Raw genomic sequence first — 55613 nt, 5'->3', positions numbered from 1 at the left:
GCGCCGCCTGCAGACCGGGAATGACGAGCGAAAACGCGCTGGCCGCCAGCATGACGCCGGCACCGAAACCGAACAGGCTGTCCTGCACACGTTCGGACAGGCGTTGCGAGAACAGCACCGGCAGCGTACCGAGCGCGGTCGCCAGCGCCGCCACCGAGCCGCCGATCAGCGCGTTCAGCACCATCTGATTGCCCTGGACGAAGCGCCAGCTCTGCACGAGCAGGACGAGCGCGCCCGCCAGGCAAATGACCAGGCCGAGCCATTGCCTCGGCCGCCGGCCGCGCCACCAGGGCGGTGGTGAATCCAGTGTCGGCGTCTCGTCCATGTGATGATCGTCCCGCTTATCCCCGCGCCACGGCATGGCGACGGGCGACCTCGGCCCAATCGATGACCTCGTAGAACGCGGCGATGTATTCGGGGCGCCGGTTCTGGTACTTAAGATAGTAGGCGTGCTCCCAGACATCCAGCCCGAGGATCGCGGTGTTGCCCGAGCCGATCCCCTTCATCGCCGGATTGTCCTGATTGGCGCTGCTCTCGACGGCCAGCCTGCCGGACTTGTCCACCGTCAGCCAGGCCCAACCGCTGCCGAAGCGGCTCACCGCAGCTTTCGTGAAAGCCTCCTTGAAGGCATCGAAGCCGCCGAGATCGGCATCGATGGCACGCGCCAGATCGCCGTCCGGCTTGCCGCCGCCGGTGGGCGACATGATCGTCCAGAACAGGCTGTGGTTCGCATGCCCGCCGCCGTTGTTGCGCACCGGCGCACGCAGGGCTTCAGGCAGCGACTCGAGCTGCGCGATCAGTTCGTCGACCGGAAGTCCGGCATGTTCGGTGCCCTCCAGTGCCGCGTTGAGGTTGTTCACATAGGTCTGATGATGCCTGGTGTGATGGATCTCCATCGTCTGCGCGTCGATGTGCGGCTCCAGGGCGTCGTAGGCGTAGGGCAATGCAGGCAAGGTATGGGGCATGTCGATCTACCGGAAGAATTGGGGAAACTGAAGAGAAACGGCTACAGGACTGGGGACGACAGGATCGGCCGCTCATGTCCGCCTGCCCGGTACGTCGCCCGCCAGACTCAGCACGCGCAACTCCCCGGCACCGATCTTCTGCGCACCAGCGCTGTCCGGCACGCCGGCCTGCTCGACGAACACGCAGGTCTTGTTGGTCCGCTTGCAGTAGTCCTGCACCCGCCAGTAATCGCCGTGGCTCAGGCAGCCGGTCTGGCAGATCACCAGGTCGGCAGCACGCAGGCTCGCTTCCAGCGCCTCGGGATCGGCGGCTTGCAGCACCGCACCGGACGCAGGCGACTCCCCGACGACTGCGACGGTCGGCGCGCCGTCACCTTCTCCGCCACCCCACTGGCCAGGCACTCTGCCCCGCGGCCTTTCCCGCTGCAGGCGCTCGCGCATCAGCATCTGGATGCGCGCGACCAGCGTCTCCACATGGCGCGCCAGCGTGACGCGCTTGGACAGGCCGGGAATCGCTGCCTCCAGCGTGGCACGATCTTCCCGCTCCCAGGCCAGCGCGGTTTCCCGCATGATGACTTCGGCCTGCAGATGCATCACCTTCATCCGCAGGCGCTCCAGCTCGCGCGCCTGCGCGTGCAGCTGTTCGGTGCAGCGCCGTTGCGCACGGCCATAGTCGTGTATCAGCGCACGATGTTCCTGGGCGAGTTGATCGAAGTCATGGCTGGCGTATTCCACGGTCGGCCTCACAAGTCTTGCGCACACGGGGAGTGCGATGATCGGGACGCTTCGTCATGGCGAGTGACAAAGAAGATAAGCCGATACTATAAATGAGAATGATTTTTGTTCAAGTGGCAAACGGTAAAGACTCTTTCCAGCCATCGCCTCATCGCCCGCGGCGCCGCATCTGCCGTGCGGGTTGTGTTATGCGGCAAGTCGTGGCTGAATGGTCCGCTGCCGCAAGGCTGCCGGACTGCTCTCCGCAACTTGCGGCCATACCGTCACGCTGGCACGGAGCCGCCAGCGGACTCCTATAGAAACGAAATCCCGATCAGATGAAAATTGCCACCTGGAACGTCAACTCCCTCAAGGTCCGCCTGCCGCAGGTCCTCGACTGGCTGGCCGCCAACACGCCCGACGCGCTGTGCCTGCAGGAACTGAAACTCGAAGACAAGGCTTTCCCTGTCGCCGAACTCGAGGCCGCCGGCTACCACGCCGTGTTCATCGGCCAGAAGACCTACAACGGCGTCGCCATCCTCAGCCCGCGGCCGATCGACGAAGCAACGGTGGTACGCAACATCCCCGGCTTCGAGGACGAGCAGAAACGCATCATCGCCGCCACCATCGACGGCGTGCGGGTGGTGTGCGGCTATTTCCCCAACGGCCAGGCGGTGGGCTCGGACAAGTTCGAATACAAACTGAAATGGCTCGCTGCGCTGACCGATTGGCTGCGCGAGGAACTGAAGACGCACGAACGCCTGCTGCTGGCGGGCGACTTCAACATCGCCCCCGAGGACCGCGACGCCCACCCGGACTGGAAGGACGAGATCCACGTTTCCGTGCCGGAACGCGAGGCCTTCCGCGCCCTGCTCGACCTGGGGCTGATCGACGCCTTCCGCCTGTTCGAGCAGCCCGAACGTGCTTTCTCGTGGTGGGACTACCGCATGATGGCTTTCCGGCGCAATTTCGGCCTGCGCATCGACCACCTGCTGGTTTCACCCGCGCTGCGCGAAGCCTGCCGCAGCTGCACGGTGGACAAGGCACCCCGCCGCCTCGAACGGCCTTCCGACCACGCCCCGGTCGTGCTCGAACTTGCTTGAGACCATGGACGCCACCGAAACCGATCGCCTCTCGGCCTGCTATCCCATCCTGGACAAGCTGTCCGCGGATGCGCGCCTGCGCGTCCTGCGGAGCGCCCGCTGGATGCGCGTTCCAGCCGGCGCCATGCTGTTCGACGACCGCCAGGCCTGCGAAGGCTTTCCCTTCATCGTCGAAGGCTCGGTGCGCGTCAGCAAGTGCGCGCCGAACGGGCGCGAACTGCCGCTGTACCGCGTCGCACCGGGCGAAACCTGCATCATTTCCTCGTCCTGCCTGCTCGGCCACGAGGACTACAACGCCCGCGGCGTCACCGAAACCGACACCCTGCTGATGCTGCTGCCGAAGACGGTGTTCGACGACATGATGAACGAGCGCCCGTTCCGCGACTTCATCTTCCATCTTTTTGCCGAACGCATCGCCGACCTGATGCAGCTGATCGAGGAAGTGGCTTTCCGCAAGCTCGACCAGCGCCTGGCTGCCTTGCTGCTGGGCAAGGGCCGCACGCTGCACGTCACCCATCAGCAACTGGCCGACGAACTCGGCAGCGTACGCGAGATCGTCAGCCGCCTGCTGAAGAGTTTCGCCGACCAGGGCCTGGTGCGCCTGTCTCGCGAACAGGTGGAAATCCTCGATCCGGCAGGCCTGCGCAAACTGGCGGCAGAAGGTTCGACCAAGGCCTGAGGCAGCCGAGGCCCCGACGGGCTCTTTCTCCTTGACCAGCCCGCTCTGTAACCGTGGTTACAGACCGCGAATGGAATGGCATGCTCCAATCGAAGCACTATCCCATCCTTGCAAGGAGAACATCATGAAGAAGAACGTAGGCGGTATCGACAGGATCCTGCGTATCGTGGCCGGCATCGCGCTGATCGCCTGGGCCCTGATGGGCGGACCGGTCTGGGCCTGGATCGGCATCGTGCCGCTGGCCACCGGTGCCATGGGCTGGTGCCCGCTCTATCCGCTGCTCGGCTTCAGTACCTGCCCGCTGAGCAAGAAGTGAGCTGAGGCAGCGCGGCTTGGCGACCCGGAAACCTCCGGTCGCCGCAGCAAGGAAAAACGGCGGGACTTCACCATTGGAATCCTGCCGTTTGCTTTTTGCCGGGATCGACTGGCTCCACCTGCGAGACCACCTGTCCTGAAAAAACAGGACAAGCCTTCCCTCACCCTCGCGCGCTGCAATGATTGGCGATCGCGACGAACTGCGCGACCGACAGCTTCTCGCCGCGCAGACCGGCATCGATGCCCAGCGCGTCGAAATCGGCATCGTTCATGAACTCGCGCAGCGTGTTCTTCAGCGTCTTGCGGCGCTGGCCGAAGGCGGCGGTGACGATCTGCCCGAGCAGTGCCTCGTCCTGCGCGCCGAGCTGTTCCCTGGGCAGGGGCGCCATGCGCACGATGCTGGACATGACCTTGGGCGCCGGGCGGAAGGCGCCGGGCGGCACGTCGAACATTCTGCCCATGCGGAAACGGTACTGCAGCATCACCGACAGGCGGCCGTATTCCTCGGTGCCCGGCTCGGCGACCATGCGCATCACCACTTCCTTCTGCAGCATGAAAGTCATGTCCTTGACCTGGTCGGCGAAGCCGGCGAGGTGGAACAGGATCGGCGTGGAAATGTTGTAGGGCAGGTTGCCGACGACGCGCAGCGGCTGGCCGCCATCGGCGCACAGGCTGCTGAAATCGAACTTCAGCGCGTCGCCTTCATGCACCGTGAGCTGGGCAGGCGTGTAGCGCTCGTGCAGGCGCGCGATCAGGTCGCGGTCGATCTCGACCACGTGCAGGTGGCCGAGACGCTCGATCAGCGGCGCGGTCATCGCCCCCAGGCCGGGACCGATCTCGACCATCGCCTCGCCCGCCTGGGGACGGATGGCGTCGATGATGCGGCGGATGATGTTGGGGTCGGACAGGAAGTTCTGGCCGAAGCGCTTGCGTGCGCGGTGGCCGTCGGTTTCGCGGTCTTGCATCGGGGTCCTCGTCGTGCGCCGGCGGTGCTCAGGCTGCAGCATGGGCTGCGCGGGCCGCGACCATCGTCGCCGCCAGCTCCAGCGCGGCGAACAGGCTGCCGGGGTCGGCCCGGCCGCTGCCGGCAAGGTCGAGCGCGGTGCCGTGGTCGACCGAGGTGCGGATGATCGGCAGGCCGAGCGTGACATTGACGCCGCCGCCGAAGCTCGCATGCTTGAGCACCGGCAGCCCCTGGTCGTGGTACATCGCCAGCACCGCGTCGCCCTGCGCCAGCGTGTGCGGCACGAACAGCGTATCCGCCGGCAACGGGCCGACGAGTTGCATGCCTTCGGCGCGCAGCCGCGCCAGCACCGGCTCGATGACGTCGATTTCCTCGCGTCCCATGTGCCCGCCCTCGCCTGCATGCGGGTTGAGGCCGGCGACGAGGATGCGCGGCGCGGCAAGGCCGAAGTGGCGCACCAGGTCGGCGTGCAGGATGCGCAGCGTTTCCTCCAGCGCCTGTGGGGTGATCGCCGCCGGCACCCGGGCCAGCGGCAGATGGGTGGTGACGAGCGCGACGCGCAGACCGCCGCCGACCAGCATCATCACCACCCGCGGCGTCTTGGTGTGCTCGGCCAGGTATTCGGTATGGCCGCTGAAAGGCAGCGCGTCGGCCGCACCCAGGCTCTCGCAGATGACGCCCTTATGCACCGGCGCGGTGACCATCGCGGCGAACTCGCCGCTGACGCAGCCAGCGATCGCGCGGTCGAGCAGGCCGAGCACGTAGGCGCCATTGGCCGCATCGAGCACACCGGGAACGGCCGTCCGGGCGAGCGGCACATGCAGCACGTCGATGGTCCCTTCCGGCACATCCGACTGCATGCCGGGCTGCCAGGGCCGGAACGCAGCCGCACTGCCGAAGGCGCCCGCACGCTCGCGCAGCAGGTCGAGGTCGCCGAGCACGACCGGCCGGAGCGGCCATTGGCGCTCGGCCAGGCGGGCACACAGTTCCGGTCCGATGCCGGCCGGCTCGCCGCTGGTGATGGCGACGAACGGCCTGGAAGCCCCGGCAGCGCTCACTCGCGGTCCAGGCGCAGATCGACGTAGGTGCTGTCGCGCAACTGGCGCAGCCAGTCCTCGTAGGCCTCGTCGGCCTTGCGTTCGCGCAGCGCGGCGCGGGCGGCATTGCGCTTGCGTTCGTCGGTGACGTCCTGCACGCGGCGCTCGACGACCTGGATCAGATGCCAGCCGAACGGCGACTCCACCGGCATGCTGACTTCGCCCGGCTGCAGCGCGTCCATCGCGCGTTCGAATTCGGGCACGGTGTCGCCCGGGTTGAGCCAGCCGAGATCGCCGCCCTTGGCCGCGGACAGGTCCGCCGAGTTGGCCCTGGCCAGCTCGGCGAAATCGGCGCCATTGACGACGCGTTCGCGGATGCCCATCAGGCGCGCCTCGGCATCGGCGTCGGACAGCACTTCCGAAGTCTTGATCAGGATGTGGCGGGCGCGTGTCTGTTCCATCTGGGCCACGGCGGTGTCGCCGCCGCCGCGGCGATCGACCAGGCGCACGATGTGCAGGCCCGAGGCGCTGCGCAGGATGGGCGAGGTCTCGCCAGGGCGCATATCACGCACCACGTCGGCGAACAGCGCCGGCAGGCGGTCGAGCGGACGCCAGCCCAGGCTGCCGCCCGACAGGCCATCGGGGGCGTCCGACACTTCGGCCGCGACGCGGGCGAAATCCTCGCCCGAGCGCAGACGGGCCATCACGCTTTCGGCACGCCCGCGCAGCGCCTCGATCTGCTCCGGCGAAGCCTGTTCGGGCGCCCGCAGCAGGATGTGCGCGACCTCGAACTCCTCGCCCGAAAAAGCATCCGGATTGCTGGCGAGGAAGTTGTCGATTTCGGCGTCGGTGACGACGACCCTGCTTTCCACTTCACGCTCGCGCAGCCGGGTCAGCAGAATCTCGGTGCGGATCTCGTCGCGGAAACGCGACCACGACACGCCGTCCTGCTCCAGCGTCTCGCGCAGCTGGTCGATGCTCAGCTGGTTGTTCGCGGCGATGCGCTCGATCGCGCGCTCCAGCATGGCGTCATCCACCCGCAGCGAAGTCTCGCGCGCCAGCTGCAGCTGCGCGCGCTCGATGATCAGGCGCTCCAGCAGCTGCTGCTCCAGCACCTCCCGGGGCGGCAGTTCGACGCCCTGGCGCTGGAGCTGGCGCACGACCTGATCGACGCGCGCGCGCAGCTGCAGCGCCGTGATCACTTCGTCATTGACGACGGCGACGATGCGATCGACCGCCACCGCCTGCGGCGCGGCGTGCAGCGGAAAACTCAGGACCAGGCTGGCGATGCCGACGGCGAGCAGCGAACGGGAACGGGACAGGGGACGATTCATGATCATTATCTGATGGGTTGCTCGCGGGGTTTCAATCCATGCCGAACACGCGGTCGGCCGAAGAATCGTTGATCTTGCCATAGCCGGGCACGCTGCGCGTCAGCAGGTTGAGCGGATTGGAGCCGATGCCGGCCAGGTCGTTCAGTTCGAGCTGCACGTAGATGGCTTTCGAAACGTCGTCGCGCTCGAGCGCGAAGCGGTGCACCGCGACGCGCAACACCCAGCAGCCGCCGTTGTATTCGAGGCCGCCGATCGCTTCGGTGATGCGGTTGTCGAGCAGCGAATGGGTGACGCGGCCGACGCCGTACCAGCCGCCGCCCAGCGGCCACTGGCCCGACACGTCGATGTCCTCGAGGCCGACCAGGTTTTCGGCGATGCGCAGTTCGGGCGCGTAGCGATAGCTGAAGTTCAGCACCTTGGCGTAGTCGGGCTGGTAGCGCAGGTTGAAGTTCGCCCGTTCGGTGCGGCTGGTCTCGGTGTTGTACTGCAGGTAGGAGTTCAGCGAGAACTCGCGGGACAGGCGCCCCCCCAGGCCGAGCAGGATTTCGGTGCCGCGGCCGGCGTCGCGCAATTCGTCCCGATTGAACAGGTAGACGTCCTGGTCGGAGAAGTAATAGCGCTGGCCGACCATCGCGCGCAGGCGCTCGACGCCGGTCTCGGCATCGATGAAGCGCGTCGTCAGCGCGGCGGTGAGGTCGTTGGCGTCGCCGATCCGGTCGCTGCCCGAGTAGCGGTTCTCGGAGAACATCTGCGCGAAGCCGACGTCGAAACGGCTGCTGTCGAAATTCGGGATGTCCTGCTGGTCCCGCGACGGCACCCTCAGGTAGTACAGGCGCGGCTCCAGCGTCTGCAGATAGCTGCCGCCGAAGATCGTCGTCTCGCGTTCGAAGAACAGCCCGGAGTCCACCGAGAAGATCGGCACCGAACGCGTGATCGAATTCGGCTTGGTGGCGTTCTGCGGCAGCGGCGAACGGTCGAGGTCGTAGCTGGTGTAGTGCAGGCCCGCCTTCGGCGTCACGAACCATGCCGCGCCGGCCAGGGGCAGCGAAAGCTGCGGATAGGCGACGAAACGCGTGCCTTCGTCCTTGTTCTTGTCGGCATCGGGGTGCTCGAACCTGACGAATTCGGTGGTGAGGGCCCCGGTCAGCCCGCCCGGCAGATCGGGACGCCGGCCCTCCACCAGGACCTGCGGCAGACGGCGATAGGGCGAGACGTTCCTCGATTCCTCGTCCGGGTTCAGGGTCTGGTAGCTCTGCGCGCGAACGAACGCGCTCCACCAGTTCGAGCCCCGGTAGGTGAGTTGCCCCTGCCGCAGCAGGTTGATCCGCGAGGCGACGCCGATACGGGACGACAGATCCTCGAAGTAGCGATCGTCCGACACCGAGTTGAAATCGAGCGAGCCGTACAGGCTCGACGTGATCCGCTGCTGGTGCTGGATGGACGCCAGGGTGCGATCCTCGCCCGTCAGCCGGTCCTTCGGCATCCATTCGACGCGCGACTCGCCCCGGTAGCTTTCGCCCAGATAGCGGAGTTCGCCGCCGAACTGGACGCCGCGCCGGCTCATGAAGCGCGGCGTGATCGTGGCATCGTAGTTGGGCGCGATGTTCCAGTAATACGGCAGCGCGAGATCCACGCCGGTCTTGTTCGACGAACCGAACGTCGGCGGCAGCAGGCCGGACTGGCGGCGGGCGGTGAGCGGAAACTCCGCCCACGGCATCCAGAAGATGGGCACGTCCTTGAACACGATCGACGCGTCGCGCGCGGTGCCGACCTCGCGGTCGTAGTCCAGGTCGAGCTCGCGCGCACGGATGAACCAGTCGGGATCTCGGGCCTCGCAGGTCGACCAGGTCGCGTTCTGCAGGTGGTACTGGTTCTCGCCTTCGAGCCGCAGCAGGTCGGCCTCGCCGCTGCCCGACACGGTGCGCGGCGCCTCGCCGGTGAAGCTGGGCTGGCGCTGGCGCGAAATCCGGTAGACCGGCGACTCGAAGCTGCCGGTGCTGTCGCCGATCACCATCGTCGCCTTCGGGCCGGCGATGGTGTCATCGCCCTGGCGCAACTCGACGTTGCCTTCGGCCACGGCCTCGTCGATCGGCTCGCGATAGGTGACGCGGTCGGCGGTCAGGATCATGTCGTCGCGCTGCAGCTCGGCATCGCCATCGGCGACCAGCTCGATGCTGCGCGCACCGAGAATCCTCAGCGCCTTCACCGAAGTGCTGCCCGCCGGCAGCGCCGCGGCCCCTTCGCTTGCCTCTTCGGCCGCGGCCCGGCGCTGCGCCGCCGGTGAGGGCTCTGCGGTGCCGGCAGGGGCCGGCTGCAGCGTGGAGGAAACACGCCCTCCGCCCGCCTGTGCGGCGGAACCAGGCTGGACGGCCGGCGGCGCAACGGGCCGGGAAGCTGCGGCAGCAGGGGCATCGACCGGCTTCTTCGGCGCCGCACCGGTGGCGGCACCGGCAGCGGGTTCCGGGGTTCGCACCAGGTCGGGCGACACCACCAGCGGCGGCAGGCCGGCCGCGAGCGCCGTGCCGGACAGCCAGCACAGCAGGAAGGGGATCAGACGCATGCGCGTATTCAGGGGCATGAAGGCAAACGCTTTCCATCGTTCGCAGGGCGATCCCCTGTCGCACGACCGTGTTGATAAACTTGCGAATTGTACACGAACACCCGTGGAGAACTTCCTCTTGCAACGCCTCGAACAACTGCGCGCCTGGCTCGCCGCCACCCTGCCCGGCCGGTCCTTCGATCTCGCACCGGCCTCGGCCGACGCCAGCTTCCGCCGCTACTTCCGCGCCACCTTCGCCGACGGCAGCCCTTCCCGCATCGTCATGGACGCCCCGCCCGGCAAGGAGGACATCCGCCCCTGGCTGCAGGTGGCCGAACTGTTCCGCGCCGCAGGTGCGCACGTGCCCGAGGTGCTGGCGCAGGATCTCGAGCACGGCTTCCTGCTGTTGTCCGACCTCGGCTCGACGACTTACCTGGCTGCGCTGAAGGCAGGCAGCGGCGCCGACCCGCATCGCGCCGCCCATCTGTACGCCGACGCGCTCGGCTCGCTCGCCGCCATCCAGCACGCCAGCCGCCCCGGTGTGCTGCCGGAGTACGACCGCGCCCTGTTGCTGCGCGAGATGATGCTGTTTCCCGAGTGGTACGTCACCCGCCACAAGGGCGTCGCGCTGAGCGAGGCCGAAACGGCGCTGCTGAACACCGCCTTCGAGCGCATCCTGGCGGTCAACCTGGCCGAGCCCAAGGTCTTCGTGCACCGCGACTACCACTCGCGCAACCTGATGCTGCTCGAAGCCGGCGACGGCCTCGGCGCCAACCCCGGCATCATCGATTTCCAGGACGCGGTCTACGGCCCGATCAGCTACGATCTCGTCTCGCTGTTCAAGGACGCCTACATCCGCTGGGACGAGGAATTCGTCCTCGACCTGCTGATCCGCTACTGGGAAGCAGCGAGAAAAATCGGCCTGCCGGTGCGTGAGGAATTCGCCGATTTCCACCGCGACTTCGAATGGATGGGCGTGCAGCGCCACCTGAAGGTGCTGGGCATCTTCGCCCGCCTCTGCCACCGCGACGGCAAGGACGGCTACCTGGCCGACATGCCGCTGGTGATGGACTACCTGCGCCGCGCCTGCAAGCGCTGGCGCGACCTCGGCCCGCTGCTGAAGCTGCTCGACCGCCTCGAGCCCGAGGAAACGCAGGTCGGCTACACCTTCTGAAATGAAAGCGATGATCTTCGCCGCCGGCCGCGGCGAACGCATGCGGCCGCTGACCGACCACTGCCCGAAACCCTTGCTCGAAGCCGGCGGCAAGTCGCTGGTCGTGTGGCAGATCGAAGCACTCGCGCGCGCCGGCATCGGCGACATCGTCATCAACCATGCCTGGCTCGGCGACCGGATCGAGGCGGCATTGGGCGACGGCAGCCGCTACGGCGTGCGCCTGCGCTACTCGGCGGAAACGACCGCGCTGGAAACCGCCGGCGGCATCGCCCAGGCCCTGCCGCTGCTCGTCGCCGACCCTGCAAACGAAGCCGGCGACATCTTCCTCGCCGTCTCCGGCGACATCCACACCGACTACGACTACCGCCGCCTGCTGCCGCGCGCCGCCGCGATGGCTGGCAGCGCCGAGCCGCGCATGCACCTCGTCATGGTGCCCAACCCGCCCTTTCACCCGTCCGGCGACTTCGCCCTCGACGACGACGGCCGGCTGTTGCTGGACGGCGGCGAACGCCTCACCTTCGGCAACATCGGCCTCTACGACACCCGCCTGTTCAGCGCCATCGCCCGCGGCGAAAAAGTGGCGATGACCCCCTACTACCGCGGCGCCATCACCGCCGGCCACGCCACCGGCGAACGCCACGACGGCCACTGGGAAAACGTCGGCACCCCCGCCCAGCTCGCGGCGCTCGATCGCAGCCTGCGGGCCAGGCCAGCCTGAATAAAGCATGGCCAGCCCACAGCATCAGCATCTGCGTTTCTGCCGTCGCTGCTACGACCATCTGGCCGGACAGGTCGGCGTGGAGGTGACACGCGCCTTGCAGGATCGCGACTACATCCGGCCATCGGACGACAAGCAGTTCGTCGTGACCGCTGCCGGAACCGAATGGTTCGACAGCATCGGCATGGATGTCCGCTCCATCAAGCCAACCCGGCGCGGTCTCGCGCGGCAATGCCTCGACTGGACGGAGCGCGTCCCCCATCTCGCCGGGCCGCCGTGCTCCGAAGATCAGTGCCAGGAAATCATTTTCCGATGTGATGGACGACCTCAACTTCGGAGGGTTCATCAATGTCTGGGGGCGTCATGGCCGCTTCGTCTTCTCGGGCGACATCATGTATGTCAACACGACGGACGGCCATGGCAACGGTCCGCTACCGGCGTTGCAGATACCGGGCTTCGGCACCACGATACCGCCAGGCGCGAGCGTCGGCGCGAAGGTCGACACGAAACAGTTCACGGCGACCCTGCAGGGCGGCTACCGCGTGCTCGACACACCGCAGTTCACGCTCGACGCCCTGGCGGGCATGCGCTTCTGGCATATCTCGAACGATGTGACGGTCACGGCGAACCACCCCGCTATCGGAACCCGGACAGCCAGCCATGGCGAAGACTTTGGCTGGGTGGACCCCGTGGTCGGCATGCGCACATTCCTTCCCGTCACCGACAGGCTGTCGGTGCAGGCGCAAGCCGACATTGGCGGCTTCGGCGCAGGTTCCGATCTCACATGGTCGGCGCTGGCGACGGTCAATTACGTCCTCGGCGATCGCCTTTCCGCCTCCGTGGGCTACAAGGTGCTCGACGTCGATTACGATCACAAGGGTCACATCTATGACACACGCCTCAGCGGCCCGGTTTTCGGCATGACCTATCGGTTCTGACCGACGAAGGTTTCGTAGTCTTCTTATGGATGATGTTCGATATGTCCCGCTTCACACGCATACTCGCCGCGTTGACCGCTGTTGCAGCGCTGCTCGCAGCCGAGGCCCAGGCCTGCACGCGGATCGTCTATCACGGGCCTGCCGGGCGGACTCTCACAGGCCGCAACATGGATTTCAAGGACCCGATGGTCAGCAATTTCTGGGTCTTTCCCCGCGGCGTGAAGCGCAACGGGGCCGCCGGTCCGCGCTCGCTGGAATGGACGTCGAAGTATGGCAGCCTGGCCGTCTCCGACTATGACATCTCGACGGTCGACGGCCTGAACGAAGCCGGCCTCAACGCCAGCCTGCTATGGCTCAACGCCACAGGCTTCCCCGAAGACGACAAGACCACGCCTCGCATGTCGCTGGCAATCTGGGCGCAGTTCTATCTCGACCAGTTTGCAACGGTCTCGGAAGCGGTCGAATACACGCGCAACCACCCCGTACAGGTCGTGAGCGGCGAAGTGCCCGGCCGCCCCGGCAGCCTCGCGCCGCTGCACCTGACCCTATCCGATGCGACCGGCGACAGCGCCGTTCTCGAGTGGATCGATGGCAAGCTCAACATCCATCATGACCGCTCGTATCAGGTGGTGACGAACGACCCACCCTATGACATCCAGCTTTCCAACCAGAGATACTGGAGCGCGGTCGACGCCCTCAACTTCCTTCCTGGCAGCGGCCGCTCCGAGGATCGCTTCGTGCGCGCCGGCTTCTACGTCAACGCGGTGACCCAGAGCGACGACCCCCGCATTGCCGCCGCTGCGGTATTCAGCGTGATCCGCAACGCTTCGGCCCCCTATGGCGTGAGCCTTCCCGATGCGCCGAACCTGTCCACAACCCGCTGGCGCGTGGTGGCGGATCAGAAGGCCATGCTTTTCTATGGGGAGTCGGCGACATCGCCCAATATTTTCTGGGTGGATATGAAAAAGCTCGACTTCTCCGAAAGCGCGCAGATCCGCAAACTGGATCTCGGGGTGGACATGAGCCGCGTGCTTGTCGGGGAAGCGTCGGACCAGTTCGTCCCTGCGGAACCATTCGATTTCATGGTCGCCGAGTGAATCGCCATTTCAGCATGAACGGGTATCTGGAGCATCGCTCCAATCCCTACCCATTTTGGTCGTCATATTCGCTTGCATCCCGTTGTAAGCAGTTGGCCGGTCGGGAATCGAGACGGACTGACAGCCCCTCGGCGTCAGGTCAGAATGAGCGGGTGCCAGCCTGGAGCGTTCGAGGCGCCTGAAATCATCCATGCTCGCCTTGAACGCGAGCGTGGCCAGTGCCCCTTACACCTGAGATCGTGTGGAAGAGCCTGCAGACCGGATCGGCGCGTGATGCGCATTCCAGCGCATCATCCGACTTGCGCGCTTGGACGCGCATCTCGCCCCGCGCCGCGAGCAGTGGTTCGACGACCGGAAGCATCATCGACTCTCGTTCGCAAAGCTCCCGGACTCGCTCGCCGGACTTGCGACAGTGCGATAATCACACAATGAACGCACCGACCTCACCCGCCTCGCCCCGTCCCGATTTCGCCCAGGTGCCCGACCTCGCGCCCTTCCGCGCGCGCCGCGAACGCCTGCTCGCGCGCATGCAGGCGGCGGGCGGCGGCGTCGCTGTCCTGCCGACCGCGCCCGAGCGCATCCGCAACCGCGACGCCCACTACCTCTACCGCCACGACAGCTATTTCTACTACCTCACCGCCTTCCGCGAGCCCGAGGCCGTCGTCGTGCTGGTGGCGGGGGAGCAGCCGCAGCAGATACTCTTCTGCCGCGAGAAGAATGAGGAGCGCGAGATCTGGGACGGCTACCGCTACGGCCCGGACGCAGCATGCGAAGTCTTCGGTTTCGACGAAGCCTGGACCATCGGCGACCTGGAAAAGCGCCTGCCCGACTACCTGGCCGACCAGCCCCTGGTCTGGGCCAGCCTGGGCTACGACAGCGCCTGGGACGCCACCGTGCTGGACGCGCTGAACAGCGTGCGCGGCAAGGCGCGCAGCGGCATCGTGCCGCCGCATTCGATCCGCGACCTGCGCGCCGAGCTCGACGAGATGCGCCTGGTCAAGGACGCCGCCGAACTCGCCACCATGCGCCACGCCGCGCAGATTTCCGCCGCCGCCCACTGCCGCGCGATGCGCGCCACCCGCCCGGGCCGCTTCGAATACGAGATCGAGGCCGAACTGCTGCACGCCTTCCGCAGCGCGGGCAGCCAGGCGCCCGCCTACACGTCGATCGTCGCCGGCGGCGCCAATGCCTGCGTACTGCACTACATCGACAACGACCACCTGCTGCGCGACGGCGATCTGCTGCTGATCGACGCCGGCTGCGAGCTCGACGGCTACGCTTCGGACATCACCCGCACTTTCCCGGTCAACGGCCGCTTCAGCACCGCACAGCGCGAGGTGTACGAAACCGTGCTGGCCGCGCAGCATGCCGCGCGCGAGGCGACCCGCCCCGGCGCGCACTGGAACGCGCCGCACGAAGCCGCGGTGAAAGTGCTCGCCCAGGGCATGATCGACCTCGGCCTGCTCCAGGGCAGCCTCGACGGCGTGATCGAAAGCAATGCCTACAGCCGCTTCTACATGCACCGCACCGGCCACTGGCTGGGCATGGACGTGCATGACGCGGGCGAATACAAGCTCGGCGGCGAATGGCGCCCGCTGGCCGAAGGCATGGTGCTGACGATCGAGCCGGGCTGCTACATCCGCCCGGCGGACGACGTGCCCGAGCATTTGTGGAACATCGGCATCCGCATCGAGGACGACGCGGTAGTGACTGCCGACGGCTGCGAACTGATCACCGCAGACGCCCCCAAGACCGTCGCCGACATCGAAGCCCTGATGCGGGAGGCCCGCGATGGCTGACGTCGCCGCCCAGCACACCCACGACCTGCTGATCGTCGGCGCCGGCCCCGTCGGCCTGGCGCTCGCGCTGGCGCTGAAGGATGCCGGCCTCGACATCGTGCTGGCCGACGCCCGGCCGCGCGCAGCGGTCTGCGACGACCCGCGCGACCTCGCGCTGGCGCATGGCAGCCGCCTGACGCTGCAGACCCTGGGCGTGTGGGATGCGCTGTCGGCCACGCCGATCGAGCACATCCACATCTCGCAGCAAGGCGGGCTCGGCCGCACGCTGATCGATGCAGCGGAACATGATCTGCCCGCGCTGGGCTACGTGGCATCGGCGGGCGCGCTGGCCGCCGCGCTGCGCGCCGCCGTCGACGCCGCCGGCATTCCGGTGCTGGACGAAACCGAAGTCGCCAATCTGGCCCCCGGCAGCGACGACGTGATCGCCAGTCTGGCCGCGCCCGGCCGGCCGCCGGCCACCTTGCGCGCCCGCCTGGCCGCCTGCGCCGAAGGCGGGCTGCGCGCCGGCGACCCGAACGTGGTCGAGCACGACTACCGCCAGCATGCGCTGATCGCCCAGGTCGCCGTCGCCGGCGGCCATCGCGGCACGGCCTTCGAGCGCTTCACCCGCGAAGGCCCGCTGGCGCTGCTGCCCAAGGGCGAGGGCTACGCGCTCGTCCACGTCGTCCGCCCCGACAGCGCCGATGCCCTGCTGGCGCTGGACGACGAGGCCTATCTCGCCCACCTGCAGGCCCATGTCGGCAGCCGCATGCAGTTGAGCGGCGTCGGCAGGCGCCTGCGCTATCCGCTGCTGCTGCGCTACCGCGAATCGGCGGTCGGCACGCGCACGGTGTGGCTGGGCAATGCCGCCCAGACCCTGCATCCGGTCGCAGGACAGGGTTTCAACCTCGCACTGCGCGACGTCTGGGCGCTGGCCGACACGCTGCTGCGCCACTGCGACGAAAGCGCGCGTGCCGCTTCAACGGCTTCGTCCACCTCGCCCTCTGCGTCCACCTCGCCGTGCGACCTCGGCGCCCCCGCGGTGCTGGCCGCCTATGCGCGCAGCCGCGGACCCGACCGCCTCGGTACGATCCGCTTCACCGACACCCTGGTGCGCGTGTTCAGCAACGACTTCGCCCCGCTGCGCCATGCGCGCGGCGCGGCACTGCTGGCGCTCGACGTGTTCCCGCCGCTGCGCAACTTCGTCGCCCGCCGCATGATGTTCGGCGCCCGCGCCTGGCCCTGATCCGGCCCCGGATCAGCCCCGAACCCGGGCCGGCACGACCGCCGCGCGCGCCATCAGGCCGATAGCGCGCGCAGGTCCGCGAGCAGCGCGTCGACGCTGTCCGGCAGCGTGTCCCAGCCGCACATGAAGCGCGCACCGCCGGCGCCGATGAAGGTATAGAAGCGCCAGCCGCGTTCGCGCAGGCCGGCGAGCACGTGTTCCGGCAGTTCGCAGAACACGCCGTTGGCCTCGACCGGGAACAGCAGCTTCGCCCCCGGCACCTGCTGCACGCCGGCGGCCAGGCGCTGTGCCATCGCATTGGCGTGGCGGGCATGCTTCAGCCAGACCTCGCCTTCCAGGATGCCGAGCCAGGGCGCGGACAGGAAGCGCATCTTCGACGCGAGCTGGCCGGCCTGCTTGCAGCGGTAGGCGAAATCCTCGGACAGGGTGCGGTCGAAGAACACCACCGCCTCGCCCACCGGCAGGCCCATCTTGGTGCCCCCGAAGCACAGCACGTCCACGCCGGCACGCCAGGTGATGTCCGCTGGCGCCACGCCGAGCGCGGCCACTGCGTTGGCGAAGCGCGCGCCGTCCATGTGCACCCGCAAGCCATGTTCGCGCGCGCAGGCGGAAATCGCCGCCACCTCGTGCGGCTGGTATACGGTGCCGACCTCGGTGCTCTGCGTCAGCGTCACCACGCGCGGCTTCGGATAATGGACGTCGCTGCGGCGCGAGATCAATTCCAGCACCGCGGCGGGCGTCAGCTTGCCGTTGCCGCCGCGTGCCGGCAGCAGCTTGGAGCCGTTGGAGAAGAACTCCGGCCCGCCGCATTCGTCGGTCTCGACGTGGGCCAGTTCGTGGCACACCACGCTGTGGTAGCTCTGGCACAGCGCGGCGAGCGCGAGCGAGTTGGCCGCAGTGCCGTTGAAGACGAAATAGACGTCGCAGTCGGTGTCGAACAGCGCACGCAGGCGATCCGACACCCTGCGCGTCCAGTCGTCCTCGCCGTAGGCGGGGGCATGGCCGGCGTTGGCCGCCGCGAAGGCCGCTGCGGCCTCCGGGCAGATGCCGGCGTAGTTGTCGCTGGCGAAATGCTGCATGGCCTGCATGGGTCAGGCGCGTTCCAGGTTGAGCGGTTCGCCGCTTGCGGCTGCGCAGCCGGCAGCGGTGAGCAACACGTCGGTGGAGGAATTCAGGGCGGTTTCGGCCGAATCCTGCACCACGCTGATGACGAAACCGATCGCCACCACCTGCATCGCCACGTCGGTCGAGATACCGAACAGCGCCGTTGCCATCGGAATCAGCAGCAGCGAGCCGCCGGCCACTCCCGACACGCCGGCCGCGGCGAACGAAGACACGATGCACAGCAGCAGCGCGGTCGGCATGTCCACCGGAATGCCCAGCGTGTGCGTGGCGGCGAGCGTCATCACCGAGATCGTGATCGCCGCGCCGGCCATGTTGATCGTGGCGCCGAGCGGGATGGCGATGGAATAGGTGTCTTCGTGCAGGCCGAGGCGCTTGCACAGTTCCATGTTGATCGGGATGTTGGCCGCCGAGCTGCGGGTGAAGAAGGCCGTCACCGCGCTTTCGCGCAGGCAGGTAAATACCAGCGGATAGGGGTTGCGGCGGAGCTTCCAGAACACGATCAGCGGATTCACGACCAGTGCGACGAACAGCATGCAGCCGACGATGACCATCAGCAGACGGCCGTAGCCGAGCAGCGCATCGAGGCCGGAATCGCCCAGCGTGGCCGCCACCAGGCCGAAGATGCCGAGCGGCGCAAAGCGGATGACGACGTGCACGATGCTGGAGACGGCGTCGGACAGATCGTTCAGCATCGTTCGTGTGGCCGGGCTGGCATGGCGCAGCACCACACCGAGCGCGATCGCCCACGCCAGGATGCCGATGAAGTTGGCCTCCATCAGCGCCTTGACCGGGTTGGTGATGGCGCTCAGCAGCAGGTTCTTGATCACGGCGATGATGCCGCCCGGCGGGGCACCGGTGACCGGAGGCGCATTGAGCACCAGGGTGGTGGGAAAGGCGAAGCTGGCGATCACGGCCACCAGCGCCGCGGCCAGCGTGCCGATCAGATAAAGCACCAGGATGGGGCGGATATGCGTGGGCTGGCCATGTTCATGGCTGGCGATGGCGGCCATCACCAGTACGAAAACCAGCACCGGCGCAACGGACTTGAGGCCGGCGATGAACAGGTCGCCCAGCAATGCGACCGCTTTGGTCGCCTCGGGCGCGACCAGGGCCAGGACGATGCCCAGCACCAGGCCGATCGCGATCTGGGAAATCAGGCTCAGGCGCCTCAGGCGCTGGAACAGGGTGAGTTCTGCAGTAGTCATCGGATGTCTCCTCGTTGATGACGGATGGGGTCGGAGGGTGCCCGGGTAGGCATGGGAAATCGTCGCAGCAGGAACGCGCTGCGCGCAGGGGGAGGCGGTTCGTTGCGCATTCCAGCCAGCATCAGCACTCGGGGAAGCTGACGGCAAGCCCCCCGCGCGAGGTTTCCTTGTACTTGTCCAGCATGTCGCGACCGGTATCCCGCATCGTGCGGATCGCCTGATCGAGCGAGATCGTATGCGCACCGTCGCCACGCAAGGCGAGCTGGGCGGCGTTGATCGCCTTGATCGAGGCCATTGCGTTGCGCTCGATGCAGGGCACCTGCACGAGGCCGCCGACCGGATCGCAGGTCAGGCCGAGGTTGTGCTCCAGGCCGATCTCCGCTGCATTCTCGACCTGCTCCGGCGTGCCGCCGAGCACTTCGGTCAAGCCCGCCGCCGCCATCGCACAGGCCGAGCCGACTTCGCCCTGACAGCCGACTTCGGCACCGGAGATGGAGGCATTCTTCTTGCACAGCACGCCGACCGCGGCGGCCGCAAGCAGGAAACGATCGACGTCCCGGTCGCTGCTGCCGGGCATGAATTCCATGTAGTAGTGCAGCACGGCCGGAATGATGCCGGCGGCGCCGTTGGTCGGCGCGGTGACGACACGCCCGCCGCCGGCGTTCTCCTCATTGACCGCCAGCGCATACAGGTTCACCCAGTCGAGTGCCACCATGGTATCGCTGATCAGGTTGCGGCCAGCAGCACGCTCGCTGAGCTTGCGGTGCAGGGCCGGCGCGCGGCGACGCACGTTCAGGCCGCCCGGCAGCACGCCTTCCTGGATGATGCCGCGCGCGACGCAGCCGCGCATCACTGCCCAGATACGCTGCAGCGCGGCACGCGTCCCCGCCTCGCTGCGCCACGCAGTCTCGTTGGCGAGCATCAGTTCGCTGATGCTCAGGCCGTGCCGGCGGCACTGTGCCAGCAGCGCCGCCCCGGAGTCGAAAGGATGGGGCAGCGCGAGTTCGGCCTCGGCCGACAGTCCGGATTGCACCTGCGCCTCATCGACGACGAAGCCGCCGCCGATCGAATAATAGGTGTTCTCGTACACCACGCCCGCCTCGCCATGGGCGATGAGGCGCATCGCATTCGGATGGTAGGGCAGGCTGACCGGCAGCAGGCGCATGTCGCGATTCCACACGAACGGTACGCTGTGCGTACCGGCGAGCGGGAGCGCCTCATCGAGGCGAACGAGATCGACCGCCTCGATGACGAAATCGGGATCGACCTCGTCCGGCCGGGCGCCCATCAGCCCGGCGATGGCCGCGCGGTCGGTGCCATGGCCGATGCCGGTCGCCGACAAGGAACCGTAGAGCTTCACTTCGATGCGCCGCACGCTGCCGAGCAGCCCTTGCCCTGCCAGCGCAGCGGCGAAATCATGGGCGGCGCGCATCGGCCCGACGGTGTGCGAGCTGGACGGCCCGATGCCGATCTTGAACAAATCGAGGACGCTGATGGACATGGATGGCTCCGGGTTGGGGGTGGGTTTGCCAGGGCTTGGTTTTGGATAGCGCTTTAACCAATCTAAGCAATAAAATACTTATCTCTACATGAGTGCATTTTCTATGCCCTGAACAAACGATTCAATCGATTGTTTTTGATTCAAAATTTAGAAAATCTAAACCATGACACCCGCCGCCCCCGCCCAACTCCACACCCGGCTGCGGGTGTTCCTCGCCACCGCACGCCACCTTTCCTTCACCCGCGCGGGTGAAGAACTGCACATCACGACTGGCGCCGTCAGCCAGCAGATCAAGCTGCTGGAGGACTGGCTGGGGCAGCGGCTGTTCCGCCGCCTGCCCCGCCGCATCGAGCTGACCGACGCCGGCAACCGCCTGCTTGCCGCCGTCGCCCCGGCCTATTCAGCGGTGGATCTCGCCATCGGCCGTCTGCGCAGCGGCGCCTTGAGCGGCGTGGTCCGCCTGCGCGCGCTGCCGTCCTTCCTCACCACCTGGCTGGTGCCCCGCCTGCCCGGGCTGCTGCAGCGCTTTCCACAGATCGAGCTGCAGGCCGAGGCCGAGGACAGCACGCATTCGCTTCGCGACGGCGACTTCGATCTCGCCATCGACCTCAACGACGGCACCTACCCCGGCTTCCAGAGCACGGTGTTGCTGGAGGAGGAAATCTTTCCGGTGTGTTCGCCGCTGCTGCTGCAGGGCCGCCCGCCACTCGCCTCGCCCGAGGATCTGCGCCACTACCCGCTGCTGCACGACATGACGGCCTGGCGCGGCAGCTCGCCCTATGCGGAATGGGAACATTACCTGAAGGCGACCGGCGCGCCGCAGGTCGAGGTGCGCCGCGGCTACATGTTCAACCGCAACCACATCACCCTGCAGTGCGCGATTGCCGGCATGGGCGTGGCGATCGCGCGGCGCACGCTGATCACCGACGAACTCGACAGCGGCCGCCTGGTGGCGCCCTTCCACCAATCCGTGCCCACCGGCAAGCGCTACTGCCTGGTCTACTCGAGCGGCGCGCTGGCCGATCCGCGCATCGCCACCGTGCACAACTGGGTCGTGCACGAAGCACGCGGATCGGCCGACCCCCTTCCGTGCAGCACCTGACGCCCCCTCCCTCTGCCAGACCTCGCGCCCATGCGCGCATATTACGAACGACACCAACGCGCCAGAGCCTTGAGCGATAGGGTAAAATGCACCGTTTTCCCCCGCTCGACCCCAGCATGCAGTTCGCCGGCTTCACTCTGCGTAACAATCTTTTCGTCGCTCCGATGGCCGGAGTGACGGATCGCCCTTTCCGCCAGTTGTGCAAGAAGCTCGGCGCAGGCGTCGCCGTGTCCGAGATGGTCACCTCCAACTCCCTGCTCTATGGCAGCGAGAAGACCCAGCGCCGCGCCAACCACGACGGCGAAGTCGATCCGATCTCGGTGCAGATCGCCGGCGCCGACCCGGCGATGATGGCAGAAGCCGCACGCCACAACGCCGACCGCGGCGCGCAGATCATCGACATCAACATGGGCTGCCCGGCCAAGAAGGTGTGCAACGTGATGGCAGGCTCGGCGCTGATGCAGGACGAGCCGCTGGTCGCACGCATCCTCGAAGCCGTGGTCGCGGCCGTGCCGCACACACCGGTGACGCTGAAGTTCCGCACCGGCTGGAACCGGCAGAACAAGAATGCGCCGGTCATCGCCCGCATCGCCGAGGAGTCCGGCATCCGCGCCATCGCCATCCACGGCCGCACGCGCGCCGACCAGTACATGGGCGAAGCCGAATACGACACCATCGCCCAGGTCAAGACATTGGTGAAGATTCCGGTGATCGCCAACGGCGACATCACCACACCCGAGAAGGCGAAGTTCGTGCTCGACTACACCGGCGCCGACGGTGTCATGATCGGCCGCGCCGCGCAAGGCCGGCCGTGGATCTTCCGCGAGATCGAGCACTATCTGAACACCGGCGAACTGTTGCCGCCGCCGCTCGTCAGCGAAATCCACCGCGTTTGCCGCGAACACCTGGCCGACCTGTACGGTTTCTACGGCGAGGACCGCGGCGTCAAGATCGCCCGCAAGCACATATCCTGGTACACCAAGGGCCTGGTCGGCTCCGCCGCCTTCCGCCGCGCGATGAACCAGATTCCCGACATTCCCGCGCAGCTCGCCGCGGTCGACGCGTTCTTCGGCCAGCTCGCCGAAACCGACGCCCGCCTGAGCTACGAGGCCGAACTTCCGCAGGAACTCGCAGCATGACCAGCCGCAGCAACGAGATCGCGGACGCCGTCGTCCGCACGCTGGATCAATACTTCCGCGACCTCGACGGCGAGAAACCGGCCGCCATCCACGACATGGTGATCCGCAACGTCGAGCGCCCGATGCTGCAGTTCGTGCTGCAACAGGCCGGCGGCAACCAGACCGTCGCCGCCGAGATGCTCGGCATCAACCGCAACACGCTGCGCCGCAAGCTGACCGACTACGAACTGCTGTGAGAAGCACGGCCGCCATGCATCACGACGGCCGCCCGCCTCCCCCGCTCAGCCGCCCCCCTTCCCACGTTTCCCCTCTTCGCTTCCGATCCCACGATGAACGTCACCCAAGCCCTGATCAGTGTCTCCGACAAACACGGCGTGCTCGACTTTGCGCGCGAACTCGCCGGCCTCGGCATCAAGCTGCTGTCGACCGGCGGCACCGCCAGCCTGCTGCGCGAAGCCGGCCTCGACGTCACCGACGTATCCGAGCACACCGGCTTCCCGGAAATGCTCGACGGCCGCGTCAAGACCCTGCACCCGAAAGTGCACGGCGGCATCCTCGCCCGCCGCGACCTGGCCGAGCACATGGACACCATCGCCGCGCACGACATCGGCCGCATCGACCTGGTGGTGGTGAACCTCTACCCCTTCCAGCAGACCGTCGCCAAGCCCGACTGCACGCTGGAAGACGCGATCGAGAACATCGACATCGGCGGCCCGACCATGGTCCGCGCCGCGGCCAAGAACCACGGCAACGAGGAAGGCGGCGTCGGCATCGTCACCGATCCCGAGGACTACGAGGGCATCGTCGCCGAGTTGAAGTCGAACGGCGGCAAGCTCAGCCACAAGACCCGCTTCGCGCTGGCGGTGAAGGCCTTCACCCACACCGCGCGCTACGATTCGGCGATCTCCAACTACCTCACCGCGCTGGTCACCAACGAGGCCGGCGACGTCTCGCTGCAGACCTATCCCGAGCGCCTGCAACTGGCCTTCGACAAGGTGCAGGACCTGCGCTACGGCGAGAACCCGCACCAGAGCGCGGCCTTCTACCGCCAGCCGGGCGCGGCCGAAGGCGGCATCGCCGGCTACACCCAGCTGCAGGGCAAGGAGCTGTCGTACAACAACATCGCCGACGCCGATGCCGCCTGGGAATGCGTCAAGGCCTTCGATCGCGACGGCGCGGCCTCGGCCTGCGTCATCGTCAAGCACGCCAACCCCTGTGGCGTGGCACTGGGCGCGAACCCTCTGGAAGCCTACAAGAAGGCCTTCTCCACCGACCCCACTTCGGCCTTCGGCGGCATCATCGCCTTCAACGGCGAAGTCGACCGCGCCGCCGCCGAAGCGGTGTCGGCACAGTTCCTCGAAGTGCTGATCGCCCCGTCCTATACCGCCGAGGCGCTGGAACTGCTGCGCGCCAAGCAGAACGTGCGCGTGCTGAGCTGCCCGCTCGGCCAGCCCGCCGGCGCCTTCGACTACAAGCGCGTCGGCGGCGGCCTGCTGGTGCAGAGCGCCGACGAGGCCCGCATCCAGCTCGCCGACCTGAAGATCGTCACCAGGCGCGCACCGACCGAAACCGAACTGCGCGACATGTTGTTCGCCTGGCGCGTGGCCAAGTACGTCAAGTCCAACGCCATCGTCTATTGCAAGGATGGCATGACCATCGGCGTCGGCGCCGGCCAGATGAGCCGCGTCGATTCCGCCCGCATCGCCAAAATCAAGGCCGAGAACGCCGGCCTGGTCATTTCGGGCTGCGTGGTCGCTTCGGATGCCTTCTTCCCCTTCCGCGACGGCCTCGACGTGCTCGCCCAGGCCGGCGCCACCGCGGTGATCCAGCCGGGCGGCTCGATGCGCGATGCCGAAGTGATCGCCGCGGCCGACGAGCAGAACATCGCGATGGTGTTCACCGGTTTCCGCCACTTCCGTCACTGATACATAGCCGGTTTGCATTCGAAGCGAGAACAAGACGCGAAGCCGCAGACAGTGCCGTAGCGCGGCAAGACCGGGCTGCGCCGTCATCGCTTCGGCGGCAGGCCGGTACGCACCAACCCAGCAGAAACTCGGAGCAATCCATGAAAGTCCTCGTCATCGGTTCCGGCGGCCGCGAACACGCGCTGGCCTGGAAGCTCGCCCAGTCGCCCAAGGTCACCCGCGTGCTGGTGGCGCCGGGCAACCCCGGCACCTCGCGCGAGCCCAAGGTGCAGAACGTCGATGTCGGCGCCACCGCCGTGGCCGAACTGGTCGAGCTGGCGCGCCGCGAACAGGTCGCGTTCACCGTGGTCGGCCCCGAAGCGCCGCTGGCGGCCGGCGTCGTCGACGCCTTCCGCGCCGCCGGGCTGGCGATCTTCGGCCCGACCAGGGCTGCTGCCCAGCTCGAAAGCTCGAAGGATTTCGCCAAGCAGTTCCTGGTCCGCCACGGCATCCCGACGGCGAAGTACCAGACCTTCTCCGACGCCGCCGCGGCCCATGCCTACATCGACGCCGAAGGCGCGCCGATCGTGATCAAGGCCGACGGCCTCGCCGCCGGCAAGGGCGTGGTGGTGGCGATGACAGCGGACGAAGCGCACGCCGCGATCGACATGATGCTGCTGGACAACCAGCTGGGCGTGGATTACGGCGAAGCCGGCGCCCGCGTGGTCATCGAGGAATTCATGGCCGGCGAGGAAGCCAGCTTCATCGTCATGGCCGACGGCAGGCATGCCCTGGCGCTGGCGACCAGCCAGGACCACAAGCGCCTGAAGGACGGCGACGAAGGCCCGAACACCGGCGGCATGGGCGCCTATTCTCCCGCTCCCGTCGTCACCCCCGAAGTCCACGCGCGGGTGATGCGCGAGATCATCGATCCGACGCTGGCCGGCATGGCCGCCGACGGCCTGCCCTACACCGGTTTCCTGTACGCTGGCCTGATGATCGACGGTGAAGGTCATCCGCGCGTGGTGGAGTTCAACTGCCGCATGGGCGACCCCGAGACGCAGCCGATCATGATGCGCCTGAAGACCGATCTGTCCGACCTGGTCGAAGCCGCCATCGCCGGCAAGCTCGACCAGGCCGAAGCCGAATGGGACCGGCGCTTCGCCCTCGGCGTCGTACTGGCTGCGGCCGGCTACCCCGCCAGTCCGCGCAAGGGCGACCCGATCAGCGGCCTGCCCGCGAACGACGCCGAGAACACGCACGTTTTCCATGCCGGTACCGCCGAGCGCGATGGCACGGTCGTCACTGCCGGCGGACGCGTGCTGTGCGTGACCGCGCTGGGCGACAACGTGCGCACCGCGCAGAAAAACGCATACCAGGTGGCCGACGGCATCGCCTTCGACGGCCGCCAGTACCGCCGCGACATCGGCCACCGCGCCCTCGCCCGCAAGACCTGATCGACCTCTCGCCGGCACGGCGGGAGGCCGATCATCCCGCACGCCCGTACCATCGGCCACGGACAAGAGCGTGCTTCCGGGCTATGCTAGGCGCGCGCCGGTCCGGCGCTCACCACCACAACCCGATGCCATGGAGGCGCAGATGTCCGTCAGGTTCGAGATCACCAGGAATGACAAGGGCGAGTTCCACTTCAAGCTGCTCAACGCGGACGGCAAGACCCTGGTTCGCAGCGAAGGCTACAACGCCAAGGCCAGCTGCACCAACGGCATCGAGTCGGTGCGCAGGAACGCCGGCGAAGACGAACGCTACGACATCAAGACGGCTTCCGACGGCCGTCCCTACTTCAACCTGAAAGCGAGCAACGGCCAGATCGTCGGCACCAGCCCGATGTTCGCCGATACCGCCGCCTGCGCAGCCGCCGTCGCCGCCACCAAGGCCGGTGCCGCCGAGGCTCCGATCGACGACAAGAGCTGACCCACGATGAATCCTGCCACCGTCAAACCCTGGTTCACCGATCTCCAGCAAGATATCGTCAGCCGCCTGGAAGCCTTCGACGGCAAGCCTTTCGCGGCGGACGGCTGGGAACGGCCCGGCGGCGGTGGCGGCCTGACCCGCGTCATCGAGGAAGGCGACTTCTTCGAGCGCGGCGGGGTCAATTTCTCCCACGTGATGGGCGACGGCATGCCGGCATCGGCCACCGCGCACCGCCCCGAACTGGCCGGCCGGCGCTTCGAGGCGATGGGCGTGTCGCTGGTGCTGCATCCGCGCAATCCCCACTGCCCGACGGTGCACATGAACGTGCGCTGCTTCGTCGCCCTGGCCGAAGGCAAGGCGCCGGTATGGTGGTTCGGCGGCGGCATGGACCTGACGCCCTACTATCCGGTGGAAGAGGACGTGCGCCACTTCCATGCCGCCTGCAAGGCGGCAGTGCTGCCCTTCGGCGGCGAGGCGGAATACGCCCGCCTGAAGGACTGGTGCGACCGCTACTTCTTCCTCAAGCACCGCAACGAGCCGCGCGGCGTCGGCGGGCTGTTCTTCGACGACCTCGGTGCCGACGGCAAGACCGACTTCGACACCGCCTTCGGCCTCACCCGCTCGGTCGGCGGCGCCTTCCTCGAGGCCTACCTGCCGATCGCCGAGCGCCGCCGGAACACGCCCTACGGCGAGCGCGAGCGCGACTTCCAGGCCTATCGCCGGGGGCGCTATGTGGAATTCAACCTCGTCTTCGACCGCGGCACGCTGTTCGGGCTGCAGTCGGGCGGACGTACCGAATCCATCCTGATGTCGATGCCACCGATCGTCAAATGGCGCTACGACTGGCAGCCAGAGCCCGGTTCGGCCGAGGCGCGGCTGTACGACGAATTCCTCAAACCGCGCGAGTGGGCGTAAAAACCAGGGCCTGAACAGCCCCCACGCAGACTTCGATTCATTGGAAACGGCATGAGCGACATCACGATCTTCCACAACCCGCGCTGCGGCACTTCGCGCACCGTGCTGGAGATGATCCGGGCCAGCGGTGCAGAACCGAACATCGTCGAGTACCTGAAGACGCCGCCTTCCCCCGGCGAACTGCAGGCGCTGGCGCAGGCCACCGGCGAACCGCTGCGTGCGCTGCTGCGCACCAAGCAGCCAGAATACCTCGAACAAGGTCTGGACGATCCTTCGCTCACCGATGCCCAGCTGGCCGCCGCCATGGTGGCCACGCCCGTACTGATCAACCGGCCCATCGTCATCACGCCGCGCGGTGTGCGGCTGTGCCGCCCGGCCGAGCTGGTCGAGGCATTGCTGCCCGGCGCCGCGGCGTGATTCCGGACCGCCCGGGCCTCCGCACCGCCTTCTCCGCGCCGTAGCTGCAGGATTCACAAACCCAGTTCGACCATGCGCAGCAGACGGGCGCCCAGCACCTGCTGCTGCTCGGCTGATGCGTTCCGCAGCGGCCCATCGATGATCAGCAGCGCCATGCCATGCACTGCCGACCAAGCCAGATACTCCGCACCGGGCCGCCGCTCGGCAGGCAGCACGCCGGCATGCACCATCGCATCCAGCGCATGGCCCAGCAATTCGAAGGGATTGAGCCCCTTGGCAGCAGTGCGCGCCGGGTCGGCAGGCACTTCGACGTCGTGCACGCCGAACGCGAACGCCGTGCGGAACCACCCCGTCTCGGCCTGCGCGAAGCCCAGGTAGCCGCGCCCCACGGCCGCCAGCATGCCACGTGCCCGCTCGGCGGGGTCCCTCAGTCCCTCCGCCTGCCGCAGTTCGGCTTCCATCGCCGCTGCCAGCACGCCCAGCACCGCTGCGCGCACCGCCTCGAACAAGGCCTGGTGGTTGGCGAAATGGCGATAGGCCGCATTGGGCGTCACGCCTGCACGGCGCGTCGCCTCGCGCAACACCAGCGCCTGCGGCCCGCCCTCGCGCACCAGCGCCATGCCGGCCTCGACCAGTGCCGTCCTCAGGTCGCCATGGTGATAGGTCGAGCGGGCAGCGATGGACATGGGCAATTCTCGGCAGCAGGGAATATTTATTTACAAGCGCGAAGCACGATTCATGTAGACATCGTTCACATCGAATTCTAACCTATGTGCACGCCGTCCACACACACTCTTTGCGGCGGCTCACCACGCGCTTGGGCAGCCCATGCCCCAGCCTCGCCCCGGGAGACAGCAATGGAGTTCACGCCTTATCTCAATTTCGACGGCAACTGCGCCGAAGCTTTCGCCTTCTACGCCGACCTGTTCGGCGGCCGCATCGTCCACCAATCCACCTTCGGCGAAATGCCCGCCATGGAAGGCATGCCGCCGGTTCCCGAACCGGCCAGAAACGGGATCATGCATGTGCACCTGCAGATCGGGCAGCAGTCGCTGATGGGCTCCGATGCCATGCCCGGCGCCGATGGCAGCTGCGGCGGCTACCAGCCGGCCCAGGGCCTGTGGATATCGATCCAGGCCGCCGACGTGGCGGAGGGCCGGCGCCTTTTCGATGCCCTGGCGCAAGGGGGACAGTGCATGATGCCCTTCGCCGAGACTTTCTGGTCACCCGGCTTCGGCATGGCCAGGGACCGCTTCGGAACCCCCTGGATGGTCAACGTCGCCATGCAGGCCTGACGACGGCCGAAGCACTTGCGGCGGATGGGCACATGGCCTCTCCGCCCCATGGCTGAAGCCGCCTTCCCAACCCCAAAAGGAGAGACTCATGCACTACGTCGATGGATTCGTGCTGCCCGTACCCCGCGCCAAGCTGGATGCCTATCGCGCACTTGCGCAGCAGGCCGGCGAGGTCTGGATGGAACACGGCGCACTGCAGTATTGGGAATGCGTGGGCGACGACGTGCAGCCCGGCAAGATCACTTCGTTTCCGCAGGCCGTACAGCTCAAGGACGACGAAGTGGCCGTGTTCTCGTGGATCGTCTACGCTTCGCGCGCCGAGCGCGACCGCATCAACGCGCTGGTGATGAAGGATCCCCGCATCACCTGCACCAAGCCGGAAGACATGCCTTTCGACGGTATGCGGATGTTCTGGGGCGGCTTCAGCGGCCTGGTCGAGATGGGTGCCTGCCCTCCGGCTTCCACCTGAAAGCCACCGGCCGCGCCGCCGGTGCAGGCAGGCCGCTCCGGCAGCGCGGCGTGGCGCAGCCCCCTCAGGCGGGCAGCAGCGCCACGGCGTTCTTCTGTCCGCCGGCGGCAACGATTTCGGCCGCTGCGCGATAGTAGGGCTGGGCCTCGGCATTGCGTTCGAGGTTTTCCAGCAGGTGTGCCAGGGCGAGATAGGCGTCGACGCTCGGACCGTACTTCACCGACGATTCGAGATAGCTCTGCGCCTTGCCCCACAACTGGGCACGGACGCAAAGCTGGCCGAGCGCGAACAGCAGCCCCGCGTCACGCGGCTGTTGCTGCAGCCAGCTTTCGGCTTTCTGCAGACAGGCGCGCACGCTGCTTTCGCCTTCGCTCTCGGCGCAGTACGCATATTGCCGCGCCAGATCGGAGTCCCAGCGCTCGTCGAGCAGATGCTCCACCTGGCGGCGTGCGAGTTCGCCGCGCCCGGCTTTCGCCAGCAGCGGCAGCACGCGTTCGATCAGGCCGCGATCCTGCAGCTCACCGGCTGGAATGTTCTTCCAGTAATCGACCAGCGCCTCGCTGTCGCCGGCGAGTTCGCGCATGCGCTCGACATGCCCCCGGCGCAGCAGCGGCACGGCCTGCTCATCGGTCAATGCCTTGTGTTTGCGCAACTGGCGGACGGTGCCGATCAGTTCTTCCCAGCGTCGCAGCGCCGACGCCACGCGCGCCTCCAGCCGCAGCATGGCGATATGGCGATGGCCGCCTTCGCGCAGCGTCGCCAGCCGCGCCGCGGCCTCGTCGAAGCGGCCGGCGTCGACGGCCAGTTCCGCTTCGGTCATCAGGCGCGCGACATCGCCGTTCGCTTCCTTCTTCGCCGCATTGCCGAGCCATTCGCGGTAGCGCGGCTCGTCCTGCATCGCATGTGCGGCGCGCGCCGCGACCAGCGCTGCCATCGACGCCCCCTCGCCCGTCTCGTAGGCGCGCGATGCGGACTTGAGCGACTGCGAGAAGCGGCCTTCGAACAGCGCATTGACGGAATCCGTCAGCGCGCGTCCGGCACGTTCGCGCCGGCGCCGCTCGCGCCACTGCGCCACCCTGGTCGGCAATTGCAGGGTCCGGCTGACGACACGGACGAGCGCATAGCCGAGCGCAAAGCCGACGACGACGATGACCACCAGCAGGTTCAGGGACAACTGCACGCGCCACGGCGGTGCCACCAGCAGAACGTAGCCGTCGTTGAGGCCGGCCACCATCGCCACGCCCACCGCGACGGCGAAGATGCCGATCATCCAGATCAGGGTCCGCATCGCCGTCCCCTCACTGCGCCTGAGACGCGTCCGGCGCGTCCTCGGCTACGGGGTTGGCGGCCGGCGGCTCGGCGGGGGCCTGCCCAGAAGGAGTCTCCTCGGCAGGCGTCGGCTGCGAGGGCGCTTGCACGGCGGCCGCCGGTTCCTGGGCCGCCGGACGCTCGCCGCGCGCCTGCATCACGCGCAGGGCGGCGAAGCTCTCGGTCAGCGTGGGCAGCTCGGTACGGATGGAAACCGACTCCAGCGCCTTCAGTTCTTCCAGCACCATTTGCACGCGCTCGTCCCGCAGATCGAAGAAACGCTCGACCCATGCGCGCGCCTGGGCGAGATCGGCGGCATAGGTGCGCGCATCCCGCGCCAGCAGCCCGAGACGCGCGGTAAGCAGCCGGATCTTCAGGTTCTCGCGCAGGAAAGTGTTCTGCGCCGGCGCCAGCAGCACGGGATCGTCCTGGTCGAGCCGCTCCATGCGGACCAGGCCGCGGATCTCACGCCAGACGTCGGCGGCAAGCTCCCGCGCGTAGCCGAGCCCCCTGGCCATCCAGTCGCCGCCGGGCGGGACGGCCGTGTGGTCCTCGGGCGGAAGCTGCGGCGCCGGCAACTGGCCCTCGAAGGCCAGCGGCATCACGTCCGCGCGTTCGAGCAGGCGCTCCAGACGCAGGCCGAGTCCGGGCACATCGACCACCGGCTGCAGCTTCAGCGCTTCGATGTCGCGTGCCAGGGCGCGGCGCAGCGGCGCATACTGGCCGCGATCGTAAAGCGCGAGGCGGGCATCGGCCTGGTTCAGGGCGATCAGCGCCGCCTCGACATTGCCGGCGAGCTGCAATTGCTGCGCCGCCAGGGCGACGGCCTGCTCGACTTCGGCAACGACACGATCCTCGCGCGAGCGGGAAAACTCCTGGTACAGGGCTTCCAGCGCGGCGGCCTGGCCTTCGGTGGCCTCGACCTTGGATTCGAGCGCACCCAGCTTGCCCTGCAGCGCGGCGAGGGTTTCCTGCTGCTGGCGCACGATGCCCCGCGCCTCGCCGGCCAGGCCTTCGCTTTCGGCGAGGCGGCTGGCGAGCGTCTCGCGCAACTGCGCCGACTGCCCATGGACATCGCGCGCCTGCCAAGCCGACCAGCCCGCGGCGCCACAGGCGGCAAGCGCCAGCAGCAGCGCCCACCAGGCGACGGTCTGGCGGGGGGCCGCCGATCCAGCCGGCGGCGGCGATGTTTGTTCGGTCGATTGTTCGGGCATGGCACCGTCCTTACTGGAGGATTTGGCCGCCCCGGGCGGCTGGGTCAGGGCAGGAAGTTCAGTATTCATGCCGGAGAGTTTAACCAAAGTATCCTGCCAACGCCTGCAACAGGCCTTCATCGCCGGCCGCAGTCTCGATCACCGTGCCGAAACCGGCCCCGCGCGCCTGTGACGCGATGCGCGCATGCGATGCGAACACCGGGATCGCTGCCAGCGCACGCATCCCCCCGTCACCAAGGATGGCCGCCAGATTGCGTACCCCCTCGCTGCTGGTCAGCAGCAGCCCGGCAAGCTCGCCCCGGGCGGCAGGCTTCAGCAACAGCGCAGGATCCGGCGTCGGGCAGTAGCGCCGGTAGCAGGTCACGTACTCGGCCTGCGCGCCGCGTTCGTGCAAAGTGTTCCGGATCAGATCGCGCCCGCCGTCACCGCGGAAGATCACGACCTTGCGGCCGCGTACGGCGTCGGCGGCGAATTCCGCCAGGGCCAGCACGGACTCGCTGTCGAAGCCGTGCTCGGGCACGATCGGGGTGGCGAAGCCGCGCTGGCGCAGCACTTTCCCGCTGCCCTTGCCGACGGTCGACACGCGCAGCGTCGCAGGCCAGGCACGGCGCGCGAGGATGAATTCGAGCGCATGGTGAATGGCGTTCGGGCTGACGAAGAAGGCGAGATCGAATTCGTCCAGCCGCGGCACGATCGCTTCGAGCTGCGCAGGATCCGGCGCCGGCCCGATCCCCAGCACCGGGAAGCGGATCGCCTTGCCGCCGGCGGCCTCGATGCGGCGGCACAGCCCGTCGGCCTGCTCCAGCGGCCGGGTGACGGCCAGCAGGCGTCCGGCCAGCGGCAGGGCACAGTCCTTGGTCTGCGAATCCTGTGTCATGACGGCTGCCGCATCTGTCGTTGAGCCACTCGTTCGGCCGCGCATTCAGCCGCGTATTCAGCCGATGTCGGCGAGGATCGCTTCGGCTCCCTGGGCCCGGAGATCCTCGGCCAGCGCCCGGCCCAGTGCTTCGGCCTCGGCCGGCAGGCCTTCGCGCTCGGCACGCACGATTTCGCTGCCATCGGGGCGGGCGACGAAACCGCGCAGCCAGACCCTGCCCTCGCGCATCAGCGCATAGGCACCGAGCGGCACTTCGCAGCTGCCGGCCAGCGCGCGGGCCACGGCACGCTCGGCCAGCACGCAGGCGGAGGTGTCGGCATCGGCCAGCGGCTGCAGCCAGCCGATCACGTCCGCGCGCGAAGCCAGGCACTCGATGCCGAGTGCGCCCTGGCCGGCGGCGGGCAGCGAGACTTCGGCCGGCATCACCGAACGGATGCGTTCGCCCAGCCCCAACCGGGTCAGGCCCGCCGCGGCGAGGATGATGGCGTCGTACTGGCCTTCGTCGAGCTTGCGCAGGCGGGTGTCGAGGTTGCCGCGCAGGCTGGTCACGCCGAGGAAGGGATACTGGGCGTGGATCTGCGATTCGCGCCGCAGCGACGAGGTGCCGACGACCGCGCCCGGCGGCATGTCGTCCAGGCTCGCGTAGCGGTTGGAGACGAAGGCATCCAGCGGGACTTCGCGCTCGGTGATGCAGGGCAGCACGAATTCCCCGCCCATTTCCATCGGCACGTCCTTCATCGAATGCACGGCGATGTCGGCGCGGCCGTCGAGCAGGGCGGTTTCGAGCTCCTTGACGAACAGGCCCTTGCCGCCCACCTTGGCCAGCGGCCGGTCGAGGATCTGGTCGCCGCGGGTGGTCATGCCCAGCAGCTCGACGCGACAGCCGGGATACAATCCTTCGAGACGGGCCTTGATATGTTCGGCCTGCCACAGGGCGAGGCGGCTTTCACGGGTGGCGATGACGATGCGCTCGGGGTTCGCTTGGCTCACGGTTGGGATCACTCAAGAACAGGATTCGACGATGCCGGGGAAACTCGATTTTCGCCGCACCGCAGCATCAGGGTTCGCACCAATGGTGCGTGGATTGGCCGCGATTCTAGCATGCGTGCCACTTGCACTCCCTGCGGCGCCCGGCGCGCTGCCGGCGGCAAGCGACCTGGCGCAGGACAAGGCCGCGATGCGCAGCAGGCAGGTGCCGATGGTGGTGCTCTTCAGCCAGGCCGACTGCAGCTACTGCGACACCGCGCGCCGCTACCTGGTGCCGATGTCGGCTGCGAACGAGCACGTCCTGTTCCGCCAGATCGACATCGACTCCGGCGCGGCACTGGTGGATTTCTCCGGCAGGCGCTCGACCCACCGCGAGGTGGCGGCGGCGCAGGGCGTGCGCTTCGCGCCGACCGTCAGGTTCTTCGACGCGGACGGCCGCGCGCTGGGCGAGGGCATCGTCGGCATCGGCGTGGAAGATTTCTACGGCCTGTACGTCGATGACGCACTCGCTGCCGCGCGTCGTCGCATGGGTGCGCCAGACTGACGGCACCCACTCGTTCTTTTTCTTGCAGCACCGTGCGGCGGCGGATCCCTCCCCGCTTGTCGCACGTTCCACCTCCCCGCCCACTCCTAACAAGCAGAAACGACATGAACCAGGACAAAGACGCACCGCTGCGCGAAGACATCCGCCTGCTCGGCCGCCTGCTCGGCGACACCGTGCGCGACCAGCAAGGCGCCGCCGCATTCGAGCTGATCGAGCACATCCGGCAGAATTCGGTCCGCTTCCACCGCGACGACGATGCCGTCGCGCGCCGCGAACTCGAGGACATCCTCGACGCCCTGTCGCGCGACCAGACCATCCAGGTCGTGCGCGCCTTCAGCTACTTCTCGCACCTGGCGAACATCGCCGAGGACCAGCACCACATCCGCCGCTCCCGCGCCCACCTGATCGCCGGCTCCGCGCCGCGCGAAGGCAGCCTCGCCCACGCCGTCGCCAGCGTGCTGGACAGCGGCGCCACCGACGCCGCCGGGCTGGCCGAATTCTTCGACACCGCGCTGGTGTCGCCGGTGCTGACCGCCCACCCCACCGAAGTCCAGCGCAAGAGCATCCTGAACTGCGAGACGGTGATCGCGCGCCTGCTCGACGAGCGCGACCGCATGCAATTGACCCCCGAGGAAACCGAAGCCAGCCTCGAGGCCCTGCGCCGCGCCGTGCTCACGCTGTGGCAGACGCGCATGCTGCGCACCGCCAAGCTGTCGGTGATCGACGAGGTCAACAACGGCCTGTCCTATTTCGACACCACTTTCCTGCACGAACTGCCGCGGCTCTACGCCAGCCTCGAAGACCGCCTGGCCGCGGCGGACGCCGCCCTCGGCGGCGTCGAACTCGCCGCCTTCCTGCAGGTCGGCAGCTGGATCGGCGGCGACCGCGACGGCAACCCCTTCGTCACCGCCGAGGTGCTCGACAAGGCCTTGTCGATGCAGGCCACGGTGGTGCTCGACCACTACCTCGACCAACTGCACCGCCTGGGTTCGCAACTGTCGATGAGCCACGGTTTCGCCGGCGCCTCGGACGCGCTGCTGGCGCTGGCCGAAGGCTCGCCGGACAACTCGCCGCACCGCAGCGACGAACCCTATCGCCTGGCCGTGTCCGGCATCTACGCCCGGCTGGCCGCCACCTATCGCGCACTGCTGGGCCACGAACCCACCCGCCACGCCGTCGCCGAAGCCGCGCCGTATGCCGATGCGGCGGAACTGGCGGACGATCTCGACATCCTGCACCGCTCGCTGCTCGCCAACGGCTCCGCCGCGCTCACCCGCGGCCGCCTGCGCCAGCTGCGCCGCGCGGTGAAGGTGTTCGGCTTCCACCTGGCGCCGATCGACCTGCGCCAGAATTCCGACGTGCACGAACGCGTCGTCGCCGAACTGCTGGAGACCGCCAGCCCCGGCACCGACTATCGCGCCCGCGACGAAGCCGGGCGCTGTGCGCTGCTGCTCGAGGAGCTGGCCACCGCCCGCCCGCTGGCCTCGCCCCATCTGCGCTATTCGGAAGAAACCGAAAGCGAGCTGGCGATCTTCCGCAATGCCCGCCGCGCCCATCTGCGCTACGGCACGGCAGCGATCCGCAACTGCATCATCTCCAAGACCGACGACGTCTCCGACCTGCTCGAGCTGGCGGTGCTGCTGAAGGAAGCCGGCCTGCTGCGGCCGCTGGAAAAGGCGCTCGACGTCAACATCGTGCCGCTGTTCGAGACCATCGGCGATCTCGAGAACGCCGCCGGCGTCATGGACCGGCTGTTCTCGCTGCCGATCTACCGCGAACTGCTGGCCGCGCGCGGTCAGACCCAGGAAGTGATGCTGGGTTATTCGGACAGCAACAAGGACGGCGGCTTCCTGACTTCGGGCTGGGCGCTGTACAAGGCCGAAGGCGAACTCGTCGCCGTGTTCGCCCGCCACGACGTCCGCCTGCGCCTGTTCCACGGCCGCGGCGGCTCGGTCGGCCGCGGCGGCGGGCCGAGCTACCAGGCCATCCTGGCCCAGCCCGACGGCGCGGTGCAGGGCCAGATCCGCCTCACCGAACAGGGCGAAGTCATCGGCGCCAAATATGGCAATCCCGAAGTCGGCCGCCGCAACCTCGAGGTGCTGGTCGCCGCGACGCTCGAAACCAGCCTGCGCCCGGCCGACGCCGAACCGACTCCGGCCGCCTTCCTCGACGCCATGCAGGCGCTGTCCGACACCGCCTTCACCGCCTATCGCGGCCTGGTCTACGACACCGAAGGCTTCGAGCGCTATTTCTGGGAATCCACCGTGATCAGCGAGATCGCCGCGCTGAACATCGGCTCGCGCCCGGCCTCGCGCAAGAAGAGCACCGCGATCGACGATCTGCGCGCGATTCCATGGGTGTTCAGCTGGTCGCAGTGCCGGGTGATGCTGCCGGGCTGGTACGGTTTCGGCAGCGCGGTGCGCGCTTTCCTGGAAAAGCATCCGAACGACGGCCTGGCACTGCTGCAGCGCATGTACCGCGAGTGGTCCTTCTTCGCCACGCTGTTGTCGAACATGGACATGGTGCTGGCCAAGAGCGACCTGGCGATCGCCAGCCGCTACGCCGGCCTGGTCAAGGACGTCGTGCTGCGGGAGGAAATCTTCGGCCGCATCCGCGCCGAGCACCAGGCCACCGTTGACGCGCTGCTGCAGATCACCGGCCAGCGCGAACTGCTCGACGGCAACCCGCTGCTGAAGCGCTCGATCCGCAACCGCTTCCCCTATCTCGATCCGCTCAATCACGTGCAGGTCGAGCTGCTGCGCCGCCATCGCGAACAGGGGGAAGATCCGCGCATCCGCAACGGCATCCACATCTCGATCAACGGCATCGCCGCGGGCCTGCGCAACAGCGGCTGATCAGCGTCCGAGCGCCTGCTTCACCACCGGCCATTGCCGGCGGCTGACCGGCAGGCGCCCTTCCGGGCCATCCAGCCCTCTCAGCAGCACTTCCCAGCGCCCTTCGCCATCGGCTTCGCCGGCACGCTCGACGCCCAGCACCGCCTCGCGCGCCACCAGGCAGTTGCGGTGCACCCGCAGCAGGCGCTGGGGAAATTCCTGTTCGAGCTGCACCAGGGATTCGTCGAGCAGGTAGTCGCGCTCGGCGGTGCGCGCGGTGACGTATTTCAGCTCGGCCTTCAGGTAGAGCACGTCGGCCACCGGCAGCAGCAGGATGCGGCCGCGCTCGCTGACGCTGAAATGGCGGCGCTCGTTCGGCGCCAGGCTCGCCAAAACCGGATCGGCTGGCGGCTGGCGGCTGCGCAGCTTGCCCAGCGCAGCCACCAGCCGCTCGGCGCGCACCGGCTTGAGCAGGTAATCCACCGCCGCCAGTTCGAAAGCCTCGACCGCATACTGGTCGTAGGCGGTGACGAAGATCACCGGCAGCGGCGGCATGCGCCGGGCCAGATGGCGGGCAAGCTCGACGCCGTCCATCGCCGGCATGCGGATGTCGGCCAGCACCACGTCGGCCTCTTCGGTCTCGAGCAGGCGCAAGGCCTCGACGCCATTGGCGGCCATGCCGGCGACGGCGTTCGGGCAGGTCCGGGCGATGTCGCCGAGCAGGTCGCGCAGGCGGGAACGGGCAGGCGCTTCGTCATCGACGATCAGTACCCGCAGTGCGGCCGGCTGGCCGGCAGCAAGATTCATGCTTTCGAGCTCCTGTAGGGCAGGCGGATGCGGACGCGATAGCGGCCCTCGCCGCATTCGCTGTCCAGCCCCGCTTCCAGATCGAAGAACAGCATCAGGCGCTCGCGGATGTTGTCCAGCGCCATGCGATTGCCGGCGCGATGGCGCTCGGCATCGCACACCGGATTATCGACTTCCAGCCTCAGTTCGCCTCCGCGGCGCTCGATGCGCACGACGACCTCCCCCGGCTCGCTGGACGGCTCGATGCCGTGGTAGACGGCATTCTCCAGCAGCGGCTGCAGCAGCAACGCAGGCACGCGGGCACGCATCAGCTCGGCGTGCGCGGGCGTCCCTGGCGCCGGCAGCTCCCAGCGCACCGCCAGGCGCTCGTCGAGACGCAGGCGCTCGAGATCGACATAGCGTTCGCACAGCGCCACTTCATCGCCCAGCGGAACGAGTTCGCGATTCTCCCGCATCAGCACACGGAACAGGTCGGCCAGTTCCTCGAGCGCACGCTCGGCCCGCCGGGGGTCGGAACGGATCACGCCCAGCACGCCGTTCAGGCTGTTGAACAGGAAATGGGGGCGAATGCGCGCACTCAGCGCCTGCAGCCGCGCCTCGGCCAGCGCCGGGGAATAGCGCCGGCTGCGATAGTCGAAGTAAGTCAGGCAGATCATGGCCGCCGCCATCGCCCAGGCAAGACGGCGAAACAGGCTGCCGCCTTCGGTCAGCGGATAGCTGAGCGCCACCGCGAACACCACCAGCGCCAGCAGGCCGCCCAGCGCGATGCGGGGGGACGTCTTCCTGAGCCCGGGCGAAGCGAGATACAGCAGCAGCACGACCAGCAGCAGTGGCAGTTCGAGGCGGCCGGCCATCAGCACGATCTCGGCAAGCAGCCGCTCCCCCTCGTCGACGCGCACCAGCAAGGTCGCCAGCGCGAACAGGTTCACCAGCACCAGCACGCGCAGGATGACGCCGAGATTGCGGAAATCCGGCAGCGCCGGGGCGCCGAGCGGCACGGGCTTTTGATTTATACTTTCCATCGTTTATCGGCGCCGCGCCAGCGATCGCTCCCAAGCAAGACGACTCCCCCATGCAGAACCCGCCCGATGCGCGGGCCGACATCTTCCGACACGCATTATGACAGACAACACGATGCCGGCTGCCGGCAATGGCGAACCCGCCAAGGCCTGGTCCGGCCGTTTCACCGAACCCGTTTCCGACCTCGTCAAGCGCTACACCGCCTCGGTCATGTTCGACCAGCGCATGGCCCGCCAGGACATCCGCGGCTCGCTCGCCCACGCCAGGATGCTGGCCAGGCAGGGTATCATCGCCGCCGCCGACCTCGCCGACATCGAACGCGGCATGGCGCAGATCCAGGACGAGATCGAGCGCGGCGAATTCGCCTGGAACCTCGACGACGAAGACGTTCACCTCAACATCGAGAAGCGCCTGACCGCACTGGTCGGCGACGCCGGCAAGCGCCTGCACACCGGCCGCAGCCGCAACGACCAGGTCGCCACCGACATCCGCCTGTGGCTGCGCGACGCGATCGACCAGATCCTGGCGCTGATCGCCGAATTCCAGGACAAGCTGCTCGACGTCGCCGAAGCCAATGCCGACACGCCGATGCCCGGCTTCACCCATCTGCAGGTCGCTCAGCCGGTCACTTTCGGCCACCACCTGATGGCCTACTACGAGATGAGCCGGCGCGACGCCGAGCGCTTCGCCGATTGCCGCAAGCGCGTCAACCGCCTGCCGCTCGGCGCCGCTGCGCTGGCCGGCACCAGCTATCCGATCGACCGCGAATCCGTCGCCGCCGAACTCGGTTTCGACGAAGTCTGCTTCAATTCGCTCGACGCGGTCAGCGACCGCGACTTCGCGATCGAATTCTGCGCCGCCGCCGCGCTGCTGATGACCCACCTGTCGCGCCTGTCCGAAGAGCTGATCCTGTGGATGAGCCCGCGCGTCGGCTTCATCGACCTCGCCGACCGCTTCTGCACCGGCAGCTCGATCATGCCGCAGAAGAAGAACCCGGATGTGCCCGAGCTGGTGCGCGGCAAGACCGGCCGCGTCAATGGCAGCCTGATCGCGCTGCTGACGCTGATGAAGGGCCAGCCGCTGGCCTACAACAAGGACAACCAGGAAGACAAGGAGCCTCTGTTCGATACCGCCGACACGGTCATCGACACGCTGCGCATCTACGCCGACATGATCACCGGCATCCGGGTCAAGGCCGAGGCCATGCGCGGCGCGCTGTCGCAGGGCTACGCCACCGCCACCGACCTCGCCGACTACCTGGTCAAGAAGGGTCTGCCCTTCCGCGACGCCCACGAAGCCGTGGCGCTGGCGGTGCGCGCCGCCGACGTCAAGGGCTGCGACCTGCCGCAGTTCTCGCTCGACGAACTGCGCATCGCCATGGCGCACGTGCCGGGCGCGGCCGAGCGCCTGGCCGAGGACGTGTTCGGCGTGCTGACCGTCGAAGGTTCGCTCGCCTCGCGCAAGCACGTCGGCGGCACCGCGCCGGAACAGGTGCGGGCAGCGATCGCGCGCGCACGCAAGCTGCGAAGCTGAGCAGCCCCGTGGTGGCGGAGCGGATAGGCAAGTACGAGATTCGCTGCCAACTCGGCGAAGGGGCCACCAGCGTCGTCTTCCTGGCCTGGGACCCCTTCAATCAGCGGGAAGTGGCGATCAAGCAGCTGCGCCGCGACGTGCTCAACGATCGCAACCGCGGGCGACTCTACCGCCAGCTCTTCCTCAACGAATCCGCCTTCTCCGGCCGCCTGCACCACCCGCACATCGTCCAGATCCACGACGCCGCGGTGGACGACGACAACGCCTATGTCGTCATGGACTACGTGCCCGGCGGCACGCTGGAGCGGCTGGCTCGCCCCGGCTCGCTGGCCAGCTTCGAACGCATCATCGAAATCGTCTTCAAGGCCACCCGCGCGCTGGACTACGCCTTCCACCAGGGCATCACCCACCGCGACATCAAGCCGGCCAACATCCTGCTGATGACGCCGGAAGGCAGCGACATCCGCATCTCCGATTTCGGCTCGGCACTGGCCACGGCACGCGAGACCACGCAGATATCGGGCGTCGGCTCGCCGGCCTACATGTCGCCCCAGCAGGTACGGGAAGTGCCGCTCGACCATCGTACCGACATCTATTCGCTCGGCGTGGTGATGTTCGAGCTGCTGACCGGCCACCTGCCCTTCGAAACCAGCAACAACTACAGCCTGCTGTACCGCATCGCCCACGACGTCGTGCCGCGCCCGTCCGAACTGCGCCCCGAGGTCCCTGAGGCGCTCGACGCCATCGTCCGCCGCGCCACCGAGCGCGATGTCGATCACCGCTACCAGAGCTGGGCCGAGTTCTCGCACGATCTGGCGCTCGCGTTCCGCAACCGCAGCGTGGAAGTCGCACGCGGCTCGATACCCGAGACCGAACGCTTCGAGGCCTTGCGCGCGATGCGTTTTTTCCGTGAGTTCTCGGACGCCGAGCTGTGGGAAGTGCTCCGGCTGTCGCAATTCAGCCAGGTGCAGCCCGGCACGGTGATCATGAAGGAAGACGAAGGCGGCGACTCGATCTGCTTCATCATCGACGGCGAAGCACAGGTCAAGAAGCGCGGCCGCCTGCTCAACGTACTGACGGCGGGTGAATGCTTCGGCGAAATCGCCGTCTTCTCGGCCGCCGCGGGCGTACGCTCGGCCTCGGTCACGGCAAGCACGACGACCAGCCTCGTCACGCTGCGCGCCCGCGCATTGCGCCGCGCCAGCGACATCTGCCGCATGCACTTCTACAAAGCCTTTCTCGAAGTCCTGGCCACCCGCCTGTCGCTGGCCAGCGCCCGGATCGCCAACCTGTGACACATCCAGCCCTGCCCGCGGTCGAAGCCGCGATCCGCCAGCGCATCGGCAACCGCTTCCATATCCGCAACAGCCAGACGGCAGGCGCGGGCATCGACACCACCGCGATCATCGCGGATGGCAGCGAACGCTTCTTCGTCAAACTCGGCAGCGCCGACCGGCTGCCGATGTTCGAAGCCGAAATCGACGGCCTGCTCGCACTCGCCGCCGCCGGCAGCTTCCGCACGCCGACGCCGATCGCCAGTGGCGGCGACGGCGGCGCGCACGCTTTCCTGGTACTGGAACATCTCGAGCTGCATCCACTGCAGTCCGCCGAACACGGCAGCCGCTTCGCCGATGCCCTGGTCGCACTGCACCAGACCACCGGGCCGCATTTCGGCTGGCGGCGCGACAACTTCATCGGCAGTACGCCGCAATGCAACACTTTTGCCGACAACTGGGCGCTGTTCTTCACCGAACATCGCCTGCGCCCGCAATTCGCCCTTGCCCGCAGCAGAGGATTCGGCGGCGAACTCCAGAAACAGGGCGAGCGCCTGTTCGACCGCGTGCCGGCGCTGTTCCTCGACTACCGCCCACGCGAAAGCCTGCTGCACGGCGACCTCTGGCACGGCAACGCCGCGGTGCTCGCCGATGGCACGCCAACGATCTACGACCCCGCGGTGCATTACGGCGACCGCGAATCCGACCTCGCTATGAGCGAACTGTTCGGCGGCTTTCCGGGCAGCTTCTATGCGCGCTACCGTACCGGCTGGGCGCTCGACGAAGGCTATGAAACCCGCAAGCAGCTCTACAGCCTGTACCACATGCTGAACCATCTGAACCTGTTCGGACGGGGCTATCTGGGCGAAGCCCTGCGCCTGGCTACACGCTTGAATCAGGCACTTGCGCTGCGGCGAGACTGAGAAAATACGCGCTCACCCGCGCCGTGGAAGCCCTCGCGCATTTCGCCAGATCTTGATTGCCGCGTGGCGCAGCAGCAGGGGGGTGGGCATGCGCATGCGGTGATAGCGCAGGCGGGCCAGTTCACCCGCAAATCTCCGGTCCGGGGCACTCCGGGCTTCCGGCAGATGCGGCAGCAAGGTGCGCACCAGCATCCAGTCCATCACCCGTCGTATCGGCCGTGGCGGCGGCGAGGGCCAGAGCACGGCCGGCACCGGCGTGCCCAGCCAGCGCTCGCAGTAATGCAGTGCGTACCAGAACAGGCGATCGGCGCCGTGGTGCCTCATGCGCGCGGCCAGGGAACGCATCGAGCCATCGTCGGCAGGCAGCATGCGCAGCAAGCCATCGATATCGACGAGATCGCGCAGGCGCCCATCGAGCTCGGTATCCTGGAACAAATGCACGACTGCATGCACGAGCTGATCCGCCGGGCTCAGGACGCTGAAACGCGAACCCGGCAAAGGCAGCAGGGCAGCAAACAGCCTCTCCACATCCGGAGTGCACCGGCTGGTCACCGGTGCGATCGCATGGTGCAGGTCGAGTTCGAGCGCATGACCATCTGCGCGCATTGGCGGCAGTTCGTGGCTCCACTCGCGGTAGTAGCGCTGATCGTATTCATCGCTGACCGTCGACGCCCAGCCCTGTGCCGCGAGTGCCGCTTCCACCGCATCGAGATCGGCACGCCGCACCAGCAGGTCGATGTCGGCGGCGATCCGCCCGTCGGCATTCGGCAGGCCCTGCATCTGGTAGGCCGCGCCCTTCAGCAGCACGACATCGATGCCGGGCGGCAGCACATCGGCAAGCGTACGCAGTTCGAGTTCGAGCAGATGACGGCGATGGGCGGCAAAGTTAATCGCCGCCTGCAAGTGGCCGCGCGGCTGCTCCGGCACCGCCGCCCACAGCGTCGGATCGGCCATCAGGCGGCGGCCCAGCGTCGCATGCAGGCGCGCCGCGCGCGCGAGACGGATCAGTTCCTCCCAATCGCCCAGACCCAGGCCATGAACGCTCGCCGGCTCGCGCAGCACACCGAGCAGGCGGGATACGGCGTTCTGCAGGCTGGCGCTCATGCCGGCCCGCCCTGGTCGTCGAGCAATTGCCGCAGGCAGGCCACGGCCTCGTCGAGCCGGCTATAGACCAGTTGATAGGCTGGGCAGGCTGCAGCGAGATCGGCCACCGCCTCGAACGAAATCCGCCCGAGCACGCCGTAGTTGAAGCTGTTGAAGGCAAGGCGGATGAAAGCCTGCTCGGGCGCTTGCGGCTCGAGTTGCAGCGGTACGCCCGGACGCCAGGCCGGAAAGACGATCAGCGCCGGGCGCGCCGGACGGCGAACCAGCGCAACGCTCGCCGCGTCCGGCGCCAGATGGGCGACATCGCCCTTGCGCGTGGCGGTAAATGTCGGGCCCAGTTCGGCTTGCGCCGAAAAATCGCGGATCACGCCGATCGACGCATTCTTGAGCGCCACCGGTTTGAGCATCGGCAGCAGATCGCCAGCCTGGGGCCGCAATACGCCGAACTCGTCCGACAGCAGGCGAAAGCCGGCGAGCATCATCGCCGCGGTCAGCGTGCTCTTGCCCGAACCAGGCGTGGCAGGAAGCAGCAGTGCGCGATCCGCGTGTGCGAGCACGCCGGCATGCAGCAGTACATATTGATTGAAGCGCTGGCCGAAGCTCCAGTTCAGGCCCCATTCGTAATGCGGCAGGGCGTGGCTGGCAGCAAAGGGTTCGAAAGGCTGGATTCGATCGATCAGAAAGCGGGACTGCGGCTTCAGCCAGCGCCGCACGCCCTTCCCGGGGTCGATTTCCACGTGGAAATCGGTGAAATCGGCGTTTCGTACCGGCGCGAAATGCCGGTACACCTGCCGAAAGGCAGCGGTGAAGCCTGGCGCCCGGCTACGCACCCGGACCGTACAGGCACCGTAGTCGATGAAAAGACCATCGCCGTGCAGGCTACGGGCAAGCTCCTCCTGCGACCACTCACCCACTGTGGTGAACAACGGATCACCGGCCGTCATGTCTCCACCAGGCCGACATCGGCCAAGGCTGCGACTACATCGTCGAACGCCGCTTCCGGCTCATCCGCTTCGGCAGCAAGCGCCTGCCGAAGCCGTGCCGCAGTGACCGGCCCATCGACCGCGAGTTCTTCCGCAACCGACGCCACCGCCGCCAGTTCGGCGGGCAGCAGATGCGTCTGCCACGTCAGGGGATCGAACACGACCGCTGCTTCGCCCAGAGGGCGGACGATTGAACGGGGGCGAAGCACCGTGTCGCAGATCAGGGGATGATGATGGTGTTGTCGCCGGAGAGGTTGTCACCCGGCATCAGGGAATTCCAGCACGACGCACCCGCCATCGGCGTCACGTCTGTTGCCGAGGCATCGAGTATCAACGTGCGGCCGGGATAGTTGATCAGGACGTAGTAATACTGCCTAGGGTAAACAGCCGGCTTACTCCCCGGCTTCAAGGCCACTTCTTCCGCACGACCATCCGATACCTTGTAGTAGACCTCGTTGTACTTGAAACCGTCTACGTTCTCGGACCCGTTGCTGCCTACTTTCACGGCCTTGAATTTCCACGCCTGGAGTCGGGCGCGCACCCACTTGTCGCTGCTCGCTGTCACCGCGAGCGGACGCTCCGTGTTGAACAGTTCAAGGCTGTTCGCTTCGCAGCTCGAACTGGCCGCGGCAAGTGCAGCGCCACTCGGCAGGGTAAAAACGACCGGCGCAGCGGCAGCCGACTTGATCAGGCGCCTGCGCCCTTCGTTGCGGGATTTGTCATCAGCTGACATGAAAACCTCTTTGCCCAATGTCGGACGAGGGACACAGCTTAATCAGGCGGAGTTCCCAAGTACCGGAATTTCGTCACATTGAGCCATAAAAGCAAGAATCAAACCAGAAATGACCCATACCCACAAAGCGTCGTTCTTTCAATAACCTGCCGGCCTGCGCCGCCCATCCTGCGGCCTGGCCCGGCCACCAGTGTAAAAAGCACCGACAGCCGCCAGAAACCGTCGGGACATGCACGCATGCATATCCCGAGAATGCCTTCGTCAGGCGTCCTGCACCACGCCTGCATCTTTCAGCATCTGCTGCAACTCACCGTTCTGGTACATCTCGCGCATGATGTCGCTGCCACCGACGAACTCGCCCTTGATGTAGAGCTGCGGAATGGTCGGCCAGTTGGAGAACTCCTTGATGCCCTGGCGGATCCCGTCATCGGCCAGCACATTGACCGCCAGCACTTCCTTCACGCCACAGGCCTTCAGGATCTGAACGGCGGCGGACGAGAAACCGCATTGCGGGAACTGCGGCGAACCCTTCATGTAGAGAACCACGTCGTTGTTGGTGACCTGGTCGCGAATGACGTCTTGAATGCTCATGATTTGGGCCATCAAAAGTTGAGTTTAATAGTCGGGTAATTTTAGGATGGGCGGTGTTCAGCGTCAATGCACCCATAATGGGCGTGCCGCAGCACTTCGTGGACTCAGCCACGCCCCAGCCAGCGGCCACCCGAGACCCGCTCGATGCCGGCGATGTCCTTCCATGAGGCGATTTCCGCAAAGCCGGCATCCGCCAGCAGGCTGCGCACGGCGGCGGCCTGATCATAGCCATGTTCGAGGAACAGGCGGCCGCCGTCTGCCAGGCGGGCAGGTGCCTGCATGACGATTTCCTGCAGATCGTCGAGCCCGGCCGGACCCGCTGCCAACGCGCCCGGCGGCTCGAAGCGCACGTCGCCCTGGTCCAGATGCGGATCGCCCGCAGCGATGTAGGGCGGATTGGCGACGATGAGGTCGAAGCGCTCGTCGCCGAGGGACGCGAACCAGTCGCTCTGGACGAAGGACACGCTGGCGCCAAGGCGGGCGGCATTGGCCATCGCCACCCACAGGGCTTCGCGCGAACGGTCGATCGCGCTGACATCCGCTTCGTCGAGCTCCAGCGCCAGCGTGATCGCCAGCGCTCCGCTGCCGGTGCCCATGTCCAGCACGCGAACGGCCTTCCGGTCGGAAAAATGCGCAAGCGCCAACTCGACCAGCAGTTCGGTATCCGGACGGGGAATCAGCACCGCAGGCGTGACCATGAACTCGCGGCCGAAGAATTCGCGCGCACCGACGAGATAGGCGACCGGCTCGCCGGCCGCGCGGCGCTCGACCAGCGCGCGATACGCCGCCCAGTCCTCTCCATCCAGCGCCTGCTCCGGCCAGGCCACCAGCCGCGCCGCCGGGCACTGCAGCACGTGGCGCAGCAGGACGCGCGCATCCATCAGATCGATATGCGTCCTCGCCCATGCCAGCGCACCGGCGATATCGGCACGGTCGGGAGCGGCCCCCTGCACGCCTTCTGCCATCACTCTTCAGCCAGCGCGGCCAGCAATTCGGCCTGGTGTTCGAGTGTGAGGGCATCGACCAGTTCGTCGAGTTCCCCCTGCATGACCGCTTCCAGCCTGTACAGCGTGAGGTTGATGCGGTGGTCCGTCACCCTGCCCTGCGGAAAGTTGTAGGTGCGGATGCGCTCCGAGCGGTCGCCGCTGCCGATCAGGCTCTTGCGCTGCGCCGCCTCCGCGCTCTGCTGGGCGCGCACCTTGGCATCGTGGAGCCGCGCCGCCAGCACCGACATGGCCTGGGCCTTGTTGCGATGCTGGGAGCGGTCGTCCTGGCATTCGACGACGATGCCGGTCGGGATGTGCGTGATGCGGACGGCGGAGTCGGTCTTGTTGATGTGCTGGCCGCCGGCCCCGGAAGCCCGGAACGTGTCGATGCGCAGATCGGCCGGGTTGATCTCGACCGCCGCGACCTCGTCCGCCTCGGGCAGCACGGCGACGGTGCACGCCGAAGTATGGATGCGCCCCTGGGTTTCGGTCGCCGGCACACGCTGCACGCGATGGCCGCCCGACTCGAACTTCAGTTTCGAGAACGCGCCGTTGCCGGCGATGCGGGCGATCACTTCCTTGTAGCCGCCCAGGTCGGACTCGCTCGCCGACACGATCTCGACTTTCCAGCGCTGGCGCTCGGCGTAGCGCGAATACATGCGCAGCAGGTCGCCGGCGAACAGCGCCGCCTCGTCGCCGCCGGTACCGGCACGGATCTCGAGGAAGAGATTGCGTTCGTCGTCGGGATCACGCGGCAGCAAGGCGCGCTGCAGTTCGTCTTCGAGCGTCGCGATGCGTGCTTCGCCCGCTTCCAGTTCCAGCTCCCCCAACTCGCGCATTTCAGGATCGGCCAGCAGCTCGCGCGCGGTGTCCCGATCCGCTTCGGCCTGTACGTAGGACGCATACAGCACGACCACCGGCTCGATCTCGGCGCGCTCCCGCGACAGGTCGCGAAAGGCATTCATGTCGCGCGCACCATCCTCGGCCGCCAGGGCACGGTCCAGTTCCTGCAGACGTGCTGCAAGGTGTTCGAGTTTGTCGCGGATGCTCTGTTTCATGGCTGGATGACGGCTGTCGGCCCGTACATGCGGGCCCGGGCGCAGACGCGCTGCGCTAGCCCTGGTGGGGAAGATTGAAAAGCTGACGCACGAACCGGCCGGCCTCGGCCTTGTGGGCGACTTCCGCCTGGTTCAGATAGCGGGTCGGGCCGTGCATCAGCTTGTTGGTCAGACCATGCGACAGCGCCTCGAGCACCTTCTGTGGATCGTCGCCCTTGGCCAGCAGGCGCACCGCACGCTCCAGTTCGGCCTGGCGCAGGCTTTCGGCATGCTCCCGCAGCGCCCGGATGGCCGGCACGGTCTCGCGCGCCGACATCCAGTGCAGAAAGCCATCCACGCGCATGTTGATGATCTGTTCGGCCTCGACCACCGCCTGCTGGCGCGACTCCATGCCGGCATCGACCACTTGCGCGAGATCATCGACGGTATACAGGAAGATGTCGTCGAGTCCCACGATCTCCGGCTCGATGTCGCGCGGCACGGCAAGGTCGACCATCACCATCGGGCGGTGGCGGCGCGCCTTCACTGCCCGCTCGACCATGCCCAGGCCGACGATGGGCAAAGGCGCCGCAGTACAGGACACGACCACGTCGAAGCGCGACAGCATGTCGCCGATCTGGTCGATGCGCATGGTCTGCGCGCCGAAACGGGAAGCCAGCGCCAGCGCACGCTCTTCCGTACGGTTGGCCACCGTCATGGATTTCGGCTGCGCACCGGCGAAATGCGCTGCGCACAGCTCGATCATCTCGCCTGCGCCGATGAACAGCACATGTTGATCGCTCACGCTCTCGAAGATCCGCTCGGTCAGATGCACCGCCGCCGCCGCCATCGACACCGTGTTGGCGCCGATCGCAGTGGTCGAACGTACTTCCTTGGCTACGGCGAAGGTGTTCTGGAACAGCTTGTGCAGCAGCGTGCCCAGCGTGCCCGCCTCTTCGGCGCGGCGCGCGGCATCCTTGACCTGGCCGAGGATCTGGGGCTCGCCGATGACCATCGAGTCGAGGCCACTGGCGACGCGGAACACGTGGCGGATCGCATCACGCTGCGGATAGGCGTACAGATAGGGTGAAACGTCGTTGAGCGCCACCTGGTGAAAGCGCGCCAGCCAGTCCGCCGCATGCTGGGGCTGTTCGGCGGCGAAATACAGCTCGGTACGGTTGCAGGTCGACAGGATGGCCGCCTCCCGCACCGAATCCGCATGGGCCAGATCGTGCAGCGCCTGACCCAGCCTGTCCGGCTGAAACGCAACGCGCTCGCGAATCGCGAGCGGCGCTGTGTGATGATTCAGGCCAAGGGCGTAAAGCTGCATTCGGGATCAGGCTGTTCAGCACACTTCGATGGAGAGGTGCGCATTATAGCACCCAGGTCTACGGGCAAAAATTGAGCGGAATCAGCCAGTTTTCCCTGCTCCGCCGGCAACTCGTACATCGCCTGATCAGAGAAGCCTTGGAACAGGCCTGCCCTCCCCTGCCCGGACGCGCTTGTAGGATCGCACCTATAATCGGGCTAACCAACTCGATCAGGATGCGCCGCCATGAGGACCGTTCCCGTGTATGAAGCAAAGACCAAGTTTTCCGAGCTGCTCGCCGCAGTCGAGCACGGCGAACAGGTGACCATCACCCGGCGTGGTCGGGCGGTCGCCCGCATCGTTGCGGCCGTCGATGTCGAAGAGTCGGCGCAGGCGCAGCGCCAGCGGGTCGCCGGCACCTTCGCGCGGCTGCGCGAACTCCGCCGGGGCGTGAGCCTGGGCATGGATCTTCGGGAGGCCATCGAAGAGGGCCGCGACTGATGCCCTTCGTGCTGGATAACTCCGTGGTCGCCGGATGGTTCCTGGAAGACCAGGCGACGCCCTACACCGATGCCATCGCCACGCGACTCGAAGAAGACCGGGCGGTCGTCCCGGCACTCTGGCAACTGGAGTTCGCCAACGTGCCCCGCACCGCGTGCAAGCGCAACCGCATCGCCGCCGCCCAGGCACAACAGGTCATCGAGCAGATTTGCATGACCCGTTCACGCAAACTGTCGTACAGGACTGGGTTCCGACGACATTTATCTAGGTTTCTTGCCCTGCTCAAATTTCTTGAGCATAGCGCAAACGATCGCGATGCCATTTATCACGCAAAACGGCGCCATTTATCGCGCCGCGCTGCACTACGGAAATCGGAATTGTAGAAACGGGCCGCGTATTTGTAGAAAAGCCGGTTCGCGCAATTTAGCGGGAACCGGCTTGAATTCTGGTGGCCAGGGACGGAATCGAACCGCCGACACGCGGATTTTCAATCCGCTGCTCTACCAACTGAGCTACCTGGCCGAAGAGGTGTGCATTATAGCCTGAATCCACCCGAGGTCAAGCATTACCTGTTAGCCACCCCTCTTTTTTTCCTGCGCCTGAATCAGGCCGTTCAAAAACCGACAGGCGGCGAGCCCGAGCCCACCGCCTGTCGTATTGCCTTCCGCCAGCCCCTCCTCGGTGAAGGAGGGGCATGGACCAGGGTTTCGGGGTTTAGTGGCTCGAAGCCGCCGCAGCACCGATACCGGTCTCGGAGCGCACGCGCTGAGCCAGGTAGCCGGCGCGGTCCGCCTTGGCACGGGCGCTGTTGTCGAGAATCGAGAACAGCCAGATGCCGAGGAAGCCGGCGCTCATCGAGAACAGCGCGGGCGAGGTGTAGGGGAACAGCGCCGAACCCGCCGGGTTGCCGAGCGTCGCTTCCCACACCGACGGCGACACCACGGTGAGACCCACTGCGGTGATCAGGCCGATGAAGCCGCCGATGGTCGCGCCGCGGGTGGTGCAATCCTTCCACAGCACCGACATGAACAGCACCGGGAAGTTGGCCGAGGCCGCGATGGCGAAAGCCAGCGACACCATGAAGGCGATGTTCTGCTTCTCGAATGCGATGCCCAGGATCACCGCGATGACACCCAGCGCGATGGTGGTGATGCGCGACACACGCAGTTCGGAAGCGGAATCGGCGTTGCCCTTCTTGAACACCGTGGCGTACAAGTCGTGCGACACCGCCGAGGCACCCGACAGCGTCAGACCGGCCACCACCGCGAGAATGGTCGCGAAGGCCACTGCCGACATGAAGCCGAGGAAGACATTGCCGCCGACCGCGTTGGCGAGGTGGATCGCCCCCATGTTGCCGCCGCCCTTCAGCACGCCATTGGCGTCGAGGAATTCCGGATTGTTCGACACCAGCACGATCGCACCGAAACCGATGATGAAAGTGAGGATGTAGAAGTAGCCGATCCAGGTCGTGGCCCAGAACACCGACTTGCGTGCTTGCTTGGCATCCGGCACGGTGAAGAAGCGCATCAGGATGTGCGGCAGGCCCGCTGTACCGAACATCAGCGCCATGCCGAAGGAGATCGCCGAGATCGGATCCTTGATGAAGGAGCCCGGTCCCATGATCGCCTGGGCGAGCACGCTGGCTTCTTCCGGCGACTTGCCGATCGCGATCGCAGCGTCAGCCTTGACCTTCACCGAGGCGGCGAACAGCTGCTCGGGCGAGAAGCCGTAGTTCAGCATCACCATAAAAGCCATGAAGGACGCACCTGACAGCAGCAGCACCGCCTTGATGATCTGCACCCAGGTGGTTGCCGTCATGCCGCCGAACAGCACGTAGACCATCATCAGCGCACCGACGATCACCACCGCCATCCAGTACTCGAGGCCGAACAGCAGCTTGATCAACTGGCCGGCACCGACCATCTGGGCGATCAGGTAGAACGCCACCACGACCAGCGTGCCCGACGCGGCAAACGCACGGATCGGGGTCTGCTCGAAACGGTAGGCGGCCACGTCGGCAAAGGTGAACTTGCCGAGGTTGCGCAGCTTTTCCGCCATCAGGAAGGTGATGATCGGCCAGCCGACGAGGAAGCCGATCGAGTAGATCAGGCCATCGTAGCCGCTGACCATGACCGCAGCGGAAATACCGAGGAAGGATGCCGCCGACATGTAGTCGCCGGCGATGGCCAGGCCGTTCTGGAAGCCGGTGATGCCGCCGCCGGCAGTGTAGAAATCGGCCGCCGACTTGGTCTTGGCCGCCGCCCACTTGGTGATGAACAGCGTGCCGGCGACGAAGGCGCCGAACATGATGATCGCGGTCCAGTTCGTGGCCTGCTTTTCGGCCTGGCCGAGATCGCCGCCGGCAGCCAGCGCCGCCGCCGACAGGAGTGCAAGGGCGAGTCCGCCGCCCAGGCGTGCATAACGACTCATCATTTACCGGTCTCCTTGACGATTTCTTCGGTCAGGGCGTCGAACTCCGAGTTGGCACGACGCACATAAATACCGGTGATGATGATGGTGAACACGATCACGCCGAAGCCGATCGGCACGCCGAGCGTCATCACGCCTTCGCCCAGGCGCTGATGGAACAGCTCCTTGTCGAAGGCGATGATCGCGGTGTAGCCGTAATACACGAGCAGCATGATGATCGTCAGCGTCCAGCCGAAGCGTGTACGCATGCTGATCAGCTTCTGATACTTGGGATTGGCGACGATTTTCGCCACCGTATTGCTTTCCATGTCTCCCTCCTACTTGTTTGAACAAACCGGGCATCCACCGGTTGAACTCAAAAGTATGCGACGACACTTACGGTGTGCTTACATGCCGTCAAAAAGTTTCTCTTATGGCGAATTTTCGAATATCTATTGATCTCGATCAAACGATCCGGGCAGCGAATCATGGCAGAACGGAGTGCGACGGCACTCAGCCAAGGGGGTAGACGTCGCCCTGCACCGGAGGCGGAGCATGCAGATGGCTGCGTGGAAAGACCACGCGCGCCAGCGTCCCCTGCCCCGCCGGATTGGCATCCAGCGTCACGATGGCACGGTGCAGCTCGGCGATTTCGCGCACGATCGGCAGCCCCAGGCCGGAGCCGTCGGCGCCGCTTCCCAGCACGCGATAGAAGCGCTCGAACACGCGCTCCCGGTCCGTCTCGGGAATACCCGGGCCGGTATCCTCGACTTCGAGAATCGGTGAGCCGGCGAAACGCGTCCGCACTGTCACACGCCCGCCATGAGGCGTGTACTTGATCGCGTTATCCACCAGGTTCTTGACCATTTCGCGCAGCAGCACCGGGTTGCCCTCGACCAGCAGCTCCCCGTCGCCGCCTTCCGCGCCGAGATCGATCTCCTTCGCCTGCGCGCGCGGAAACAGTTCCAGCGCCACTTCGCGCACGACCAGAGCCAGATTCACCGGTTCGACCGCATACAGCTTCTCGAAACTCGCCTCGGCCCGCGCCAGCGACAGCAACTGGTTGATCAAGTGGGACGCGCGATCGGTGCTTTCGGCGATGTGGGCAAGCGACTGGCGCAATTGCTCGGGGTCGCTCTCGTGCAGGGCGAGATCGGTCTGCATCTTCAGCCCGGTCAGCGGCGTGCGCATCTGATGGGCTGCATCGGCGATGAAGCGCTGCTGGGCCTGCAGATTTTCTTCGAGGCGCGCCATCATGTCGTTGAAGGCGACGATCAGCGGCCTCACTTCCTCCGGCACACTCGCCGGCTGGACGGGCGAAAGATCGGTCGGCCGCCGGCGGCGGATCAGGCTCTGCAGGCGGTTGAGCGGTGTGATGCCGCGCGACAGACCGACCCAGACGAGCAGCACCGCCAGCGGAATGATGGCGAACTGCGGCAGCAGCACTCCGGTGACGACGCGCGAAGCCAGGTCGCCGCGCTTGTTGCGGGTTTCGGCCAGTTGCACCCAGACCAAGGGAGCATCCTCGCCCTCGCCCGCCTTCAGCAGCCGGTAGGCGACCCGCGTCTCCTCGCCATGGATGGTTTCGTCGCGAAACAGCACCTCCTCACCCGCAGGCGGCTGCAGCCCCCGAGGCCTGGGAATGTCCGCATCACCGGCCACGATCGCCCCATGTTCGTCCGCTACCTGGAAATACAGCACATCGTCCTGGTCCGCGCGGAACAGGGCGCGAGGCGGCGCGGGAAAGCGCACGACGACCTGCCCTTCATCGAACGCCACCATGCGGGACAGCATCCGGACACCATCGGCCAACGCGAGGTCATAGGGCCGGTTGGCGATGTTGTCGGCGACGTTGTGCGTGATGATGATCGAGATCGGCCACAGGAACAGCAAGGGCGCAAGCAACCAGTCGAGGATTTCGCCGAACAGTGAATTCGGCGGCCCCGGGCGCTTCGTACTCGATACGGCCCTGTCAGACTTTCGCCGCCGGCGCCGCATCCGAGTTCTCCAGGCAATAGCCCAGCCCGCGAGCGGTCACGATGCGCACACCGCTGTCCTCGAGCTTCTTGCGCAGACGGTGTACATAGACTTCGATGGCATTGCTGGAGACTTCCTCCCCCCAGCCGCAGAGGTGATCCACCAGTTGATCCTTGCTCACCAGCCGCCCGACGCGCAGCAGAAAGACTTCCAGCAAGCCGATCTCGCGCGCCGACAGCTCGAGTACCTGACCGTCCACCTTGACCACGCGGTCGGCCTGGTCGTAGGACAGACGCCCCAGTTCGAGGCAGCGCGCCTGACCGGTGCCGCGGCGCGTCAGGGCACGCACACGCGCCTCCAGCTCGGGCAGGGCGAACGGTTTGGCCATGTAGTCGTCCGCCCCCGCATCGAGCCCGCGCACGCGGTCATCAACGCCGTCCTGCGCCGTCAGGATCAGGACCGGAAGCGCCGACTTGCGCGCTCTCAGGCGCTTGAGCACCTCGATGCCCGGCAGCCGCGGCAAGCCGAGATCGAGGATGAGCAGATCGTAAGGCTGGGACGCCAGTGCCACGTCGGCGTCGATACCGTTGTCGACATGATCGACGGCATATCCATTGCGCTTCAAGGCGCGGCCGATGCCGTCGGCAATCACGGGATCATCTTCTGCCAGGAGGATACGCATGGAATTCCCGGTGTAAGTTACATGTAAGCGAATGCACCTAGCATCTGCTCGAATGCACTCCTTTCGTTCGGTCGCCGGATACAGCGAAAACGACTGATTATCCCACGGATTTTGACCCTATCGATAGCAAGGTCAAAATGCTCTGCCGCAGAGCCTGCCGCGCGCTGACGAGGTCACGGCACGATCCACCACCCCGATCGGGATAGGGGTGGTCAGGGTTCCTGACCATTTCCTCCCACACCACCCGGCATGCGGGTCCGCACCGGGCGGTTCGAGTCGTTGAGGTCATGAGAGCCGGCGCACGCCAAGCCGGTCGAAGCAGGCGATCGGCATCGCACGGTTCAGTCGCAGCTGGGCGCACACACGAAAAAATCT

The 55613-nt window shown here is 66.9% G+C and carries 55 protein-coding genes and 1 tRNA gene (1 of these 56 running past the window's edge); 26 read left to right on the top strand and 30 right to left on the bottom strand.

The features are described 5' to 3' along the window. The 3 genes from TBU01S_RS05030 to TBU01S_RS05020 all read right to left on the bottom strand — a co-directional run. Nucleotides 1-325, bottom strand: partial view of a ZIP family metal transporter gene (locus TBU01S_RS05030; RefSeq protein ID WP_068635543.1) — the 5' end (the start) only. Its footprint begins 593 nt before the window's first position; the window shows 325 of its 918 coding nt (coding positions 1-325); it begins with the start codon at nucleotides 323-325; the stop codon falls past the left edge of the window. Between the two features lie 16 nt (nucleotides 326-341). Further along, entirely contained in the window at nucleotides 342-965 is a 624-nt protein-coding gene (locus tag TBU01S_RS05025) for a superoxide dismutase (protein ID WP_068635542.1), read from the bottom strand. 72 nt (nucleotides 966-1037) lie between these two features. Continuing rightward, on the bottom strand, nucleotides 1038-1700 hold the full coding sequence (locus tag TBU01S_RS05020) for a DUF2325 domain-containing protein (protein WP_068635568.1): 663 nt from the start codon (nucleotides 1698-1700) through the stop codon (nucleotides 1038-1040). A 317-nt stretch (nucleotides 1701-2017) separates the two neighbouring features. Here TBU01S_RS05020 and xth point away from each other — a divergent pair, with 317 nt between their 5' ends. The 3 genes from xth to TBU01S_RS05005 all read left to right on the top strand — a co-directional run bounded on the left by xth (nucleotide 2018) and on the right by TBU01S_RS05005 (nucleotide 3777). Continuing rightward, nucleotides 2018-2782 carry an exodeoxyribonuclease III gene (gene xth, locus TBU01S_RS05015; RefSeq protein WP_068635541.1) on the top strand — a complete coding sequence of 255 codons (765 nt, stop codon included), beginning with the start codon at nucleotides 2018-2020 and terminating at the stop codon, nucleotides 2780-2782. Between the two features lie 4 nt (nucleotides 2783-2786). Continuing rightward, a complete protein-coding gene (locus tag TBU01S_RS05010) occupies nucleotides 2787-3461 on the top strand; it encodes a Crp/Fnr family transcriptional regulator (RefSeq protein ID WP_068635540.1) in 675 nt (224 codons plus the stop codon). Between the two features lie 124 nt (nucleotides 3462-3585). Further along, entirely contained in the window at nucleotides 3586-3777 is a 192-nt protein-coding gene (locus TBU01S_RS05005) for a YgaP family membrane protein (RefSeq protein ID WP_068635539.1), read from the top strand. Nucleotides 3778-3937: 160 nt separating this feature from the next. On the opposite strand, the gene rsmA is transcribed toward TBU01S_RS05005, so the two are convergent. The 4 genes from rsmA to lptD are packed head-to-tail and all read right to left on the bottom strand — an operon-like array spanning nucleotide 3938 to nucleotide 9671. Beyond that, nucleotides 3938-4741 (bottom strand): 16S rRNA (adenine(1518)-N(6)/adenine(1519)-N(6))-dimethyltransferase RsmA, encoded by an 804-nt coding sequence (gene rsmA / locus TBU01S_RS05000; RefSeq protein ID WP_068635538.1) that lies wholly within the window; start codon nucleotides 4739-4741, stop codon nucleotides 3938-3940. A 28-nt stretch (nucleotides 4742-4769) separates the two neighbouring features. Continuing rightward, complete coding sequence (pdxA, locus tag TBU01S_RS04995) at nucleotides 4770-5798, bottom strand: 4-hydroxythreonine-4-phosphate dehydrogenase PdxA (protein ID WP_068635537.1); 1029 nt, start codon at nucleotides 5796-5798, stop codon at nucleotides 4770-4772. Continuing rightward, the gene (locus TBU01S_RS04990; RefSeq protein WP_068635567.1) at nucleotides 5795-7111 is read right to left on the bottom strand and encodes a peptidylprolyl isomerase; all 1317 of its coding nucleotides are present in this window, start codon (nucleotides 7109-7111) and stop codon (nucleotides 5795-5797) included. The genes pdxA and TBU01S_RS04990 overlap by 4 nt, the downstream gene beginning before the upstream one ends. A 31-nt stretch (nucleotides 7112-7142) precedes the next feature. After that, the gene (gene lptD, locus TBU01S_RS04985) at nucleotides 7143-9671 is read right to left on the bottom strand and encodes an LPS-assembly protein LptD (RefSeq protein ID WP_245650852.1); all 2529 of its coding nucleotides are present in this window, start codon (nucleotides 9669-9671) and stop codon (nucleotides 7143-7145) included. 118 nt (nucleotides 9672-9789) lie between these two features. Here lptD and TBU01S_RS04980 point away from each other — a divergent pair, with 118 nt between their 5' ends. From TBU01S_RS04980 to TBU01S_RS04955, 6 genes are all read left to right on the top strand, one after another. Then, nucleotides 9790-10824, top strand: coding sequence for an aminoglycoside phosphotransferase family protein (locus TBU01S_RS04980; RefSeq protein ID WP_068635566.1), 1035 nt, complete (start codon nucleotides 9790-9792; stop codon nucleotides 10822-10824). 1 nt (nucleotide 10825) lies between these two features. After that, the gene (gene murU / locus TBU01S_RS04975; RefSeq protein ID WP_068635535.1) at nucleotides 10826-11542 is read left to right on the top strand and encodes an N-acetylmuramate alpha-1-phosphate uridylyltransferase MurU; all 717 of its coding nucleotides are present in this window, start codon (nucleotides 10826-10828) and stop codon (nucleotides 11540-11542) included. A gap of 317 nt (nucleotides 11543-11859) precedes the next feature. Next, nucleotides 11860-12480 (top strand): porin family protein, encoded by a 621-nt coding sequence (locus TBU01S_RS04970; protein WP_217999569.1) that lies wholly within the window; start codon nucleotides 11860-11862, stop codon nucleotides 12478-12480. Between the two features lie 41 nt (nucleotides 12481-12521). Then, nucleotides 12522-13577, top strand: a complete 1056-nt coding sequence (locus TBU01S_RS04965) for a linear amide C-N hydrolase (RefSeq protein WP_217999568.1) — start codon at nucleotides 12522-12524, stop codon at nucleotides 13575-13577. Nucleotides 13578-14005: 428 nt separating this feature from the next. Next, nucleotides 14006-15376 (top strand): aminopeptidase P N-terminal domain-containing protein, encoded by a 1371-nt coding sequence (locus TBU01S_RS04960; protein WP_068635533.1) that lies wholly within the window; start codon nucleotides 14006-14008, stop codon nucleotides 15374-15376. Continuing rightward, nucleotides 15369-16601 (top strand): FAD-dependent monooxygenase, encoded by a 1233-nt coding sequence (locus TBU01S_RS04955; RefSeq protein ID WP_068635532.1) that lies wholly within the window; start codon nucleotides 15369-15371, stop codon nucleotides 16599-16601. The genes TBU01S_RS04960 and TBU01S_RS04955 overlap by 8 nt, the downstream gene beginning before the upstream one ends. Before the next feature lie 53 nt (nucleotides 16602-16654). Here the strand turns inward: TBU01S_RS04955 and TBU01S_RS04950 are convergent, their stop codons facing one another. The 3 genes from TBU01S_RS04950 to TBU01S_RS04940 form a co-directional block, all read right to left on the bottom strand. Next, on the bottom strand, nucleotides 16655-17689 hold the full coding sequence (locus TBU01S_RS04950; RefSeq protein WP_068635531.1) for a threonine aldolase family protein: 1035 nt from the start codon (nucleotides 17687-17689) through the stop codon (nucleotides 16655-16657). Between the two features lie 3 nt (nucleotides 17690-17692). Further along, nucleotides 17693-18931, bottom strand: a complete 1239-nt coding sequence (sstT, locus tag TBU01S_RS04945; RefSeq protein WP_068635530.1) for a serine/threonine transporter SstT — start codon at nucleotides 18929-18931, stop codon at nucleotides 17693-17695. Between the two features lie 121 nt (nucleotides 18932-19052). After that, nucleotides 19053-20432, bottom strand: coding sequence for an L-serine ammonia-lyase (locus TBU01S_RS04940; protein ID WP_068635529.1), 1380 nt, complete (start codon nucleotides 20430-20432; stop codon nucleotides 19053-19055). 163 nt (nucleotides 20433-20595) lie between these two features. On the opposite strand from TBU01S_RS04940, the gene TBU01S_RS04935 reads away from it, so the two are divergent. The 8 genes from TBU01S_RS04935 to arsC all read left to right on the top strand — a co-directional run bounded on the left by TBU01S_RS04935 (nucleotide 20596) and on the right by arsC (nucleotide 27841). Next, a complete protein-coding gene (locus TBU01S_RS04935) occupies nucleotides 20596-21534 on the top strand; it encodes a LysR substrate-binding domain-containing protein (RefSeq protein WP_068635528.1) in 939 nt (312 codons plus the stop codon). Between the two features lie 116 nt (nucleotides 21535-21650). Further along, a complete protein-coding gene (gene dusB / locus TBU01S_RS04930; RefSeq protein WP_068635564.1) occupies nucleotides 21651-22673 on the top strand; it encodes a tRNA dihydrouridine synthase DusB in 1023 nt (340 codons plus the stop codon). After that, nucleotides 22670-22909 carry a helix-turn-helix domain-containing protein gene (locus TBU01S_RS04925; RefSeq protein WP_068635527.1) on the top strand — a complete coding sequence of 80 codons (240 nt, stop codon included), beginning with the start codon at nucleotides 22670-22672 and terminating at the stop codon, nucleotides 22907-22909. Before dusB ends, TBU01S_RS04925 begins: the two co-directional genes overlap by 4 nt. A gap of 93 nt (nucleotides 22910-23002) precedes the next feature. Continuing rightward, on the top strand, nucleotides 23003-24598 hold the full coding sequence (gene purH, locus TBU01S_RS04920; protein WP_068635526.1) for a bifunctional phosphoribosylaminoimidazolecarboxamide formyltransferase/IMP cyclohydrolase: 1596 nt from the start codon (nucleotides 23003-23005) through the stop codon (nucleotides 24596-24598). A 140-nt stretch (nucleotides 24599-24738) separates the two neighbouring features. Continuing rightward, nucleotides 24739-26034: a phosphoribosylamine--glycine ligase gene (gene purD, locus TBU01S_RS04915; protein ID WP_068635525.1), complete on the top strand. Its 1296-nt coding sequence runs from the start codon at nucleotides 24739-24741 to the stop codon at nucleotides 26032-26034. Nucleotides 26035-26176: 142 nt separating this feature from the next. Then, on the top strand, nucleotides 26177-26509 hold the full coding sequence (locus TBU01S_RS04910; RefSeq protein WP_245650851.1) for a YegP family protein: 333 nt from the start codon (nucleotides 26177-26179) through the stop codon (nucleotides 26507-26509). A 6-nt stretch (nucleotides 26510-26515) separates the two neighbouring features. Further along, on the top strand, nucleotides 26516-27424 hold the full coding sequence (gene hemF, locus TBU01S_RS04905; RefSeq protein WP_068635523.1) for an oxygen-dependent coproporphyrinogen oxidase: 909 nt from the start codon (nucleotides 26516-26518) through the stop codon (nucleotides 27422-27424). Between the two features lie 51 nt (nucleotides 27425-27475). Next, a complete protein-coding gene (arsC, locus tag TBU01S_RS04900; protein WP_068635522.1) occupies nucleotides 27476-27841 on the top strand; it encodes an arsenate reductase (glutaredoxin) in 366 nt (121 codons plus the stop codon). A gap of 53 nt (nucleotides 27842-27894) precedes the next feature. Here the strand turns inward: arsC and TBU01S_RS04895 are convergent, their stop codons facing one another. Next, the gene (locus TBU01S_RS04895) at nucleotides 27895-28527 is read right to left on the bottom strand and encodes a TetR/AcrR family transcriptional regulator (RefSeq protein WP_068635521.1); all 633 of its coding nucleotides are present in this window, start codon (nucleotides 28525-28527) and stop codon (nucleotides 27895-27897) included. 171 nt (nucleotides 28528-28698) lie between these two features. On the opposite strand from TBU01S_RS04895, the gene TBU01S_RS04890 reads away from it, so the two are divergent. Both TBU01S_RS04890 and TBU01S_RS04885 read left to right on the top strand, forming a co-directional pair. After that, entirely contained in the window at nucleotides 28699-29136 is a 438-nt protein-coding gene (locus TBU01S_RS04890; RefSeq protein ID WP_068635520.1) for a VOC family protein, read from the top strand. Between the two features lie 88 nt (nucleotides 29137-29224). Next, nucleotides 29225-29605, top strand: coding sequence for a DUF1428 domain-containing protein (locus TBU01S_RS04885; protein ID WP_068635519.1), 381 nt, complete (start codon nucleotides 29225-29227; stop codon nucleotides 29603-29605). A gap of 64 nt (nucleotides 29606-29669) precedes the next feature. On the opposite strand, the gene TBU01S_RS04880 is transcribed toward TBU01S_RS04885, so the two are convergent. From TBU01S_RS04880 to hemC, 4 genes are all read right to left on the bottom strand, one after another. Further along, complete coding sequence (locus TBU01S_RS04880) at nucleotides 29670-30893, bottom strand: heme biosynthesis HemY N-terminal domain-containing protein (protein ID WP_068635518.1); 1224 nt, start codon at nucleotides 30891-30893, stop codon at nucleotides 29670-29672. A 10-nt stretch (nucleotides 30894-30903) separates the two neighbouring features. Continuing rightward, the gene (locus TBU01S_RS04875) at nucleotides 30904-32127 is read right to left on the bottom strand and encodes a uroporphyrinogen-III C-methyltransferase (protein WP_369404194.1); all 1224 of its coding nucleotides are present in this window, start codon (nucleotides 32125-32127) and stop codon (nucleotides 30904-30906) included. 79 nt (nucleotides 32128-32206) lie between these two features. Further along, complete coding sequence (locus tag TBU01S_RS04870) at nucleotides 32207-33004, bottom strand: uroporphyrinogen-III synthase (protein ID WP_083953470.1); 798 nt, start codon at nucleotides 33002-33004, stop codon at nucleotides 32207-32209. Nucleotides 33005-33061: 57 nt separating this feature from the next. Then, nucleotides 33062-33994, bottom strand: coding sequence for a hydroxymethylbilane synthase (gene hemC, locus TBU01S_RS04865; protein WP_068635516.1), 933 nt, complete (start codon nucleotides 33992-33994; stop codon nucleotides 33062-33064). Nucleotides 33995-34109: 115 nt separating this feature from the next. Here hemC and TBU01S_RS04860 point away from each other — a divergent pair, with 115 nt between their 5' ends. Together TBU01S_RS04860 and ppc are read left to right on the top strand one after the other, a co-directional pair. Continuing rightward, the gene (locus TBU01S_RS04860) at nucleotides 34110-34535 is read left to right on the top strand and encodes a thioredoxin fold domain-containing protein (RefSeq protein WP_068635515.1); all 426 of its coding nucleotides are present in this window, start codon (nucleotides 34110-34112) and stop codon (nucleotides 34533-34535) included. Between the two features lie 104 nt (nucleotides 34536-34639). Continuing rightward, complete coding sequence (gene ppc / locus TBU01S_RS04855; protein WP_068635514.1) at nucleotides 34640-37390, top strand: phosphoenolpyruvate carboxylase; 2751 nt, start codon at nucleotides 34640-34642, stop codon at nucleotides 37388-37390. Here ppc and TBU01S_RS04850 read toward each other — a convergent pair whose 3' ends face one another. Further along, nucleotides 37391-38176, bottom strand: coding sequence for a LytR/AlgR family response regulator transcription factor (locus tag TBU01S_RS04850; protein WP_068635513.1), 786 nt, complete (start codon nucleotides 38174-38176; stop codon nucleotides 37391-37393). Next, nucleotides 38173-39198 (bottom strand): sensor histidine kinase, encoded by a 1026-nt coding sequence (locus TBU01S_RS04845; RefSeq protein ID WP_068635512.1) that lies wholly within the window; start codon nucleotides 39196-39198, stop codon nucleotides 38173-38175. The genes TBU01S_RS04850 and TBU01S_RS04845 overlap by 4 nt, the downstream gene beginning before the upstream one ends. A gap of 97 nt (nucleotides 39199-39295) precedes the next feature. Here TBU01S_RS04845 and argH point away from each other — a divergent pair, with 97 nt between their 5' ends. The 3 genes from argH to TBU01S_RS04830 are packed head-to-tail and all read left to right on the top strand — an operon-like array spanning nucleotide 39296 to nucleotide 42926. Then, nucleotides 39296-40729, top strand: coding sequence for an argininosuccinate lyase (argH, locus tag TBU01S_RS04840; protein WP_068635511.1), 1434 nt, complete (start codon nucleotides 39296-39298; stop codon nucleotides 40727-40729). An 8-nt stretch (nucleotides 40730-40737) separates the two neighbouring features. Then, complete coding sequence (locus TBU01S_RS04835; RefSeq protein ID WP_068635510.1) at nucleotides 40738-42024, top strand: serine/threonine protein kinase; 1287 nt, start codon at nucleotides 40738-40740, stop codon at nucleotides 42022-42024. After that, the gene (locus TBU01S_RS04830; protein ID WP_068635509.1) at nucleotides 42021-42926 is read left to right on the top strand and encodes a fructosamine kinase family protein; all 906 of its coding nucleotides are present in this window, start codon (nucleotides 42021-42023) and stop codon (nucleotides 42924-42926) included. The genes TBU01S_RS04835 and TBU01S_RS04830 overlap by 4 nt, the downstream gene beginning before the upstream one ends. 12 nt (nucleotides 42927-42938) lie before the next feature. Here TBU01S_RS04830 and TBU01S_RS04825 read toward each other — a convergent pair whose 3' ends face one another. The 8 genes from TBU01S_RS04825 to hemA form a co-directional block, all read right to left on the bottom strand. Beyond that, entirely contained in the window at nucleotides 42939-44030 is a 1092-nt protein-coding gene (locus TBU01S_RS04825) for a nucleotidyltransferase domain-containing protein (protein ID WP_068635508.1), read from the bottom strand. Continuing rightward, nucleotides 44027-44974, bottom strand: a complete 948-nt coding sequence (locus TBU01S_RS04820) for an HprK-related kinase A (protein WP_083953469.1) — start codon at nucleotides 44972-44974, stop codon at nucleotides 44027-44029. The genes TBU01S_RS04825 and TBU01S_RS04820 overlap by 4 nt, the downstream gene beginning before the upstream one ends. After that, nucleotides 44971-45222: an HPr-rel-A system PqqD family peptide chaperone gene (locus TBU01S_RS04815; RefSeq protein WP_281178405.1), complete on the bottom strand. Its 252-nt coding sequence runs from the start codon at nucleotides 45220-45222 to the stop codon at nucleotides 44971-44973. The genes TBU01S_RS04820 and TBU01S_RS04815 overlap by 4 nt, the downstream gene beginning before the upstream one ends. Before the next feature lie 11 nt (nucleotides 45223-45233). Beyond that, nucleotides 45234-45746, bottom strand: a complete 513-nt coding sequence (locus tag TBU01S_RS04810; protein ID WP_068635506.1) for a hypothetical protein — start codon at nucleotides 45744-45746, stop codon at nucleotides 45234-45236. Between the two features lie 261 nt (nucleotides 45747-46007). Further along, nucleotides 46008-46337, bottom strand: coding sequence for a Grx4 family monothiol glutaredoxin (gene grxD, locus TBU01S_RS04805; protein ID WP_068635561.1), 330 nt, complete (start codon nucleotides 46335-46337; stop codon nucleotides 46008-46010). A 104-nt stretch (nucleotides 46338-46441) separates the two neighbouring features. Further along, nucleotides 46442-47302, bottom strand: a complete 861-nt coding sequence (prmC, locus tag TBU01S_RS04800) for a peptide chain release factor N(5)-glutamine methyltransferase (protein WP_068635505.1) — start codon at nucleotides 47300-47302, stop codon at nucleotides 46442-46444. Continuing rightward, a complete protein-coding gene (gene prfA, locus TBU01S_RS04795; protein WP_068635504.1) occupies nucleotides 47302-48381 on the bottom strand; it encodes a peptide chain release factor 1 in 1080 nt (359 codons plus the stop codon). Before prfA ends, prmC begins: the two co-directional genes overlap by 1 nt. Before the next feature lie 55 nt (nucleotides 48382-48436). Beyond that, nucleotides 48437-49690, bottom strand: coding sequence for a glutamyl-tRNA reductase (gene hemA, locus TBU01S_RS04790; RefSeq protein WP_068635503.1), 1254 nt, complete (start codon nucleotides 49688-49690; stop codon nucleotides 48437-48439). 225 nt (nucleotides 49691-49915) lie between these two features. Here hemA and TBU01S_RS04785 point away from each other — a divergent pair, with 225 nt between their 5' ends. Together TBU01S_RS04785 and TBU01S_RS04780 are read left to right on the top strand one after the other, a co-directional pair. Continuing rightward, nucleotides 49916-50170 (top strand): type II toxin-antitoxin system Phd/YefM family antitoxin, encoded by a 255-nt coding sequence (locus TBU01S_RS04785; protein ID WP_068635502.1) that lies wholly within the window; start codon nucleotides 49916-49918, stop codon nucleotides 50168-50170. Then, complete coding sequence (locus tag TBU01S_RS04780) at nucleotides 50170-50553, top strand: type II toxin-antitoxin system VapC family toxin (protein ID WP_068635501.1); 384 nt, start codon at nucleotides 50170-50172, stop codon at nucleotides 50551-50553. The genes TBU01S_RS04785 and TBU01S_RS04780 overlap by 1 nt, the downstream gene beginning before the upstream one ends. A gap of 63 nt (nucleotides 50554-50616) precedes the next feature. Here the strand turns inward: TBU01S_RS04780 and TBU01S_RS04775 are convergent. From TBU01S_RS04775 to TBU01S_RS04755, 5 genes are all read right to left on the bottom strand, one after another. Continuing rightward, nucleotides 50617-50692: transfer RNA gene (locus TBU01S_RS04775), tRNA-Phe, on the bottom strand. A 192-nt stretch (nucleotides 50693-50884) separates the two neighbouring features. Beyond that, nucleotides 50885-52603, bottom strand: coding sequence for a cation acetate symporter (locus TBU01S_RS04770; protein WP_068635500.1), 1719 nt, complete (start codon nucleotides 52601-52603; stop codon nucleotides 50885-50887). Continuing rightward, nucleotides 52600-52908 (bottom strand): DUF485 domain-containing protein, encoded by a 309-nt coding sequence (locus tag TBU01S_RS04765; RefSeq protein WP_068635499.1) that lies wholly within the window; start codon nucleotides 52906-52908, stop codon nucleotides 52600-52602. Before TBU01S_RS04765 ends, TBU01S_RS04770 begins: the two co-directional genes overlap by 4 nt. A gap of 184 nt (nucleotides 52909-53092) precedes the next feature. Further along, nucleotides 53093-54577: a sensor histidine kinase gene (locus TBU01S_RS04760; RefSeq protein WP_068635498.1), complete on the bottom strand. Its 1485-nt coding sequence runs from the start codon at nucleotides 54575-54577 to the stop codon at nucleotides 53093-53095. Continuing rightward, nucleotides 54552-55238: a response regulator transcription factor gene (locus TBU01S_RS04755; RefSeq protein WP_068635497.1), complete on the bottom strand. Its 687-nt coding sequence runs from the start codon at nucleotides 55236-55238 to the stop codon at nucleotides 54552-54554. The genes TBU01S_RS04760 and TBU01S_RS04755 overlap by 26 nt, the downstream gene beginning before the upstream one ends. Nucleotides 55239-55613 lie beyond the last annotated feature (375 nt).

Origin of the sequence: Thauera butanivorans NBRC 103042, assembly GCF_001591165.1 — a bacterium.
Taxonomy (GTDB): Bacteria; Pseudomonadota; Gammaproteobacteria; order Burkholderiales; family Rhodocyclaceae; genus Thauera; species Thauera butanivorans.
The sequence above is the reverse complement of the archived record's forward strand: the minus strand, read 5'-3'. Positions and strand labels throughout refer to the sequence as shown.

Bases quoted from the DNA above. Each gene is read 5' to 3' on its own strand.
- TBU01S_RS04765 (WP_068635499.1), bottom strand. From the start codon at position 52,908: ATGGAAAGCAATACGGTGGCGAAAATCGTCGCCAATCCCAAGTATCAG.
- TBU01S_RS04895 (WP_068635521.1), bottom strand. From the start codon at position 28,527: ATGTCCATCGCTGCCCGCTCGACCTATCACCATGGCGACCTGAGGACG.
- argH (WP_068635511.1), top strand. From the start codon at position 39,296: ATGACAGACAACACGATGCCGGCTGCCGGCAATGGCGAACCCGCCAAG.
- xth (WP_068635541.1), top strand. From the start codon at position 2,018: ATGAAAATTGCCACCTGGAACGTCAACTCCCTCAAGGTCCGCCTGCCG.
- TBU01S_RS04970 (WP_217999569.1), top strand. From the start codon at position 11,860: ATGGACGACCTCAACTTCGGAGGGTTCATCAATGTCTGGGGGCGTCAT.
- ppc (WP_068635514.1), top strand. From the start codon at position 34,640: ATGAACCAGGACAAAGACGCACCGCTGCGCGAAGACATCCGCCTGCTC.
- TBU01S_RS04935 (WP_068635528.1), top strand. From the start codon at position 20,596: ATGACACCCGCCGCCCCCGCCCAACTCCACACCCGGCTGCGGGTGTTC.
- TBU01S_RS04845 (WP_068635512.1), bottom strand. From the start codon at position 39,198: ATGGAAAGTATAAATCAAAAGCCCGTGCCGCTCGGCGCCCCGGCGCTG.
- TBU01S_RS04875 (WP_369404194.1), bottom strand. From the start codon at position 32,127: ATGCCCGAACAATCGACCGAACAAACATCGCCGCCGCCGGCTGGATCG.
- hemA (WP_068635503.1), bottom strand. From the start codon at position 49,690: ATGCAGCTTTACGCCCTTGGCCTGAATCATCACACAGCGCCGCTCGCG.
- TBU01S_RS05025 (WP_068635542.1), bottom strand. From the start codon at position 965: ATGCCCCATACCTTGCCTGCATTGCCCTACGCCTACGACGCCCTGGAG.
- TBU01S_RS04810 (WP_068635506.1), bottom strand. From the start codon at position 45,746: ATGTCAGCTGATGACAAATCCCGCAACGAAGGGCGCAGGCGCCTGATC.
- TBU01S_RS04755 (WP_068635497.1), bottom strand. From the start codon at position 55,238: ATGCGTATCCTCCTGGCAGAAGATGATCCCGTGATTGCCGACGGCATC.
- TBU01S_RS05010 (WP_068635540.1), top strand. From the start codon at position 2,787: ATGGACGCCACCGAAACCGATCGCCTCTCGGCCTGCTATCCCATCCTG.
- grxD (WP_068635561.1), bottom strand. From the start codon at position 46,337: ATGAGCATTCAAGACGTCATTCGCGACCAGGTCACCAACAACGACGTG.
- TBU01S_RS04890 (WP_068635520.1), top strand. From the start codon at position 28,699: ATGGAGTTCACGCCTTATCTCAATTTCGACGGCAACTGCGCCGAAGCT.
- rsmA (WP_068635538.1), bottom strand. From the start codon at position 4,741: ATGCAAGACCGCGAAACCGACGGCCACCGCGCACGCAAGCGCTTCGGC.
- TBU01S_RS04950 (WP_068635531.1), bottom strand. From the start codon at position 17,689: ATGCAGGCCATGCAGCATTTCGCCAGCGACAACTACGCCGGCATCTGC.
- TBU01S_RS04940 (WP_068635529.1), bottom strand. From the start codon at position 20,432: ATGTCCATCAGCGTCCTCGATTTGTTCAAGATCGGCATCGGGCCGTCC.
- TBU01S_RS04910 (WP_245650851.1), top strand. From the start codon at position 26,177: ATGTCCGTCAGGTTCGAGATCACCAGGAATGACAAGGGCGAGTTCCAC.
- lptD (WP_245650852.1), bottom strand. From the start codon at position 9,671: ATGCGTCTGATCCCCTTCCTGCTGTGCTGGCTGTCCGGCACGGCGCTC.
- TBU01S_RS04850 (WP_068635513.1), bottom strand. From the start codon at position 38,176: ATGAATCTTGCTGCCGGCCAGCCGGCCGCACTGCGGGTACTGATCGTC.
- TBU01S_RS04780 (WP_068635501.1), top strand. From the start codon at position 50,170: ATGCCCTTCGTGCTGGATAACTCCGTGGTCGCCGGATGGTTCCTGGAA.
- prmC (WP_068635505.1), bottom strand. From the start codon at position 47,302: ATGGCAGAAGGCGTGCAGGGGGCCGCTCCCGACCGTGCCGATATCGCC.
- TBU01S_RS04990 (WP_068635567.1), bottom strand. From the start codon at position 7,111: ATGAATCGTCCCCTGTCCCGTTCCCGTTCGCTGCTCGCCGTCGGCATC.
- TBU01S_RS04955 (WP_068635532.1), top strand. From the start codon at position 15,369: ATGGCTGACGTCGCCGCCCAGCACACCCACGACCTGCTGATCGTCGGC.
- sstT (WP_068635530.1), bottom strand. From the start codon at position 18,931: ATGACTACTGCAGAACTCACCCTGTTCCAGCGCCTGAGGCGCCTGAGC.
- TBU01S_RS04960 (WP_068635533.1), top strand. From the start codon at position 14,006: ATGAACGCACCGACCTCACCCGCCTCGCCCCGTCCCGATTTCGCCCAG.
- TBU01S_RS04965 (WP_217999568.1), top strand. From the start codon at position 12,522: ATGTCCCGCTTCACACGCATACTCGCCGCGTTGACCGCTGTTGCAGCG.
- TBU01S_RS04825 (WP_068635508.1), bottom strand. From the start codon at position 44,030: ATGAGCGCCAGCCTGCAGAACGCCGTATCCCGCCTGCTCGGTGTGCTG.
- hemF (WP_068635523.1), top strand. From the start codon at position 26,516: ATGAATCCTGCCACCGTCAAACCCTGGTTCACCGATCTCCAGCAAGAT.
- TBU01S_RS04760 (WP_068635498.1), bottom strand. From the start codon at position 54,577: ATGCGGCGCCGGCGGCGAAAGTCTGACAGGGCCGTATCGAGTACGAAG.
- TBU01S_RS04770 (WP_068635500.1), bottom strand. From the start codon at position 52,603: ATGATGAGTCGTTATGCACGCCTGGGCGGCGGACTCGCCCTTGCACTC.
- TBU01S_RS05005 (WP_068635539.1), top strand. From the start codon at position 3,586: ATGAAGAAGAACGTAGGCGGTATCGACAGGATCCTGCGTATCGTGGCC.
- purD (WP_068635525.1), top strand. From the start codon at position 24,739: ATGAAAGTCCTCGTCATCGGTTCCGGCGGCCGCGAACACGCGCTGGCC.
- TBU01S_RS04870 (WP_083953470.1), bottom strand. From the start codon at position 33,004: ATGACACAGGATTCGCAGACCAAGGACTGTGCCCTGCCGCTGGCCGGA.
- arsC (WP_068635522.1), top strand. From the start codon at position 27,476: ATGAGCGACATCACGATCTTCCACAACCCGCGCTGCGGCACTTCGCGC.
- TBU01S_RS04885 (WP_068635519.1), top strand. From the start codon at position 29,225: ATGCACTACGTCGATGGATTCGTGCTGCCCGTACCCCGCGCCAAGCTG.
- TBU01S_RS04880 (WP_068635518.1), bottom strand. From the start codon at position 30,893: ATGCGGACCCTGATCTGGATGATCGGCATCTTCGCCGTCGCGGTGGGC.
- TBU01S_RS04785 (WP_068635502.1), top strand. From the start codon at position 49,916: ATGAGGACCGTTCCCGTGTATGAAGCAAAGACCAAGTTTTCCGAGCTG.
- prfA (WP_068635504.1), bottom strand. From the start codon at position 48,381: ATGAAACAGAGCATCCGCGACAAACTCGAACACCTTGCAGCACGTCTG.
- TBU01S_RS04925 (WP_068635527.1), top strand. From the start codon at position 22,670: ATGACCAGCCGCAGCAACGAGATCGCGGACGCCGTCGTCCGCACGCTG.
- murU (WP_068635535.1), top strand. From the start codon at position 10,826: ATGAAAGCGATGATCTTCGCCGCCGGCCGCGGCGAACGCATGCGGCCG.
- dusB (WP_068635564.1), top strand. From the start codon at position 21,651: ATGCAGTTCGCCGGCTTCACTCTGCGTAACAATCTTTTCGTCGCTCCG.
- purH (WP_068635526.1), top strand. From the start codon at position 23,003: ATGAACGTCACCCAAGCCCTGATCAGTGTCTCCGACAAACACGGCGTG.
- TBU01S_RS04820 (WP_083953469.1), bottom strand. From the start codon at position 44,974: ATGACGGCCGGTGATCCGTTGTTCACCACAGTGGGTGAGTGGTCGCAG.